Source organism: Caulobacter sp. LARHSG274 (assembly GCF_052871235.1).
In genome coordinates this window covers 1-53,072 of record NZ_JBIXJO010000007.1, presented here as the reverse complement: position 1 = coordinate 53,072, position 53,072 = coordinate 1, and the positions used below count along the sequence as shown (strand labels likewise).

59 protein-coding genes, 1 tRNA gene and 1 pseudogene (1 of these 61 running past the window's edge) are annotated in these 53,072 nt (G+C 69.3%); 28 read left to right on the top strand and 33 right to left on the bottom strand.

All coding sequences use genetic code 11. The annotated features are described in order from the left end of the window. Nucleotides 1–467 carry the 5' portion of an outer membrane protein gene (locus ACIPQB_RS13885; protein WP_446485830.1) on the bottom strand. 187 nt of this gene lie to the left of the window's left edge, so 467 of the gene's 654 nt are visible here — the first part of the coding sequence; it begins with the start codon at nt 465–467; the stop codon falls past the left edge of the window. A gap of 108 nt (nt 468–575) precedes the next feature. Beyond that, nucleotides 576–1,541 carry a GlxA family transcriptional regulator gene (locus tag ACIPQB_RS13880; protein ID WP_446485957.1) on the bottom strand — a complete coding sequence of 322 codons (966 nt, stop codon included), beginning with the start codon at nt 1,539–1,541 and terminating at the stop codon, nt 576–578. A 103-nt stretch (nt 1,542–1,644) separates the two neighbouring features. Between ACIPQB_RS13880 and ACIPQB_RS13875 the strand changes: the two genes are divergently transcribed. Further along, nucleotides 1,645–2,361: a DJ-1/PfpI family protein gene (locus ACIPQB_RS13875; protein ID WP_446485829.1), complete on the top strand. Its 717-nt coding sequence runs from the start codon at nt 1,645–1,647 to the stop codon at nt 2,359–2,361. Between the two features lie 76 nt (nt 2,362–2,437). After that, nucleotides 2,438–2,887, top strand: coding sequence for a DUF2147 domain-containing protein (locus tag ACIPQB_RS13870; RefSeq protein ID WP_446485828.1), 450 nt, complete (start codon nt 2,438–2,440; stop codon nt 2,885–2,887). Here ACIPQB_RS13870 and ACIPQB_RS13865 read toward each other — a convergent pair. From ACIPQB_RS13865 to ygiD, 3 genes are all read right to left on the bottom strand, one after another. Further along, complete coding sequence (locus ACIPQB_RS13865) at nt 2,884–3,609, bottom strand: glutathione S-transferase (protein WP_446485827.1); 726 nt, start codon at nt 3,607–3,609, stop codon at nt 2,884–2,886. The genes ACIPQB_RS13870 and ACIPQB_RS13865 overlap by 4 nt on opposite strands. Before the next feature lie 50 nt (nt 3,610–3,659). After that, complete coding sequence (locus tag ACIPQB_RS13860) at nt 3,660–4,700, bottom strand: alpha/beta fold hydrolase (RefSeq protein WP_446485826.1); 1,041 nt, start codon at nt 4,698–4,700, stop codon at nt 3,660–3,662. A gap of 174 nt (nt 4,701–4,874) precedes the next feature. Beyond that, the gene (gene ygiD / locus ACIPQB_RS13855) at nt 4,875–5,648 is read right to left on the bottom strand and encodes a 4,5-DOPA-extradiol-dioxygenase (RefSeq protein ID WP_446485825.1); all 774 of its coding nucleotides are present in this window, start codon (nt 5,646–5,648) and stop codon (nt 4,875–4,877) included. Nucleotides 5,649–5,822: 174 nt separating this feature from the next. On the opposite strand from ygiD, the gene ACIPQB_RS13850 reads away from it, so the two are divergent. Further along, nucleotides 5,823–7,013 (top strand): acyltransferase family protein, encoded by a 1,191-nt coding sequence (locus ACIPQB_RS13850; RefSeq protein ID WP_446485824.1) that lies wholly within the window; start codon nt 5,823–5,825, stop codon nt 7,011–7,013. Nucleotides 7,014–7,016: 3 nt separating this feature from the next. Here ACIPQB_RS13850 and ACIPQB_RS13845 read toward each other — a convergent pair whose 3' ends face one another. The 7 genes from ACIPQB_RS13845 to ACIPQB_RS13815 all read right to left on the bottom strand — a co-directional run bounded on the left by ACIPQB_RS13845 (nt 7,017) and on the right by ACIPQB_RS13815 (nt 15,031). Next, nucleotides 7,017–7,502 (bottom strand): hypothetical protein, encoded by a 486-nt coding sequence (locus ACIPQB_RS13845; protein ID WP_446485823.1) that lies wholly within the window; start codon nt 7,500–7,502, stop codon nt 7,017–7,019. Further along, nucleotides 7,499–8,092, bottom strand: a complete 594-nt coding sequence (locus ACIPQB_RS13840; protein WP_446485822.1) for a response regulator — start codon at nt 8,090–8,092, stop codon at nt 7,499–7,501. The genes ACIPQB_RS13845 and ACIPQB_RS13840 overlap by 4 nt, the downstream gene beginning before the upstream one ends. 134 nt (nt 8,093–8,226) lie before the next feature. After that, complete coding sequence (gene nadC, locus ACIPQB_RS13835) at nt 8,227–9,027, bottom strand: carboxylating nicotinate-nucleotide diphosphorylase (protein WP_446485956.1); 801 nt, start codon at nt 9,025–9,027, stop codon at nt 8,227–8,229. A 142-nt stretch (nt 9,028–9,169) separates the two neighbouring features. Further along, nucleotides 9,170–9,772, bottom strand: a complete 603-nt coding sequence (locus ACIPQB_RS13830) for a Uma2 family endonuclease (RefSeq protein WP_446485821.1) — start codon at nt 9,770–9,772, stop codon at nt 9,170–9,172. 29 nt (nt 9,773–9,801) lie between these two features. Further along, a complete protein-coding gene (locus ACIPQB_RS13825; protein WP_446485820.1) occupies nt 9,802–11,322 on the bottom strand; it encodes an L-aspartate oxidase in 1,521 nt (506 codons plus the stop codon). Between the two features lie 158 nt (nt 11,323–11,480). Beyond that, nucleotides 11,481–12,566, bottom strand: coding sequence for a quinolinate synthase NadA (gene nadA / locus ACIPQB_RS13820; RefSeq protein ID WP_446485819.1), 1,086 nt, complete (start codon nt 12,564–12,566; stop codon nt 11,481–11,483). Nucleotides 12,567–12,739: 173 nt separating this feature from the next. Then, complete coding sequence (locus ACIPQB_RS13815) at nt 12,740–15,031, bottom strand: PAS domain-containing protein (RefSeq protein WP_446485818.1); 2,292 nt, start codon at nt 15,029–15,031, stop codon at nt 12,740–12,742. 184 nt (nt 15,032–15,215) lie between these two features. On the opposite strand from ACIPQB_RS13815, the gene ACIPQB_RS13810 reads away from it, so the two are divergent. The 3 genes from ACIPQB_RS13810 to ACIPQB_RS13800 all read left to right on the top strand — a co-directional run bounded on the left by ACIPQB_RS13810 (nt 15,216) and on the right by ACIPQB_RS13800 (nt 17,579). Continuing rightward, nucleotides 15,216–15,695: a Dps family protein gene (locus tag ACIPQB_RS13810; RefSeq protein ID WP_446485817.1), complete on the top strand. Its 480-nt coding sequence runs from the start codon at nt 15,216–15,218 to the stop codon at nt 15,693–15,695. A gap of 136 nt (nt 15,696–15,831) precedes the next feature. Continuing rightward, entirely contained in the window at nt 15,832–16,959 is a 1,128-nt protein-coding gene (locus ACIPQB_RS13805; RefSeq protein WP_446485816.1) for a cell wall hydrolase, read from the top strand. Between the two features lie 98 nt (nt 16,960–17,057). Continuing rightward, nucleotides 17,058–17,579 carry a TlpA family protein disulfide reductase gene (locus ACIPQB_RS13800; RefSeq protein ID WP_446485815.1) on the top strand — a complete coding sequence of 174 codons (522 nt, stop codon included), beginning with the start codon at nt 17,058–17,060 and terminating at the stop codon, nt 17,577–17,579. A 9-nt stretch (nt 17,580–17,588) separates the two neighbouring features. Here ACIPQB_RS13800 and trxB read toward each other — a convergent pair whose 3' ends face one another. After that, nucleotides 17,589–18,596 carry a thioredoxin-disulfide reductase gene (gene trxB / locus ACIPQB_RS13795; RefSeq protein ID WP_446485814.1) on the bottom strand — a complete coding sequence of 336 codons (1,008 nt, stop codon included), beginning with the start codon at nt 18,594–18,596 and terminating at the stop codon, nt 17,589–17,591. A 200-nt stretch (nt 18,597–18,796) separates the two neighbouring features. Here trxB and pseI point away from each other — a divergent pair, with 200 nt between their 5' ends. Next, on the top strand, nt 18,797–19,849 hold the full coding sequence (gene pseI, locus ACIPQB_RS13790; RefSeq protein WP_446485813.1) for a pseudaminic acid synthase: 1,053 nt from the start codon (nt 18,797–18,799) through the stop codon (nt 19,847–19,849). A gap of 13 nt (nt 19,850–19,862) precedes the next feature. Here pseI and ACIPQB_RS13785 read toward each other — a convergent pair whose 3' ends face one another. Both ACIPQB_RS13785 and ACIPQB_RS13780 read right to left on the bottom strand, forming a co-directional pair. Continuing rightward, nucleotides 19,863–20,267 carry an Imm6 family immunity protein gene (locus ACIPQB_RS13785; protein ID WP_446485812.1) on the bottom strand — a complete coding sequence of 135 codons (405 nt, stop codon included), beginning with the start codon at nt 20,265–20,267 and terminating at the stop codon, nt 19,863–19,865. A gap of 19 nt (nt 20,268–20,286) precedes the next feature. Beyond that, the gene (locus tag ACIPQB_RS13780; RefSeq protein WP_446485811.1) at nt 20,287–21,627 is read right to left on the bottom strand and encodes a hypothetical protein; all 1,341 of its coding nucleotides are present in this window, start codon (nt 21,625–21,627) and stop codon (nt 20,287–20,289) included. A 92-nt stretch (nt 21,628–21,719) separates the two neighbouring features. On the opposite strand from ACIPQB_RS13780, the gene ACIPQB_RS13775 reads away from it, so the two are divergent. Continuing rightward, nucleotides 21,720–22,343, top strand: a complete 624-nt coding sequence (locus ACIPQB_RS13775; protein WP_446485810.1) for a hypothetical protein — start codon at nt 21,720–21,722, stop codon at nt 22,341–22,343. Between the two features lie 59 nt (nt 22,344–22,402). Here the strand turns inward: ACIPQB_RS13775 and pseG are convergent, their stop codons facing one another. The 9 genes from pseG to ACIPQB_RS13730 all read right to left on the bottom strand — a co-directional run bounded on the left by pseG (nt 22,403) and on the right by ACIPQB_RS13730 (nt 28,038). Then, nucleotides 22,403–23,452, bottom strand: a complete 1,050-nt coding sequence (gene pseG, locus ACIPQB_RS13770) for a UDP-2,4-diacetamido-2,4,6-trideoxy-beta-L-altropyranose hydrolase (RefSeq protein WP_446485809.1) — start codon at nt 23,450–23,452, stop codon at nt 22,403–22,405. Beyond that, nucleotides 23,449–24,147 (bottom strand): cytidylyltransferase domain-containing protein, encoded by a 699-nt coding sequence (locus tag ACIPQB_RS13765; protein WP_446485955.1) that lies wholly within the window; start codon nt 24,145–24,147, stop codon nt 23,449–23,451. The genes pseG and ACIPQB_RS13765 overlap by 4 nt, the downstream gene beginning before the upstream one ends. 107 nt (nt 24,148–24,254) lie before the next feature. Next, nucleotides 24,255–24,485, bottom strand: a complete 231-nt coding sequence (locus tag ACIPQB_RS13760; RefSeq protein ID WP_446485808.1) for a hypothetical protein — start codon at nt 24,483–24,485, stop codon at nt 24,255–24,257. Nucleotides 24,486–24,543: 58 nt separating this feature from the next. Next, nucleotides 24,544–25,560, bottom strand: coding sequence for a mitochondrial fission ELM1 family protein (locus ACIPQB_RS13755; RefSeq protein ID WP_446485807.1), 1,017 nt, complete (start codon nt 25,558–25,560; stop codon nt 24,544–24,546). Nucleotides 25,561–25,630: 70 nt separating this feature from the next. Further along, nucleotides 25,631–26,104: a transcription elongation factor GreA gene (gene greA / locus ACIPQB_RS13750; protein ID WP_446485806.1), complete on the bottom strand. Its 474-nt coding sequence runs from the start codon at nt 26,102–26,104 to the stop codon at nt 25,631–25,633. Nucleotides 26,105–26,227: 123 nt separating this feature from the next. Further along, nucleotides 26,228–26,893, bottom strand: coding sequence for a glutathione S-transferase family protein (locus ACIPQB_RS13745; RefSeq protein ID WP_446485805.1), 666 nt, complete (start codon nt 26,891–26,893; stop codon nt 26,228–26,230). A gap of 83 nt (nt 26,894–26,976) precedes the next feature. After that, entirely contained in the window at nt 26,977–27,303 is a 327-nt protein-coding gene (locus ACIPQB_RS13740; RefSeq protein WP_446485804.1) for a DUF1294 domain-containing protein, read from the bottom strand. A gap of 2 nt (nt 27,304–27,305) precedes the next feature. Then, nucleotides 27,306–27,740 carry a hypothetical protein gene (locus ACIPQB_RS13735; protein ID WP_446485803.1) on the bottom strand — a complete coding sequence of 145 codons (435 nt, stop codon included), beginning with the start codon at nt 27,738–27,740 and terminating at the stop codon, nt 27,306–27,308. Between the two features lie 103 nt (nt 27,741–27,843). Further along, entirely contained in the window at nt 27,844–28,038 is a 195-nt protein-coding gene (locus ACIPQB_RS13730; protein ID WP_446485802.1) for a hypothetical protein, read from the bottom strand. A 689-nt stretch (nt 28,039–28,727) separates the two neighbouring features. Between ACIPQB_RS13730 and ACIPQB_RS13725 the strand changes: the two genes are divergently transcribed. From ACIPQB_RS13725 to ACIPQB_RS13710, 4 genes are read left to right on the top strand one after another with little or no spacing between them, the layout of a single operon-like run. After that, the gene (locus tag ACIPQB_RS13725; protein WP_446485801.1) at nt 28,728–30,122 is read left to right on the top strand and encodes a hypothetical protein; all 1,395 of its coding nucleotides are present in this window, start codon (nt 28,728–28,730) and stop codon (nt 30,120–30,122) included. Beyond that, on the top strand, nt 30,098–32,476 hold the full coding sequence (locus ACIPQB_RS13720; RefSeq protein WP_446485800.1) for an Eco57I restriction-modification methylase domain-containing protein: 2,379 nt from the start codon (nt 30,098–30,100) through the stop codon (nt 32,474–32,476). Before ACIPQB_RS13725 ends, ACIPQB_RS13720 begins: the two co-directional genes overlap by 25 nt. A gap of 38 nt (nt 32,477–32,514) precedes the next feature. Then, complete coding sequence (locus ACIPQB_RS13715; protein WP_446485799.1) at nt 32,515–32,775, top strand: hypothetical protein; 261 nt, start codon at nt 32,515–32,517, stop codon at nt 32,773–32,775. Then, the gene (locus ACIPQB_RS13710; RefSeq protein WP_446485798.1) at nt 32,776–33,003 is read left to right on the top strand and encodes a hypothetical protein; all 228 of its coding nucleotides are present in this window, start codon (nt 32,776–32,778) and stop codon (nt 33,001–33,003) included. Between the two features lie 63 nt (nt 33,004–33,066). Here the strand turns inward: ACIPQB_RS13710 and ACIPQB_RS13705 are convergent, their stop codons facing one another. The 3 genes from ACIPQB_RS13705 to ACIPQB_RS13695 form a co-directional block, all read right to left on the bottom strand. After that, nucleotides 33,067–33,405 (bottom strand): XRE family transcriptional regulator, encoded by a 339-nt coding sequence (locus ACIPQB_RS13705; protein WP_446485797.1) that lies wholly within the window; start codon nt 33,403–33,405, stop codon nt 33,067–33,069. Continuing rightward, on the bottom strand, nt 33,402–33,764 hold the full coding sequence (locus ACIPQB_RS13700; RefSeq protein ID WP_446485796.1) for a type II toxin-antitoxin system RelE/ParE family toxin: 363 nt from the start codon (nt 33,762–33,764) through the stop codon (nt 33,402–33,404). The genes ACIPQB_RS13705 and ACIPQB_RS13700 overlap by 4 nt, the downstream gene beginning before the upstream one ends. A gap of 142 nt (nt 33,765–33,906) precedes the next feature. Further along, nucleotides 33,907–34,404, bottom strand: a complete 498-nt coding sequence (locus ACIPQB_RS13695; RefSeq protein WP_007666807.1) for an Lrp/AsnC family transcriptional regulator — start codon at nt 34,402–34,404, stop codon at nt 33,907–33,909. Between the two features lie 142 nt (nt 34,405–34,546). On the opposite strand from ACIPQB_RS13695, the gene ACIPQB_RS13690 reads away from it, so the two are divergent. Genes ACIPQB_RS13690 through ACIPQB_RS13680 form a run of 3 tightly spaced genes read left to right on the top strand, consistent with a single transcriptional unit; the run spans nt 34,547 to nt 38,583 of the window. Further along, on the top strand, nt 34,547–37,978 hold the full coding sequence (locus ACIPQB_RS13690; protein WP_446485795.1) for an indolepyruvate ferredoxin oxidoreductase family protein: 3,432 nt from the start codon (nt 34,547–34,549) through the stop codon (nt 37,976–37,978). Between the two features lie 39 nt (nt 37,979–38,017). Continuing rightward, the gene (locus tag ACIPQB_RS13685) at nt 38,018–38,293 is read left to right on the top strand and encodes a hypothetical protein (RefSeq protein WP_446485794.1); all 276 of its coding nucleotides are present in this window, start codon (nt 38,018–38,020) and stop codon (nt 38,291–38,293) included. Continuing rightward, nucleotides 38,290–38,583 carry a type II toxin-antitoxin system RelE/ParE family toxin gene (locus ACIPQB_RS13680; RefSeq protein WP_446485793.1) on the top strand — a complete coding sequence of 98 codons (294 nt, stop codon included), beginning with the start codon at nt 38,290–38,292 and terminating at the stop codon, nt 38,581–38,583. The genes ACIPQB_RS13685 and ACIPQB_RS13680 overlap by 4 nt, the downstream gene beginning before the upstream one ends. 94 nt (nt 38,584–38,677) lie before the next feature. Here ACIPQB_RS13680 and ACIPQB_RS13675 read toward each other — a convergent pair whose 3' ends face one another. Next, entirely contained in the window at nt 38,678–39,505 is an 828-nt protein-coding gene (locus ACIPQB_RS13675) for an energy transducer TonB (protein ID WP_446485792.1), read from the bottom strand. A 175-nt stretch (nt 39,506–39,680) separates the two neighbouring features. On the opposite strand from ACIPQB_RS13675, the gene ACIPQB_RS13670 reads away from it, so the two are divergent. The 3 genes from ACIPQB_RS13670 to ACIPQB_RS13660 all read left to right on the top strand — a co-directional run bounded on the left by ACIPQB_RS13670 (nt 39,681) and on the right by ACIPQB_RS13660 (nt 41,383). Beyond that, nucleotides 39,681–39,980 (top strand): hypothetical protein, encoded by a 300-nt coding sequence (locus tag ACIPQB_RS13670; RefSeq protein ID WP_446485791.1) that lies wholly within the window; start codon nt 39,681–39,683, stop codon nt 39,978–39,980. Between the two features lie 152 nt (nt 39,981–40,132). Beyond that, nucleotides 40,133–40,951, top strand: a complete 819-nt coding sequence (locus ACIPQB_RS13665) for an imm11 family protein (RefSeq protein ID WP_446485790.1) — start codon at nt 40,133–40,135, stop codon at nt 40,949–40,951. Between the two features lie 60 nt (nt 40,952–41,011). After that, on the top strand, nt 41,012–41,383 hold the full coding sequence (locus tag ACIPQB_RS13660; RefSeq protein WP_446485789.1) for a hypothetical protein: 372 nt from the start codon (nt 41,012–41,014) through the stop codon (nt 41,381–41,383). Nucleotides 41,384–41,392: 9 nt separating this feature from the next. On the opposite strand, the gene ACIPQB_RS13655 is transcribed toward ACIPQB_RS13660, so the two are convergent. Next, nucleotides 41,393–42,616, bottom strand: a complete 1,224-nt coding sequence (locus ACIPQB_RS13655) for a PQQ-dependent sugar dehydrogenase (protein WP_446485788.1) — start codon at nt 42,614–42,616, stop codon at nt 41,393–41,395. Between the two features lie 143 nt (nt 42,617–42,759). On the opposite strand from ACIPQB_RS13655, the gene ACIPQB_RS13650 reads away from it, so the two are divergent. Then, nucleotides 42,760–43,812 (top strand): glycosyltransferase, encoded by a 1,053-nt coding sequence (locus ACIPQB_RS13650; RefSeq protein WP_446485787.1) that lies wholly within the window; start codon nt 42,760–42,762, stop codon nt 43,810–43,812. Nucleotides 43,813–43,856: 44 nt separating this feature from the next. Further along, nucleotides 43,857–43,933: transfer RNA gene (locus ACIPQB_RS13645), tRNA-Met, on the top strand. A 37-nt stretch (nt 43,934–43,970) separates the two neighbouring features. Here the strand turns inward: ACIPQB_RS13645 and ACIPQB_RS13640 are convergent. Then, nucleotides 43,971–44,270: a helix-turn-helix domain-containing protein gene (locus ACIPQB_RS13640; RefSeq protein ID WP_446485786.1), complete on the bottom strand. Its 300-nt coding sequence runs from the start codon at nt 44,268–44,270 to the stop codon at nt 43,971–43,973. A gap of 22 nt (nt 44,271–44,292) precedes the next feature. After that, the gene (locus tag ACIPQB_RS13635) at nt 44,293–44,616 is read right to left on the bottom strand and encodes a type II toxin-antitoxin system RelE/ParE family toxin (RefSeq protein ID WP_446485785.1); all 324 of its coding nucleotides are present in this window, start codon (nt 44,614–44,616) and stop codon (nt 44,293–44,295) included. A 338-nt stretch (nt 44,617–44,954) separates the two neighbouring features. Here ACIPQB_RS13635 and ACIPQB_RS13630 point away from each other — a divergent pair, with 338 nt between their 5' ends. The 4 genes from ACIPQB_RS13630 to ACIPQB_RS13615 all read left to right on the top strand — a co-directional run bounded on the left by ACIPQB_RS13630 (nt 44,955) and on the right by ACIPQB_RS13615 (nt 47,926). Next, the gene (locus ACIPQB_RS13630; RefSeq protein ID WP_446485784.1) at nt 44,955–45,350 is read left to right on the top strand and encodes a YciI family protein; all 396 of its coding nucleotides are present in this window, start codon (nt 44,955–44,957) and stop codon (nt 45,348–45,350) included. Continuing rightward, on the top strand, nt 45,347–46,615 hold the full coding sequence (locus ACIPQB_RS13625; RefSeq protein WP_446485783.1) for an RNA polymerase sigma factor: 1,269 nt from the start codon (nt 45,347–45,349) through the stop codon (nt 46,613–46,615). Before ACIPQB_RS13630 ends, ACIPQB_RS13625 begins: the two co-directional genes overlap by 4 nt. A 273-nt stretch (nt 46,616–46,888) precedes the next feature. Further along, nucleotides 46,889–47,323: a VOC family protein gene (locus ACIPQB_RS13620; RefSeq protein ID WP_446485782.1), complete on the top strand. Its 435-nt coding sequence runs from the start codon at nt 46,889–46,891 to the stop codon at nt 47,321–47,323. Between the two features lie 66 nt (nt 47,324–47,389). Further along, on the top strand, nt 47,390–47,926 hold the full coding sequence (locus tag ACIPQB_RS13615) for an SRPBCC family protein (RefSeq protein ID WP_446485781.1): 537 nt from the start codon (nt 47,390–47,392) through the stop codon (nt 47,924–47,926). Nucleotides 47,927–47,930: 4 nt separating this feature from the next. On the opposite strand, the gene ACIPQB_RS13610 is transcribed toward ACIPQB_RS13615, so the two are convergent. Beyond that, complete coding sequence (locus ACIPQB_RS13610) at nt 47,931–48,911, bottom strand: glucokinase (protein ID WP_446485780.1); 981 nt, start codon at nt 48,909–48,911, stop codon at nt 47,931–47,933. A gap of 216 nt (nt 48,912–49,127) precedes the next feature. Here ACIPQB_RS13610 and ACIPQB_RS13605 point away from each other — a divergent pair, with 216 nt between their 5' ends. Beyond that, nucleotides 49,128–49,457, top strand: coding sequence for a PilZ domain-containing protein (locus tag ACIPQB_RS13605; RefSeq protein ID WP_446485779.1), 330 nt, complete (start codon nt 49,128–49,130; stop codon nt 49,455–49,457). A gap of 84 nt (nt 49,458–49,541) precedes the next feature. Here ACIPQB_RS13605 and ACIPQB_RS13600 read toward each other — a convergent pair whose 3' ends face one another. Beyond that, entirely contained in the window at nt 49,542–49,979 is a 438-nt protein-coding gene (locus tag ACIPQB_RS13600; RefSeq protein WP_446485954.1) for a helix-turn-helix domain-containing protein, read from the bottom strand. 284 nt (nt 49,980–50,263) lie between these two features. Between ACIPQB_RS13600 and ACIPQB_RS13595 the strand changes: the two genes are divergently transcribed. The 3 genes and pseudogenes from ACIPQB_RS13595 to ACIPQB_RS13585 form a co-directional block, all read left to right on the top strand. After that, nucleotides 50,264–50,590, top strand: coding sequence for an Mpo1-like protein (locus ACIPQB_RS13595; RefSeq protein WP_446485778.1), 327 nt, complete (start codon nt 50,264–50,266; stop codon nt 50,588–50,590). A gap of 90 nt (nt 50,591–50,680) precedes the next feature. Then, nucleotides 50,681–52,678 carry a methylmalonyl-CoA mutase family protein gene (locus ACIPQB_RS13590; protein WP_446485777.1) on the top strand — a complete coding sequence of 666 codons (1,998 nt, stop codon included), beginning with the start codon at nt 50,681–50,683 and terminating at the stop codon, nt 52,676–52,678. A 261-nt stretch (nt 52,679–52,939) separates the two neighbouring features. Further along, a pseudogene (locus ACIPQB_RS13585) lies at nt 52,940–53,072 on the top strand (IS630 family transposase); the annotation flags it as partial.

Here is a 53,072-nt window from a genome sequence, read left to right as displayed (position 1 = left end):
GCGTCGCCCTTGTCGTCGAGCAGGCCGTCGTCGATCTTCACCTGGGCCACGCCGAAGCCGGCGCCCAGATAGGGTTTCACCGGGCCCGAGACCGGGAAGTCGTAATAGCCGTTCAGGTCGAGGCTGAGGGTCTTGACCTTGCCGTCGCTGGCTGTGAACACGCCGACGTTGGAGGTCAGCGCGGAGTCGACCTTCTGGCTGCGATAGCCCAGGGCGATTTCGCCGCGCCAGTTGGCGCCGATCGTCGAACCCCAGGCCACAGCGCCCTGGGCGCCGGATTTGACGTCGGCGTCCACCGACCAGCCATTGGCGAAGCCGTAGTCATAGTCGGTCTTGCCGATCAGGCCGCCGGAGACCGAGACATATTGACCGCTGGCGGCCGAGGCGGCGACGGGCTTGACGTTCTGGGCGCCAGCGACGCCGGCGACCGCCAGGGCGGCGACCGCAGTGATGATGAACAAACGCATGAAAAACTTCCCCCATGAGGTACGCGTCCGGAGCGGACCGCCCGCCCATAGGGGGTGTCGTTCGTGCGGTAAATCCAGGGTTGCTTAAGCTTTGCTGTTTGTTGCGGGCTATGGCGCCGCTGCAACATGCGATTGCGCGGTTCGCGCCGCTCGCCGCAGGGCCTGCGGCGGCTGGCCGAAGGCGCGGACGAAGGCGCGGCGCATGCGTTCGGGATCGCCGAAGCCGGTCTCCAGGGCCACGTCCTCGACCTGCAGGGGCTGGCTGTCGAGCAGGGCCCGGGCGGCCTCGACCCGCAGGCGCTCGACCGCCTTGGCCGGGGTGGCGCCGGTCTCGGCGGCGAACAGCCGGGCGAAGTTGCGCGGGCTCATCGCCGCTTGCCGGGCCAGTTGCTCGACGCTCAGCGGTTGGGCCAGGTTCTCGCGGGCCCAGGCCAACAGGCCGTCGAAACGGCCGCCCTGCAGTTCCAGCAGCGCCGAGAACTGCGACTGGCCGCCGGGGCGGCGGTGATAGACCACCAGCTGCTGGGCCGTCCGGCGGGCGACATCTTCGCCGAGGTCGGCGCCGATCATCGCCAGGGCCATGTCAATGCCGGCGGTGATGCCGGCTGAGCTCCACAGGGATCCGTCCTGGACGAAGATCCTGTCGGGGTCGAGGCGCACGGCCGGATACCGCCGCTGGAAGTCCGCCGACCGCTGCCAGTGCGTGGTGGCCCGGCGACCCTCCAGCAGGCCGGCGGCGGCCAGGATGTAGGTGCCTGAACAGACGCTGGCGGTGCGCCGCGACCCGGCGGCGCTGGCGCGCACGAAGGCCAGGGTGTCGGCGCAGATGGCCGGGGAGCGGGTTCCCTCGCCGCCGGAGACGATCAGGGTGTCGAACGGCGGGGCCTGGGCGAAGGGCGTCGCGCTGATCGGCACCCCGGACGAGCTGGGCACGGCCCCGCCATCGCGGGCCAGGACGCTGAGACGATAGGCCTCCGGGACGAAGCGCCCGGCGATCTCGAAGGCGGCGATCGGCCCAGCGACGTCCAGCAGTTGGAAGTCCGGGAAGATCAGGAAGCCGACCGTGCGGGTCATCGCGCTCATGGGCGTCTCGCGGCTTGGCGTATTTCGAGGGAACTATGTCATTTCCGCCGGAGGCTAGGCGCGCCATGCTGCGGCGTCAATCGGAGGACGCCCCATGACCCAAGCCGCAGCCCCAGCCACATCCGCCCCGTTTCACATTGTCTTCGCCCTGTTCCCGGATGTCACCCAGCTGGATTTCACCGGCCCGCACCAGATCCTCAGCCGCCTGCCCGGCGCCCAGGTGACGGCGGCCAGTGCGGCCGGCGGGGAGATCGAGGCGGACGGTCTGGTGTTCGCCCGCCTGCCGCGCCTGGCCGACATCGACGGCTGCGACCTGCTATGCGTCCCCGGCGGTTTTGGAACTACCCAGGCCCTGGGCGACGAGGCCTATCTGGCCCAGCTCCGCCGGCTGGCGGCGGGGGCGCGCTATGTCACCTCGGTCTGCACGGGTTCGCTGCTGCTGGGCGCGGCCGGACTGCTGACGGGCAAGCGCGCCGCCTGCCACTGGGCCTGGCGCGACCAACTGGTCCTGTTCGGCGCGATCCCGGATCCGGCCCGGGTCGTGCGCGACGGCCAGGTGATCACCGGCGGCGGCGTGACGGCGGGGATCGACTTCGCCCTGGCCATTGTCGCCGAAATCGCGGGAGCCGAGGCCGCCCAGACCATCCAGCTGGCCGTCGAATATGCTCCGGCCCCGCCGTTCGACGCCGGCCGTCCCGAAACCGCGCCGCCGGCCGTGCTGGAAAGGGTCACCAAGATCTACGCCAGGGGCATGGATGAACGGCGGGCGGCGGCCCGCGCGGCGGGGGAAAGGCTGTTGCAGGGCGTTTAAGCCGCCCCGCATGTCTCGGTCGCACTTGATCCGAACGCAGACCTGCACGACAACGCAGGAGTGCTCGGAGGCGCTCATGCGTTCAGTCAAAGCCGTTCTCATTGTCCTGGGGGTCCTGGCGGGCCTGTCGACAGCCCTGCCGGCCTCGGCCGAGGACGAAGCCTTCACCTACGGCGTGTGGCGCAATCCCAAGAACAGCGTCCATGTCGAGATCAAGCCGTGCGGCGGCGGCCGGGCCTGCGGCTATGTGGTCTGGGCCAGCGCCGAGGCCCAGGCCGACGCCCGCAAGGGCGGCTCGGCCAATCTGGTCGGCATGCAGATCCTGCGCGACTTCAAGCTGGAGAAGAGCGGCAGCTGGCGCGGCAAGGTGTTCGTGCCGGACCTGAACATGACGCTTTCGGGCACGGCCGACTTCCCCGACGCCATGACCATGAAGGCCAAGGGCTGCCTGCTGCCCAACTTCCTGTGCAAGTCGCAAACCTGGAAGCGGGTCGACATCGCCGCCGCCAACACTCCGGCGTCCTAGGCAGGGTCCAGTTCCGGATAGCGCCGGAAGATTCCTTCGGTGTTGAATGCAAGGCGACGGTCCGAGGCTAGGTAGGCCCGGATGTTCGGCCGCTCCGCCACACGATCGCGGACCTGGATCACCCGTTCGAGCTTCGGCTCCAGCCGCTTCATCGCGTGCGGAAAGGCGTAGCGCAGGCCCTCGACCGTCTGGAACAGCGACAGATCGGCATAGGTCAGGGCCGTGCCGGTCAGCCAGCCGCCCTTCGGGGCGCGAGCCAGCACCGTCTCGAACCAGCCGAGGAACTTCTTCATCCGCTGAGTGCGGAACTCCTCGGCCCGCCGCGCGGCCTCGGCCTTCTGGTCCTCGTAATAGAGGCCGAGCCCGACGGGGTGGTGGACGTCATGGGCCTCGGCCACGAGGTCGGCGATGGTCAGCTGCAACTGATTGACCCAAAGCCGGCCGGCCTCGTCCCGCGGGGCCAGGCCATGGCGCAGGCCCAGGTGCAGCAGGATGTTGGCGGTCTGGCCGATCACCAGGTCGCCGTCGACAAGGTAGGGCGGGGCGAAGGGCGGGTGGTCCAGGGCCGGATCGCCCATGTCGGCCATCAAGGCCCGCTCGCCGCCATCGGCGCCGCCGTTGCGCGCCACATCGACATAGGCCGCGCCGACCTCCTCCAGCGCCAGCCGCACGAACTCGCCGCGGCCCTGGATGGTGGGCCAGTAATGCAACTGGTAGGTCATGCGAGGGGAACTGGCGGCGGACGGAAAGGATGCGGCGGTCCGTCCAAACGTCACGGATTTTCGCGTTTTTCCGCTGCGTCGCCGACGCTCCGGACGCGCTCCACGACTTCACGAACCGCAGCGATCACGACCTCTGGCTTGTCGTCCTGGATGACGTGGCCGGAGCCCTCCACCGCCACGTATCGCGCCTGTGGGGAAGCGCCGAGGAGGCGCTGGGTATCGGCCCAGGCCGCGGCTTTCAAGCGCTCGCCGCGTTCGCCAGGCGGAACGCGGCCTCCGCTCGACAGCATGATCAGGGGTTTGTCGCCCAGACGAAAAGGTTTGGCGATCGCCTGCGCCATGGTCACGCCCCCCGAGCCATCCGGACGCGCCGGCTGAAAGTTCGTGATTTCGGAGAGCGCCGCCTCCTGCTGCTTCGGCAGCGCATACTGGCGCCGCAACTCGGCGTCGAGCGCTGGGTCACCCGTCGGCGGATACCGGCAACCCGCCTTGCTGGAAGTGGCGAGCTCACCCGTCCGCGCCCGCTCTACACAGCGCTTGCGCGCCGCGAGCCCTTTCGGAAATTCGGCGACGGTCTCCGCCCGTTCCTCTTCGGTGAGGACATCCCAAACCATTCGGAATTCGTCGCGCGTCGTCGCATCCACCAACACCACTCCCGCGACCGCAGCGGGGTGATCGGTAGCGTACATCTGTACGTAAAGGCCGCCTGCCGAGTGGCCGACAAGGACGACCGGCCGGGTGATCCCCGCGCCCCGAAGCAGCCTGTGCAGGTCGTCCTCGATGTTCTCGCCGTGCGCGGGCCGGGCGAGCGGATCGCTCCAGCCGTAACCGGCCCGGTCATAGGCGCAGACACGGGTGAATTGGCTGATCTGGTCCTGCACTTTGCGCCAGGCCACGGCGCCCACCGGGGCGCCGGATTCGAGCAGCACGACGGGCGATCCCTGGCCCAGGCACAGGAGGTTGAGACGCCGCCGGCCCTCCACACGGACCAGGCGCCCGGGTTTGGCATAGAACGCGGCGCCGAGCGACGATGCGGGAGCGGCGGTCGCGACCTGAGGTGAAGCCAGGAGAGTGGCGATCGCGGCGGCCATGATCGATCGCCTGGCTTCTGGTCTGTGCAGCATGAAAACCCCCTGTGAATTACATATGTAATTCAATGAAGATTACATGCGTAAGAAGTGTCGTCAATGCAAGGCGTGTCGACCCCTCAGATCTCCCCGCGCGGTTAGCCGACGCCGCGCTCTCAAAGAGCGCTCGCGGCTCTCCTACCCGATCCGCACGCTGGTCATCGACACCGCCGCGAACAGGTCGTCGGTGAAGAACGACGCCGTCTCTCCGGGCTGCTGGGCGCCCAGCACATAGAGCAAGGGCAGGTAGTGCTCGGCGCTGTTGATGGCGATCTGGGCGTCGGGGCCGAGGCTCGGCCAATCGATCAGCGGGTCGTGGTCGCCGGCCGCGATCAGGGCCTTGGCGGTGTCGTTGAAGCGCGGCGCCCAGTCGGGAACCTGGCCGGTGCGGAAGTCGGCGGCCCGAAGATTGTGGACGATATCGCCGCTGCCGACGACCAGCACGCCCTCGTCGCGCAGGACGGCCAGGCGGCGACCGGCCTCGTAGTGCCAGCGGTCGGGGCGGCCGCGGTCCAGGCTCAGCTGCACCACCGGCACGTCGGCGTCCGGATACATCGGCGCCAGCACCCCCCAGGCGCCGTGGTCGAGGCCGCGGGCGGGGTGCTGCACGACCATGTCGGGGGCCAGAAGCTCGGCGACTCGCCGGGCCAGGGCCGGATCGCCGGGCGCTTCGTAGCGCACGTCGAACAAAGCCTGGGGAAAGCCGCCGAAGTCGTGGATGGTCTCTGGATGCTCCGAAGCGCTGACCGCGCTGGCGCCCCGGGTCTCCCAGTGGGCGCTGATCATCAGCACCGCCCTGGGCCGGGGCAACTCGGCGCCCAGCCGGGCCCAGGTGCGGCTCCAGGCGTTGTCCTCGATGGCGTTCAGCGGCGAGCCGTGGCCAAGGAACAGGGCGGGCAGGCGAGCGGTCATGGGCGGGTCCAATCGGAAACTCTTGCAGTTGCAGATGGGGTGCGGCCAAGCGGCGTTCAAGCGCGGCGAGGGGCGGCGGTCCGGCAACAGGCGGCGCGCTGCGATAGGACGTCGCACGGTTGCGCGCGTCGCGTGCTTCCCCGGCGGCCCCGGCTTTGTTAAGCCACCCAGGTTGTGAACATTCCCGTCCTTCCCCCCGTTGCGCCGGCAGGCGCGCCCGCCGGCGAACCGACGCTTTCGACCGCCGCGCCGGAAGCCGCGCCCGCCGTCGCCCGGCCAGCGCGCGCCGCCACCCGCGGCGGCGCGCTGGACCTGTTGCGATTCGTCGCCTCGCTGCTGATCGTCATCTATCATTTCGGGGCCGAGGGTCCGCTGCGGATCGAGCGTTTCGGCCAGGTGTTCTCGCGCGGCTTCCTGGCCACCGACTTCTTCCTGATGCTGTCGGGCTATGTGCTGGGCCGCGCCTATGGCGCCTCGACCCTGACCGGCAGGATCAGCCACGGCCGCTTCTGGCTGCGGCGGGTCGGCCGGGTCTGGCCCGGGCACCTGATCGTGCTGCTGCTGATGGCGGCCCTGGTGCTGGTGCTCAACAGCCTGGGCACCGACGCGCACAAGCCGTCGCGCTTCGCCTGGGACCAGCTGCCGGTCCAGGCCCTGCTGGTCCACGCCTGGGGCGTCAACAGCGACGGCTGGAACCTGCCCAGCTGGTCGCTGTCGGCCTTGATCGTCTGCTATGCCCTGTTCCCATGGCTGTGGCGCGCCGCCAATCGCGTGCGCCATCCTCTGGTCCTGCCGCTGATCGGGGCGGCGGCGTTCGCGGTCTGCGAACTGTTGGCGCGGCGGCTGTTTCACCACGCCCTCTCCGATCTGCCGTTCCGGTTCGGGGTGGTGCGGGCCCTGCCGCTGTTCACCCTGGGCGTCTGCCTGGCGCGGGCGGTGGAGATGGACTGGCCGTCGGAACGGGCGGCGCGGGCCCTGCTGGTCGGCGGCTGTGTGCTGCTCGCGGCGATGCAGCCGCTCGACCGCTACGCCCTGCCGGACGTGCTGATCTTCGACGTGCCCAGCCTGATCGCCATCGCCGCCATCGTGCTCGGGGCCGGGCGCCTGCCGGTCAAGCATCCCAAGGCCTGGATCGAGGAGGGCGCCAAGCTGTCCTTCGCCCTGTTCATCACCCATATCCTGGTCGGGGTGATCTATTGGAGCGCCGTGCACGCCCTGATCGCCGCCGTGCCGATCGGCATCGGCTGGCAATGGCTGATGTGGCTGGCCTCGTTCCCGATCGCCCTGGGCGCGGCCTGGCTGTTCCACACCTATGTCGACCAGCCGCTGCAGGACCGGTTGGCCCCCTGGCTGCGGGGGCGGTAGAGGTCAGTCGTTGGCGGGGACGCCGCCGCGCTGCTTGTCCAGCAGGCTGGCCAGGCCCTGCAGGATCGGCCCCTGCACGGCGGGATCGGCGGGCGTGCGGTGCAGCAGCTTGATCGAAGCGACATGGACCTGGAACGCGGCCAGGGTCGAGGGCGACAGGACGCCGGCCCGGTCCGGTAATTCGTCGAGCAGCTCGCAGAGCGATCGCGCCGCGACCTCGACGGCCGCGTTGCGCTCGGCGCCGCTGAGGCTGATGATGTCGGCGGCGCGGTCGTAGAGGCCCTTGGTCAGAGCCGCGGCGTCGGTCCCGGCGGCCAGCAGGGCGTCGAGCGCGACGATGTGGCCGTCGATCCCCTGCAGCGACGGCTCGCGCAGCACCTCCAAGGCGGCGTCGGCCCGCTTGAGCGCCTCGCCGACATAGAGGCCGCCCTTTTCCGCCATCAGCTGGGCCAGCCGCGGCCGCATGCGGCTCTTGTGGACCTCGCTCATACCAGCGACCTCTGCGGCTTGATCAGCATGTCCAGCTCGTCCTGGCTCATGTTGCGGCCGCCGTCGTCGCTGAGCTCCGCCGGGCCGTCGTCGCGGCGTCGGCCATCGGGGAATTCGACGGGCGGACCGGCGTTGCGCCAGCGGCGGTCGGGCCCGGCATAGGCCTCGCAGGTGATGAACAGCCGGTCGCTCCGGGCGACCCACAGGATGCGTTCCAGCACCACGGCCGGCGAGATCGGCTTGGTGATGATGAAATTGGCCCCGCAGTCGCGGGCCTTCTCGACATGGGTGCGGCGGGTGTGGGCGGTGACGACGATCACCGGCGTCATGCGGATGGCCTCGCCGCCTTCGCGCCGCAGCCAGCGGACCAGGTCGTAGCCGTCCATCTCCGGCAGATGGGCGTTGGTCAGGATCAGGTCGGCCGGCTTGTACTCCAGCTCCTCCTGCGCCTCCTTGGCGCTGGTCCGGCGCGAGAGGTCGCGCAGGCCAAAGCTCGTCAGCACGCCGGCCAGGATGTCGGCCGACTGGGCGTTGTCGTCGACGATCAGCGCCCGGGCCTTTTCGAGATTGATCTGCTGGCTTGGCTGCAATCCGACGCGCTCCATGGGCGCGGCGAGGCGCTGGAAGGAAGCCCCTGCTGTGCGCCGAGCGCGGTTAAGGAAGCGCTGCCTTGGGCCGGAGGGGGGCGGATTTGTCGCGGGGCGGCGTGCGCGCCGCCCGCCCATCACACCGCGTCCAGGCCGATGTCCAGGACCATGGCCGAATGGGTCAGGGCGCCGACGCTGATCACCTCGACGCCGGTCTCGGCGATGGCGCGGACGGTGGTCAGGTTGACGCCGCCGGAGGCCTCCAGCACGGCGCGGCCCTTGGCTAGGCGCACGGCGGCCTTGAGGTCGTCGAGGCTGAAATTGTCGAGCATCACCACGTCCGGGCCGTACCGCAGGGCGTCCTCCAGCTGGTCCAGGCCGTCGACCTCGACCTCGACCTTGACCAGGTGGCCGGCGAAGGCCCGGGCCCGGCGGACGGCCTCTCCGACGCCCCCGCACGCGGCGACGTGGTTGTCCTTGATCAGGATGGCGTCGTCGAGGCCGAAGCGGTGGTTGGTCCCGCCGCCGCAGCGCACGGCGTACTTCTCCAGGGCCCGCAGGCCGGGCGTGGTCTTGCGGGTGTCGACGATGGTCGCGCCCGTGCCGGCGACCAGCCGGACATAGGCCCGGGTCAGGGTGGCGATGCCCGATAGTCGGCCCAGCAGGTTCAGCCCCGTGCGCTCGGCGGCCAGCACGGCGCGGGCGTCGCCCTCGGCCCGGGCCAGGACCGCGCCCGGGGCGGCGTCGGCGCCGTCGGGGGTGACGACCTCGAAGCTGGCGGTCGGGTCCAGGGCCGCCAGGGCCAGGCGGGCGCAGGACAGGCCGGCGACGCGGCCGTCCTGGCGCGCGGCGAACATCACCGACAGCCTCGCGTCGGCGTCGATGCAGGCCTGGGCCGTGAGGTCGCCGGCCCGGCCGAGGTCCTCGGCCAGGGCCATGTCGATGATCGGGCGGACCAGGAGGTCGGGGAGAGGGGAGGGGCTCAAAACAACTCCGACAGCGGGATGCTGATCTGCAAGGCGGACAGCGGCGAGACGCGGGCGGCACCTGCGAGGGCGATTGACGAAGCCTGCGCCGGCCTCAAAACACGCTGGCCAAGGAAATGTCGGCGCCCGGCGCGAACAGCGGTGAAACCTTGTCGCTCGCGCCGAGGGTCAAGCTTTCGGTCCAGGCGCCGCCCACCGGCCTACGGAAGACGTGCAGTTTGGCGTTCTTGACATCAATGACCCAGTATTCGGCGATACCCGCCACCGCATAGGCCCGGCTCTTCGAGCCCAGGTCGCGGCTTAAGGTGGAAAGCGACGATTCGATAACGAGGAACACCTGATCGGGTCGCATAAAGAAACCCTCAACGCCGCGGGCAATCACGGCCCCGTCGGGATCGAAGGCCGAGATGTCGGAAATCCGCACCGTGCCGCCGTTCAGCACCTCGAACCTTTGCTCCAGCGAGAGCCGCGTTATCGCCAGGTTCAAAGCAAGAGACAGCCGCCCGGCGGCGCGGGCGTGAAGTAATGATTCCGACGCCATGTGGACGAGTCTTCCTTCGACGAGCTCCACCTTGCCGGAATCGACCCGGTCGAAGACGCCGGCCCGCACCATTGTTTCCAGGTCATCGACCGTCAGGCGAAAATCCGAGATCGGCTGCTCCGAAAAGCCGTCGTCGGGCCTGGATGTCGCGGTCATGGTCGCACCTCCGTTCCCGAATTGTACCCCTACTCCGCCGCGTAGCGCAAACCGGGCTCGCGGCCGTCGAGGGTGACGAAAGTGCGTTCCGGCAGGGCCGTGGCGGGGAAGTCGGCGCGGAAATGGCCGCCTCGGCTCTCTTGGCGGCTCAGGGCGGCGGCGGCGATCAGGCGGGCGGCGACCAGCGTCGGGGCCAGGCCGTGGACGACCTCCAGGGCGTCGATGACCGCAGCCAGCCGCGCCAGGCCGTCGGCGTCGCGGATCACCCCGGCGTCGCGGCTCATCGCCTGGCGCAGGATCTGGAGCGCGTCATCTGGAAGATCAGGGCTCGGCGCGGTCGCCAGCGGCGGCTCGACGCCCAGCACGAGCCCTCGGGCCGCGCGGCCGGCGCGGGCTCCGAACACTGCCGCCTCCAGCAGGCTGTTGGAGGCCAGGCGGTTGGCGCCGTGCACGCCCGTGCTGGCGCACTCGCCGGCGGCCAGTAGGCCCTCAAGGCTGGTGCGGCCGTCGAGGTCCGTCGCCACCCCGCCCATGTGGTAGTGCACGGCGGGGGTCACCGGGATCGGCTGGACCCGCGGGTCGATCCCGGCGCTCATGCAGGCGGCGAACACGGCCGGGAACTCCTGCGGGAAATGGGCCCCGACCGCGACCGTGGCGTCGAGGACGGCGCCGCGACCGGCCGCCCGCTCGGCATGGATGGCGCGGGCCACGACGTCGCGCGGGGCCAGCTCCCTGGCCGGGTGGTAGTCGGCCATGAAGGCGCGGCCGTCCGTGTTGCGCAGGATCGCGCCTTCGCCGCGCAGGGCCTCGGTGGCGAGCGGGGCGGGGTCGCGGCCGATGTCGATGGCGGTGGGATGGAACTGCACGAACTCGGGGTCGGCGATCACCGCCCCGGCCAGGGCGGCTAGGCCGAGGCCCTCGCCGCGCACCTCCGCCGGGGTGGTGGTGACGGCGTAGAGTCCGCCGACGCCGCCGGTCGCCAGGATCACGGCGGGCGCGAGGATCTCGACCAGGGCGCCGTCGATTTCTGCAATCAGCCCAACGACGCGGCCCGCCGCGTCCTGCAAAAGCCGACGGGCGCGGGCGTTCTCGCGGACCTCGACGGATGGGGCGGCGCGCACGGCGGCGATGACCGCGGCCATGATCGCCGCGCCGGCGCCGTCGCCGCCGACCCGGGCGACCCGGGCCTTGGCGTGGGCGGCTTCGAGGCTGAGCACGAAGTCGCCGTTGCGGTGGCGGTCGAAAGGCGCGCCCAAGGCGGCGAGGGCGCGGACGGCGGCGGGACCCTCGGTGGTCAAGAGCTCGACCGCTTCCGGATCGCACAGCCCCGCGCCGGCGGCGATGGTGTCGGCGGCGTGCAGGGCGGGGGCGTCCTCCTCCGACAGGGCCGCGGCCATGCCGCCCTGGGCCCAGGCGCTGGAGCAGCCGGTCGCCAGCGGCGTCGGCGACAGCACCAGCGCCTTGCGCGGCGCGCAGGCGAGGGCGGCGGTCAGGCCCGCCAGGCCCGCCCCGAGGATCACGGGGCCGTCGAAGGTGAGACGGTCGGTCATGCTTCAACTCCACTCCCTTCCCCCTTGATGGGGGAAGGGCCGGGGATGGGGGTGAACGCGAAGCGTTCAGCCATCGAAGAAACTCGCACAATGCGGGACGGTGGAGACGCCGAGGTCACCCCCATCCCAACCCTTCCCCCATCAAGGGGGAAGGGCTTCTAAATCAGCTCCACGTCCACATGGTGCTTGGCCTTGACCAGGTCGTAGCGCGCCGGAACGGTCGGCGGCGGCAGGTCGATCATCCGTTGCACGGCCAGGCGAGCGCGGGCGGCGACGGCCGGATCGATCGTCACCTCGTAGCGATCGTGGACCAGGGCGTCGTGAATGTTCTGCAGGCTGATCCGCTTCATGTGCGGACACAGGTTGCAGGGGCCGATGAACTGGGTTCCGGGCGACTCCGCCTGGACGTTGGACGCCATCGAGCACTCGGTGATCAGCACCACCTGCTTCGGCTTCCTCAGCGCGACATAGTCGTTCATCGCCGCGGTCGAGCCGGCGAAGTCGGCGGCCTCCAGGATCTCGGTCGGGCATTCGGGATGGGCCAGGATCTCGGCGCCGGGATAGGCCGCACGCATCTCGGCGATGTCGCCGGCCGTGAAGCGCTCATGGACCTCGCAGCGGCCGGCCCAGGCGATGATCCTGACGTCGGTCTGGCGGGCGACGTTGCGGGCCAGGTATTCGTCGGGGATCAGGATGACCTTGTCGACGCCCCACTCGCGGGCAGCCCATTCCACCACCTGCACGGCGTTGGCGCTGGTGCAGCAGATGTCGGTCTCGGCCTTCACCTCGGCGGTGGTGTTGACATAGGTGACCACCGGCACGCCCGGGTGGCGGGCCTTGATCAGCCGCACGTCGGCGCCGGTGATCGAGGAGGCCAGGCTGCAGCCGGCCCGCAGATCGGGGATCAGCACGCGCTTCTCGGGCGCCAGCACCTTGCTGGTTTCGGCCATGAAGTGGACGCCGGCCTGGACGATCACCGCCGCGTCGCTCTTGGCCGCCTCTCGGGCCAGGCCCAGGCTGTCGCCGACATAGTCGCCGACCCCGTGGAAGATCTCGGGCGTCATGTAGTTGTGGGCCAGGATGACCGCGTTCTTCTCGCGCTTCAGCCGGTTGATCTCGGCGATCAGCGGCGCCTGCAGGCGCCATTCCAGCGGCGTGACATGGTGCTTCACCTTGTCCCACAACGGCGCGGTCGCCGCCTCGACGTCGGGGGTGAAGGCCAGGGAAGCGAAACCGTCGGCCATGCGATCCTCTCTTATGCTCAAACTGAGCATTTCCAGAGCCTCAAAAAACGCCGGGAGCGGAACATTTCCCAAACAGATCCGCTTCGGCGTCGAACCCTTTTGCTAAAGTTGAGCAAAAGGGACAGACGACATATAGACCCTCACGAGCCGATTGCAAAGCGCAGTCGAAAAAATCAGTCCACGACCTGCGGCGCCGGCCGCCGGTCCCAGGCCTCGGCCATGGCCCGGGCCAGGGCGTCGAGGGCGTAGGGCTTGCGCAGCAGGGGCCAGGGCGTCTCGTGGGCCCGCACCAGCTCCTGGCCAGTGTAGCCGGAGCTGAGCAGGATCGGCAGTTCCGGCCGCTCCTGCGCCAGGATGACCGCCAGGTCGACCCCGCTCTTGCCGCCGGGCATCATCACGTCGGTGATCACCAGGCCGAGGGTCGGATCGGCGCGGGCGATGGCCAGGGCCGCGTCGGCGGTGGTCGCCCGGCTGACCATGTGGCCCAGCTCGCCGATCATCGCCTCGACCAGGTCGCCGACCTCGGGATCGTCCTCGACCAGCAGCACGTGCGCGGTGGCGCGGACGTCCGGCGGCGGCGCGGCGAAAACCTCGATCTGCGAGAAGGCCTCGCGCACCGGCAGCAGCATGGCCACGGTCGTGCCCTGGCCGACCGCGGATTCGATGGTCACCTCGCCGCCGCTCTGGCGGACGAAGCCGTAGACCTGGGACAGGCCCAGCCCGGTGCCCTTGCCCACCGGCTTGGTGGTGTAGAAGGGCTCGAAGGCGCGCTCCAGCGTCTCGGCGTCCATGCCCTCGCCGGTGTCGCGCACGGCCACGCGCAGGTAGCGGCCGGCCGGCAGGTCGCCCTGCGGCTGGTCGAGGTCGACGGCCTGCGACATCACCGTGATCCGCCCCCCCGGCGGGGTGGCGTCGCGGGCGTTGACCACCAGGTTCAGCAGGGCCGCCTCGAACTGGCCGGAGTCGGTCAGGGTGGTGCGGTCCCCGGCCGTCAGCTCCAGGCTGAGGTCCAGGCCCTCGCCGACCGCCCGCCGCAGCAGGCTTTCGCTTTCGCCGATCATGGCGTCGATCCGGCAGATCTCCGGGTGCAGCGGCTGCTTGCGGGCGAAGGCCAGCAGGTGCTGGGTCAGCTTCTCGCCGCGGCGGGCGGCGGCCTGGGCCGCGACCAGCATCCGCTCGCGCCGGGCCTGATCGTCGGGGTTGCGCTGCAGCACGTCCAGGGCGCCGATGATCACCGTCAGCAGGTTGTTGAAGTCGTGGGCGACGCCGCCGGTCAGCTGGCCGATGGCCTCCAGCTTCTGCGACTGGGTCAGGGCGGCCTGGGCGGCGTCGCGCTCCGACAGGGCTTCCTGCACGCGGTCGGCCAGCAGTTCGTTGAGGCCGGTCAGCTTGGCCTCGGCCTCCTTGGCGTCGGTGACGTCGAAGGCGATGCCGATGAAGCCGTTGAACGCCGCGCCGGGGCCGTAGCGCGGCTGGGAGAACGACTTCAACCAGCGGATCTCGCCGTCGGCCCGGCGATAGCGCGCCTCCAGGCTGAACGGCTTGCGCGAGCTCTCGCCGGCGATCTGGGCCTTGAGGATGCCCGGCAGGTCGTCGGGGTGCAGGCGCGAGCGCCAGTCCAGCACCAGGGCCTCGTCATAGGAGACGCCGGCGAAGGCCACATAGGCGGCGTTGACGAAAACCCGGATCCCGTCGGGGCCGGTGATCCACATCAGGGCCGGGGCGCTGTCGGCCAGGGCCCGGAATCGGGCCTCGCTCTCGCGCAGGCTTTCCTCGGCCCGGCGACGCGTGGTGACGTCGAAATTGACCCCGAGGATGCGGGTGGCGCGACCGGTCTCGTCGCGCAGCACCTCGCCGCGGCCGTGAATCCAGCGCTCGCCGTCGGGGGCGTTGGCCAGGCGGTATTCGACCTCGTACAGCGGTCCGGCCTTGACAGCCTGGCGGATGTGGTCACGGACCAGCGGTTGGTCGTCCGGATGGACGGACGCGATCAGGGTGTCCAGATCGATCGGCCCCTCGGCGTCGATCCCCAGGTTGGCGCGCGCGGTGGGCGACAGCTGCAGCTGGTTCTTGCCGATGTCCCACTCCCAGGGGCCCACGCCGGCCGCGGCCTGGGTCACCTGCAGGCGGATCTCGGCCTCGGTCTGGCGCCGGCGGGCCTCGGCCAGGTGGATCAGGCTGCGCCGCAGGCCCTCGGCCACGGCCACGGTGATGGCGGCGGACACCAGGAACAGGATCAGGGTGGCGACCTCGCCCTCGTTCAGCGGTTCGCCCTGGCCGCCGCCCCACAGCCACCAGGCGAACGCCGCGGCGGCCGCGACCGGGGCCACGCCCCAGCGCCAGCCCGCATGGAGCGTGACCAGGATCATCGCGGGGAAGAACGCCTGGGTGACGCCGATGCCGCCGCTCAGGCCCAGGACTGACGCCCGCAGCCCCACGGCCACGGCGATGGCGGCCAGAGTCACCAGGGCCGACCGCCAAGCCGGCGGCGGAACCGGCGGAATGAGCCACGCGCTAAGCACGTCGGACGCAATGCCCCCGCGGCCCCTTGCGAGTGGTTCAGACGTCTTCATGGTGCTCCACGCGCACGTACTCTCTTGCCAGAAACATGGACACGCCTACCTAGGTGACGCAACACGGGAGATGATGATGGTCGCGACCCTCAATACCGGCTTCAGCGCCAAGCAGCGAGCCGACATTGTCGCCGGTCTGAACAAGGTTCTGGCCGACAGCTACGCCCTCTACCTGAAGACGCACGGCTATCACTGGAACGTCCGCGGCCCCAACTTCCAGGCCCTGCATGTGTTGCTCGAAGGCCAGTACACCGAGGAGTGGACGGCGCTGGACGCCATCGCCGAGCGCATCCGCGCCCTGGGCGAGCTGGCGCCCCAGGGCTATGGCGCCTTCGGCAACCTGTCGAGCATCAAGGACGGCGACGCCGAGAAAGATTGGGAGGGCATGTTCCAGGAACTGCTGGCCGACAATGAGACCGTGATCGCCACCCTGCGCGCCGCCTTCCCGGCCGCCGACGAGGCCGGCGACGAGGCCACCGCCGACCTCTACACCCAGCGCCTGGCCGCCCATGAGAAGCATGCGTGGATGATCCGCTCCACGCTCGGCGGAAAGTGACAGCCCGAAAGCTCACGTGCGGGGCCTAGTCGACTCCAGAACCGGAAAGGCCGCTGTGGCGCTGGTCGTCTTCGGCGGCCTTGGCGCGTGCGCCATCTACTACTTCCCACGTCCTGTCGGACGTCCGGGTCCAGTCATGACTATCGCCGGAACCCTGTCGGACGCCAGCCTGGCCGCCACGTTCGCCGACATGGATCCCGCGATGCTGGCCCTGGCCCGCCGGCACGATCCCCGGCCGCACCGCGACGACTGGGGCCGCGTCGAGGGGTGGGAGCAGCTCGACATCCGTACCATCCCGCGCCTGGGCGACCGTCAGCCCGACTTCGAAGAAGCCCGGCTGATCAACGCCTATAAGCCCACGGCCCTGGTGACCCTGGAGGTCATGAAGCCGTTCATGATCAGCGGCCCGGCGGCGGAGCGCGAAAAGGCGCTGCACTGCCTGACCCAGGCGGTCTATTTCGAGGCGGGTTTCGAGCCGATCAGCGGCCAGCAGGCCGTGGCCCAGACCGTGCTCAACCGCGTGCGCCATCCCGGCTATCCCAAGTCGATCTGCGGCGTGGTCTATGAGGGTTCGGCGCGCGGCACGGGTTGCCAGTTCAGCTTCACCTGCGACGGCTCCCTGGAGCGGGCGATCAGCCCCGCCGTGTGGGACAACGCCAGGATCATCGCCAAACGCGCACTGGCCGGCTTCGTGATGAAGGACGTCGGCTCGGCCACTCACTATCACGCTGACTATGTGTTTCCGTACTGGGCGCCGACCCTGGTCAAGCTGAAGACGGTGGGAACCCACATCTTCTACCGCTGGACGGGGCCGTCGGGGACGGCGGCGGCGTTCCGCGGCCGTTATTCGGCCCGCGAGACCGTTTCGGCCGACATCCTGATGGGCGCCGACCCGCGCACCCTGGAGGCCGCTCCGCCTGACATCCTGGCCAAAACCCAGGCCGAGACCCAGGCGCTGGAACAGGCCAAGGACACGATGCCGACCCCGACCGGCGAGCCGGCCAGGATCGTCGGCCCCGACGGGGTGGTCGAGATCCTGGCGCCGATCGCCGGCGATTCGGCCACGGCGATGCGTGGCGGCCGTCGCGCCCCGACGCCCGAGGACATCGCCAGGATCAACAAGGCCCTGGAGCCCGCCGCGCCGGACACGCCGACCGTCGCCGCGCCGCCGGCCGAGGCGCCGTCCCCTCCACCGCCGGCCAAGAAGAAGATCGACTATTTCGGCTCCTCCAGGAAGGAGAAGCCCGGCCTGCCGGTCAATTGACGCGTCAGCTTCAAGCTGAACCATTGACGGAGCCGCCGACCGGCAGGCAACGTGCGGCGGTCTATGGCGGGGAATGGCGAATGTTGGCGCGGCGGGCGGTGGCTCTCGGACTTGGCGGCGGGCTTGGCGCGATCCTGACAGGTTATGGCTCGGGCGCGGCGGCCAAGAGCGCCAAGATCGGCCAACTGGCCCCGGACTTCCAGGTGACCACCTTCGACAAGCAGCGCCTTGGCCTGGCCGAGCTGCGCGGCCAGGTGATCGTCCTGAACTATTGGGCGACGTGGTGCGCGCCCTGCCGAGCCGAGCTGCTGGTGCTGGACACCTATATGCGGCGCCACAAGTCCAGCGACCTGAAGATCTTCGCGGTCACCACCGAAAATTCCGTGCCTGACAGCAAGCTCAAGCCTCTGGCCGCCCTGCTGTCCTTTCCCCTGATCACCCGGCTGAAAGGATCGGGCTATGGCGAGATCGGCGGGGCCGTGCCGACCAGCTATGTGATCGACCGGTCCGGCGTGATCCGCCATGCGCAGGCCGGCGCCTTCACCGAGGCCAGCTTCGATGCGCTGATCTCGCCGCTGCTGGCCCAGGCGGCGTCGGACCCCCCGCCCGCCACGACCTGAACGGCCCGCCTACCAGACGCCGATCTTTTCGGCCTCTTGATGGCTGATCGGGTGGTGGGCCTTCTTGTGGTCTTCCTCGGCCAGGAAGCGCACGGCCTCCAGGGCGGCCATGCAGCCCATGCCGGCGGCGGTGACCGCCTGGCGATAGACGTCGTCGGTGACGTCGCCGGCCGCATAGACGCCCTCGACCGCCGTCGCGGTCGTGCCCGGCTTGACCTTCAGATAGCCGCCGGGACCGGTCTCCAGCTGGCCGGCGAACAGTTCCGACGACGGGGCGTGGCCGATGGCGATGAACACGCCGTCACAGGCGATCTCCTGGGTCTGGCCGGTCTTGACGTTCTTCAGCCGCACGCCGGTGACGCCCATGGGGTTGCTTTCGCCGAGCACCTCGTCGATGGCGCTGTCCCAGATCACCGCGATCTTGGGGTGGGCCAGCAGGCGCTCCTGCAGGATCATCTCGGCCCGCAGTTCGTCCTTGCGGTGGACCAGGGTGACCTTGCTGGCGAAGCTGGTCAGGAACAGGGCCTCCTCGACGGCGGTGTTGCCGCCGCCGACCACGACCACTTCCTTGCCGCGATAGAAGAAGCCGTCGCAGGTGGCGCAAGCGCTGACCCCGAAGCCCTGGTACTTGCTCTCGCTCTCCAGGCCCAGCCACTTGGCCTGGGCGCCGGTAGCGATGATCAGGGTCTCGGCGAACCAGTCCTGGCCGCTGTCGGTCTTGATGTGGAACGGCCGCTGCGACAGGTCGGCCGACAGCACGATGTCGCTGACGAATTCGGTGCCGACATGTTCGGCCTGGGCCTTCATCTGGTCCATCAGCCAGGGGCCCTGGATGACGTCGGCGAAGCCGGGATAGTTCTCGACATCGGTGGTGATGGTTAGCTGGCCGCCGGGCTGGATGCCGGCGATCAGCACCGGCTTGAGCAGCGCGCGGGCGGCGTAGATAGCGGCGGTGTAGCCGGCGGGGCCTGAGCCGATGATCAGGCAGCGGGTGTGGCGGGGTTCGAGCGTGGACATTGTCGTTATCTATGCGCGATTCCGCTTCGGCGCCATATTCGGCCGCACGGCCGCGCCGCTTGATCGCATAACCGTTGAGCCTGGCGAGGCGGCGGGATGTCCTTGCATTCCCATGCTGTGAGCTTGGGCCAATAGCGATTGACGCCTCGTCCACGATTTCAGGGTTAATGTCGGCGCAAGACCTGTTGCGAGCGCGCCCCATGACCGCCCCCTTCATCGAGATCGCCGGCCGCCGGATCGGCGCCGACCATCCGCCCTATGTCATCTGCGAGCTGTCGGGCAATCACAACGGCAGCCTCGACCGGGCCCTGTCGATGATCGACGCGGCGGCCGACACCGGCTGCGACGCCATCAAGCTGCAGACCTACACCGCCGACACCATCACGCTCGATGTCGACCGTCCGGAGTTCAAGATCCACGGCGGCCTGTGGGACGGCCGCAGCCTGCACGAGCTCTACCAGGAGGCCCAGACTCCTTACGAATGGCACGCGGCGCTGTTCGCCCGGGCCAGGGCGCGGGGGGTGACGATCTTCTCCAGCCCGTTCGACGAGACCGCCGTCGACCTGCTGGCCGGCCTGGACGCCCCGGCCTACAAGATCGCTTCGTTCGAGGCCGTCGACCTGCCGCTGATCCGCTACGCCGCCAGGCAGGGCAAGCCGCTGATCATCTCGACCGGCATGGCCAATCTGGCCGAGATCGAGACCGCCCGCGACGCCGCCCTGCAAGCGGGGGCCGCGGGGGTGCTGCTGCTGCACTGCGTGTCCAGCTATCCGGCCCGCTTCGAGGACGCCAACCTGCGCACGGTGGTCGACCTGGCCCAGCGCTTCGGCTGCCCGGCCGGCCTGTCGGACCACACGCCGGGCACGGCCGCGGCGGTGGCGGCGGTGGCCCTGGGGGCCTGCGCGGTCGAGAAGCACTTCACCCTGGCCCGGGCCGATGGCGGTCCCGATGCGGCCTTCAGCCTGGAGCCGGCCGAGTTCAAGGCCCTGTGCGACGACAGCCGCAACGCCTGGCGGGCGCTGGGCGGGGTCAATTACGACCTGCTGGGTTCCGAGCGCGGCAACATCCTGTTCCGCCGCTCGCTCTATGTCGTCGCCGACGTCGCGGCCGGCGAGGTCTTGACGCCGGCTCATGTCCGTTCGGTGCGGCCGGGCAACGGCCTGCCGCCGGCCGACTACGAGAAGGTGCTGGGTCGACCGGCGGCGCGGGCGCTGAGCCGAGGCGAGCCGCTGGATTGGGATATGGTCGGGTAGGGTGGTCGCGCCGTCAGGCCAGTTCGCCGATCTGCTCGTCCAGGAGGTCGAGGGTGTCTTCGTCCACCTCGCTGACGTCGCTGGGCATGGGTTCGCCGGTCTCGCGATAGACCAGCCAGGCGACGTACATCGCCGCGGTGGTCAGTGCGCTCCAGGCCATTTCGCTGGGCATGCCTGCCGCTTGCGATAGCCGCCGCAGGGTCCCGTGCTCGTCTTCGCTGTAGATCAGGTCGGAGAAGGCGCGGCCGGTCAGGGGCTCGCCGTCGCTCCAGGCGCGCATCGCAGCCAGGGCGGCTTGGGCCTCGCGGGCGTCGGGTTCGACCCGCTCGATCCGCGCGGCGAAGGGCTCGGCGACGGCGGCCAGGCGTCGCGCCTGTTCGCGCGGTGGCAGAACGGTCAGGTCGGCGCGCAATCCCATGTCTCGCGGTCTCCAGTTCTCAGCGATCCACGATCGCGCCGCCCCGCAGGGTCAGGGCGCTGTCCGAACCCTCGGCGGTGACCCGGATCGTCAGGTCGGGGTAGCGCTGGCTGAGCTGCTTTAGCACGCCCGAAGCGGCGTCGGAATCCCTGAGGCCGGCCTTGCAGGCCGAGCAGACGGCTTGTGAGACGTGGATCGAGACCGTGCGGCCCGCAAGGTCGGTTCCGGTCGGCAGGGCGTCGATCGCGCGGGCCAGCGCGTTGGACACCCGCTCCTCGGCATGGCGGACGAACAGCGGGTTGTTGAACGGCGCGGCGATCGGCCCGGCCTCCGGCTGCGGCAGTCCGGCCTCCTTCATCACCTTGGGCGAGGCGCCCTCGAACACCCGGGCCTCTAGGCCGGGGATGTCGGTCCGGGCGGCGGCCACGGTATGGGTCTCCGACACGCCCAGCCGCGCGCGCAGGGCGTCGAGATCGGCGCGGGTGGCCTGCGGAAGGGCCCGGACGCCGGCTTCGACGCCTTCCCGGGCCAAGACTTCGACGCCCTCGCGGGCCACAACTTCCGTCGCGCCGCGGACGCCCGCCTGGGCCGCGCCGCGCAGCGGTCCGCCGCCGATCGGCACGAGATAGGTAGCGGCCTGGCCGGTGGTCATGCCCAGGGTCTCGGGACCCTCGCCACGGCGGATGGCGTCCGCGTGCCGCTGGATTTGGCCGTCCACGAAGCCGGCCGCCGCGTCGTAGGTCGCCGTCGCCGCGCCGCCGAGGTCGCCCAGCACGCGCGACGGATCGGCGGCGACCGCCTGACCATAGTCGAGCACAGCCCCGCCGCCCCGTTCCAGTCCGCCGAGGACGGTCTGGCCCAACTCCGCGCGGGCGGTCGGGGACAGCTGCAGCTCGGCGGCGTAGATCCCCAGCGTCCCGGCCGTTCCCAGCAAGCCCACGCCTTCGTTCAGCACGCCGCCGGCCACGCCCACCGTGAACCGGGCTCTGGTTTCGGCGTCGGTGATCCCGGCGCGCAAGGTGTTGGAGACCAGATTGTCGCCGGGGATCGCGTCCCGGGCCGCCTCGGCGCCCGCCTGGACTTGCCGGCCGGTCCACATCACGCCGTCGCGCAAGCCCTGCTGAGCGACGTGGGTGGCGTCGTTGACGCCCTGGCGCGCGGCGGCGGCGACCGATCGCACCGTACCCTCGGGGTCGTCGACCGCCCGACGACCGAGGTCCAGCCCCGCCTGGCCGAGGTCGCTAGCGCGCTGCAGGGCGTCGGCCCCGAAATCGCGAGCGCCCTGAAGGCCTTGGCCGACGGCGTTGCGCACATCGGACAGCGAGGGAAGGGATGGGACGCTGACACCGAACACGCTCATGGCGAACCTCGAGAATTGCTCGACCCTAAGATCGCTCGAACACGTCGCCGCGTCGCGTTAGGAAAAACCCTAGCGCGGTGCGGAGACCCTCCATGACGGCCATTATCAGGGACGAACTCGTCGAGGCCGCCGCCCGGGCGGTGGTCCGGGGCAGCCTGCTCTTTCACCTGGACCTCGCCCAGGCCCTGGCGCTGGACGCCCTGCCGCCGGGCTTGGAGGTCGGCGGATGGGCGGTCGACCTCGGGGCGGCCGGTTACGAGGTGACGTTCCTCGACGCCGACCTCGCCCGGGAACTCTATGCCGTGACCTTCGCCGCCGACGGCTCGCCCCTCGGCGAGCGGCGCCGAGGCCGCACGAGCCCACGGCTCACGGCGCTGGCGGCGGCGCGGCGCGCGACGCTGGCGTGGGTCTTTCCGGCCGACGACGGATGTATCGTCGCGCCGCCGCCGGCGACCGCCCCGTCCGGCCAGCCGCTTGAGGCCTATGTCCTGCGCCGCGGCGAGGCGTCCTGGGGCGAGCCGCCGGAGGACCATCGGCGGATCACGTTGAGTCCCGACGGCCGCCGCGTGCTGAGTGCGGAGCTGGTGGTGTCGCGGGCGGTCCCCAGCGAGGCGTACGTCTATCTCAGCCTCAAGCGCGGTGTGGCGCTGGAACTGACCACGCCCGACAACGGGGCCCGCTGGCGGGTCGACGGCGAGAGTATCAGCCGGCTATAGATCCTTGTTCTATCGCATTTTCTTCACGCGAACCGGCGTCCACTTCGCTTGAAAATGCTCTAGCCGTGCGCGACCAGCGCCAGGAAGTGAGCCGCGACCCGGGCGGCGCCGCGGCCGTCGCAGACCGCCGCCGAGGCCGTCGCCAGCCGGTCGCGCAGCAGCGGCTCGCCGATCAGCCGCAGGAACTCGGCCGCGAAGGCCGCCTCGAAGTCGGGGTCGGCGACGTCGAGGGCCTGGACGGCGTCGGCGCCGGCCAGGGCCAGGGCGGCTTCGCGCTGGTTGTCGACCAGCACCAGCAGCAGGGTCGGCAGGGCCAGGACGCAGCGCTCCCAGCTGCTGGAGCCGCCGCCGCCGACCGCCAGGTCGGCCTGGAGCGCAAGTTGCGGCATGTCCTGGGCGTCGACGTGCAGGGCCAGCCGCGGTTCGGTCGCCGCCCGGGCGCGCAGGTCCGGCAGGCTGGGGGCGCCGGCGCCGAGCACCACGTCCAGCCGGACGTCGCGGTCAAGCAGGGGCAGCATCAGGTCCACCACCCGACCGGTGATGGCGCCGACATCGGTCAGGCCCAGCGACACCAGGATCCGCCGCACCGGACCGGCCAGGGCTCGGCGGGCCAGGGCGTCCTTGCGCAGGGCCGCGAAGGCTGGGCGGACCGGGGCGTTGTTCGGGCCGAGCAGCAGCTCGGCGGTCGGCGCGATCAGGCCGTCGTAATCTTCGGTCTTGCGGGCCGGGCCGGAGTCCAGCACCAGGTCCGCGGCCAGCGGCCGGTCGGCCAGATCGTCGAGGACCAGGGCGGGCTTCCGGGCCGGGCCGGCGATCCGCCGATGCTCGGGGGCGGCAAGCCCGTAATGGTCGATGACCACGGCGTCGAATCGTGTCGCGAGGTCCGCCGCGGCCGCGACCAGCTCGGCCGTGGTGAGCGGGCCGGTCTCATGCCGGCCCATCTCCGGTCCGAACGCCTTCAGCACCGCCTGGACGGCGGGCGGCGCCAGGAAGGCGCAGGCCGCGCCCTCGGCCTCCAGCGCCTGGGCCAGGGTCAGGCTGCGCATCACATGGCCGCCGCCGACCTCGGGCCCGGCGTTGACCACGAACAGGATGCGGGGCGCGCTCATAGCCGCCGCACGCCGCCGAAGCTGGCCAGGTCGGGGCGGCCGGCCAGCAGGGCGCGGACATCGGCCGAGGTGAAGGCGCGGTTGTCCGGATAGAGCGCGTCATAGACCGCCGCGGCGAAGGCGTAGTCGGCCGGGGTCTCGACCGCCCATCGCACCTCGCCCTGGTCGGGCTGGGCCAGCAAAGCCAGGGACGACCAGCGGTCAGGCGGACGGCCGTCGCCGGCGTCGGCCATCGACAGCCGCGGCGCCTCGCCCTCGGCGGCCAGCCGCCGCAGGCCGGCGGCGGTGATCACCTCCGCGCCCTGGCCCAGGGGATAGGCCGCGCCGGGCGCGCGATTGCTGGTGTGGTCGGCCTTTTCGCCCAGGTGCAGGGCGATCGTCGCGTCGAGAACTTCCGGGTCGGTCAGCGGGCTGTCGCCGTCCAGCCGCAGGACATGGTCGGCGGGATGGACGTCCAGGGCTCCGATCAGCCGCGCCAGCTCGTCGTTCGGCGGGCCGCGATGGACGGGAACCGCCTCGCGGCGCACGACGGCCTCGAGGGCGTCGTCCTCGGGCGCGGCGGTGGTGACGACGACGATCCGGTCGATCCGCCGGGCCCGGGCGACCCGCTCGATCTGCCGCACGATCATCGGCGCCCCGGCCAGCGGCATCAGCGGCGCGCCGGGCAGGCGGTCGGAGCCCGTGCGGGCCTGGATGACGGCGAGGATCAGCGGGGGTCGAACTTGCTCACGGCCCAGGCGGCCACCAGGGTAAGGGCGCCGGCGGCGAGCAGGACCAGAATAGTCAGGGCGAACGGATCCATTCAGTCCTCCACACGCGTCAAAACATAATGGAGCAGGCTTTGGAAAACAAGAAAAGCGCCCAAGGCGCCGGTCACCCGCGCCCAGTCTATATGTCCTGAAATCAAGGGTTGGACGATCGCGGAAATCACGGCCGCGACGGCCAGGGCGTTGAGCGTGGTCGCGACAGCTTTTCGCCGCTCATTTCTGGCGGCCTTGCTGAGGCCTGGCTTGGGACGCTGCGGGTCAGTCACGCTGGAACATAGCGCGAACAATCGATGCGTGCAAGGATCGGCTTGGCTCTCTCCAGGGTTACGAGGCCTTTTTTCCCCGCCCCGCCATCCGCGCCACCACCTCGGCCGCCGCCCGCCCGGTCTCGTCGACGGGGTCGTAGGTCCAGCCGTGGAACGCCCCGCCATAGGGCCGGGCTGCGCCCTGGCGTTCCAGTTCCTGGTGGAAGAGGCGGAACTTCAGGCTCTGGCCGTCCATCTTCAGGATGAACACCGGCTTGCCGGTGGAGGCCGCCTCGACGGCCATGTTGGTCGAGTCTTCGGTAACGAGGATGTAGTCGGCGGCGGCCAGGAAGGCGAAATAGGGATTGGGTCCCTCGCCGTCCCAGAGGACGCCCGGCAGGTGGCGCAGGCGGGCGGTCAGCAGGGCCCGGGCCGGTTCGGGGGTGCGCCGCGAGAAGGTCAGCAGCAGGCTGCCGCCCTCCTGCTCCAGCGGCAGCTGGATCTGCTGGGCGATCTGGGCGGCGCGCTCGACCGACAGGTCGAAGGCCTTCGACTTGCCGCCCAGCAGCACCGCCACCCGCGGATGCGGCAGGGCATCGATCCGGTCCTTGAACCTTTGATATTCGGTTTCGAGCCGCGTCGCCGTGACCCGGTGCGGCGAACCGGTGATCGGCAGGACGTTGTCGCCCGACAGCCGGTCGTGCTTGGGCGGGATCACCAGGTCGAACATGTGGGCCGGCACGCGGGGGTCCTGGACCTGGACGACATAGGTCCCGCCGCCCGACCAGCGCTTGGCGCGGATCGACAGCGGCAGGGTGGCGCGGCCGGCGGCGATCCACAGGTCGGGCCAGGGGGCGTGGATCTCGCTTTCCGGCGTCAGCCAGCGGCGCGGCAGCCAGTTGGCCCACCACGGCAGCCGGCCGGTCCGGCCGCTCCAGCCGACCCGCTTGACGACGATTCGGGCGGGGACGAGCCGCGCCACCGCCTCGGCCAGGCCGACGGCCTGGGCCTCGATGCCGGCCCGGCCGTCCGAAACCGCCCAGATGGTGATCGGCGGCGGCTGTCTGTCTTCATCCACGACGCGGATCCCGGCCATAGCGACGCCATCGGCCGGTCGCGGGAAGCGCCGGCCCCAGGAACGGAATGACCACGGATTGCGGCCTAAGCTAGACCCACTCGACCTTGAGGATCTCGTAGGCCTTGACGCCGCCGGGCGTGTTGACCTCGACCACCTCGCCGACTTCCTTGCCGATCATGGCGCGCGACAGCGGCGAGCTCAGCGAGATGCGGCCCGACTTCACGTCGGCCTCGTGCTCGCCGACGATCTGGTAGCGGGCCTCTTCCTCGGTGTCCTCGTCGACCACGCTGACGGTGGCGCCGAACTTGACCTGCTTGCCCGACAGTTTCGACACGTCGATGACCTGGGCCCGGGCGATCTTGTCCTCGATCTCGGCGATGCGGCCTTCGATCCAGCCCTGGCGTTCCTTGGCCGCGTGGTACTCCGCGTTTTCCGACAAGTCGCCATGCTGGCGCGCCTCGGAGATCGCGGCGATCACCGCCGGCCGTTCGATCGTCTTCAAACGCTTCAGTTCTTCGTCGAGGGTCTGGTAACCCCCGGCGGTCATCGGCACTTTTTCCATTGCGGATTTTAGCTCAGTTCGCCCTAGGGGAGGAAATAGACGCCCGGGCGCTGGCGCGCACGACCGGGGGCTAAGAGGATAAGAGGCGCGTTTCCGTTACGCAAGAGGCCGCGGTCAAGCTGGTCAGGCCGCGTAATCATAGGGCCCGCCGCGCTCCAGCGCCCGACGATAAGCCGGACGGGCGTGGATTTGTTCCAGGAAGGCCTTCACCTTCGGCCGCGACCCGGCCCCGGCCCGCGCCGCGCCCGCCTCGAGGGGGAAGCTCATGACGATGTCGGCGGCGGTGAAGGCCTCGCCCGCGAACCAGGGGGCCTTGGACAGTTCGGCCTGCCAGTAGTCGATGTGGCTCTTCAGCTGCGGATCGACGAAGCCCGCCTGGGCCTTGGCGGCGATGGCCTTGACCAGGCCCTTCAGCAGGCCCGGCGCCCGGGCCGGCAGGGCGGTGAACACCAGCTTCAGCAGCAGCGGCGTCATCGCCGAGCCCTCGGCATAGTGCAGCCAGTAGGTGTAGCGCAGCCGCTCGGGCGTGCCGGCCGGCGGGATCAGCCGGCCCTGGCCATAGGTCTCGACCAGGTAGTCGACGATGGCCCCGGTCTCGGCGATGGTCTTGTCGCCGTCGGTGATCACCGGAGACTTGCCCAGCGGGTGGACGGCCAGCAGCTCCGGCGGGGCCAGCATGGTGGCCGGATTGCGCTCGTAGCGCTTGACCTCATAGGGGACGCCCAGCTCCTCCAGCAGCCAAAGCACCCGCTGGCTGCGCGAATTGTTCAGGTGATGGACGACGATCATGACGGGCGCTCCGAAGGCTGGCGGCGAGTTGGCGCGGGCCGGGGCCTCCCCGTCAAGCTTCCCCATGCGGCGCCCACCTGCCGCTACGCCCCGCTGAGGCGCGCCAGCACGGCGCCGACCGCGTCGGCCAATGTCGCCCGGACGCTGGGGATGAACAGCAGCCATCCTACGATCAGCTCGGACAGCACGATCAGGAACAGCTGGGTGCGGAACGGCTGCTTGCGGGTCTTGTGGCGCAGGATCTGCTGCGCGAGCAGGGCGCCCAGCCCGCCGCCCAGGGTCGCGATCAGCAGCAAGGTGCGTTCGGAGATCCGGCCCAGTCCCCGGCGGGCTGCATCCTTGTCCAGCCAGAACAGCAGGTAGGCCGCGACATTGACCAGCACGAGAAGGGCGGCGATCTCGACGACCACGCCTACACCGCCGCCAGCGGCGCCAGGTCTGGCGCCACCCAGCCGCGCCGGGCCTCGACGCTGAACAATCGCTCGCGCGACCAGAAGCGCAGCGGCCATTGCTTGTCGCCCATCGGCGTGGCCAGCAGCCGCTCGGCCGCCTCGCCGTCGGATATCCCGGCCGGCAGGGCGGCGACGAAGGCGCGGATGGCGGCCAGATAGGCCTGGGTGATGGTCTCGTGATAGCCGTTGTGGTCGTCATTGACCCCGCCGACGGCGACATTGTAGCCGCGGATGATCCCCGGCATGTCGCGCTCCAGCCCGGCGTCGCGGGTGCGGACCAGGCGCAGGGTGGCGACCAGGTGGGCGGCGTGGGTCCACTGCGCCTTGGGCAGGCTGTGGTCCAGCAGGCGGGCGGCGAGGTCGGCGACGGCTTGGTCGGTGTAGGGGGCGGTCATCCGGCCTGCTTAACCTTTGGCGGGGCGGGGCTCAATTCCGGTCCTTCCGCCCGCGGTCGGGAGCGTCGGCGACGGCGGTCCGCGCAGTCATGACCCGGCCGCCTCACGAATCTTCGCCCAGGCGCGCGGCTTGCCGGGCCTTCGTCTCGGCTGTCAGCCCCAGCCGCCGGCGGATCTCGCGGCGGACCTGTTCGACGCGCGCAGGGGTGCGGTCGCTGTCATCCTCGGTTTCGCCGGCGGTCTCGCGGGCGGTCCGCGCGGCGGCGCGGATGAGGGCGCGGGTCCTGGATCTGGGCATGTCTCTTCTCCTGGCATGGCTTGGCCGCCTCACGCGGCGGGCCGCTGAAGGTTAAGGGAGGGCTGCGGAGCGCCGGGCCAGGCCCGGAAGCTTTGTAGAATTACCGTTTCGACCAGGACCGACGCTCCGCGCGATCGTTATTCGGGAGCGCCCGGCGGTCGGTCCTGTTCGGACCTCGCCGGTCTTGGCCCCCGACGGGCGGGCCGGGCCTACGAAGCCCGGTCCCGGAACGCACGGGTCTCCCCGTGCCTGTCGCTCTCATCGGCCCTTCGTCAACGCCGTATCCGTAAACGGGCCCGGCCGGCACCAGATGACGAGGTCGCGGCCCTTTTCAGGCCCGCCGCCGACGAGCGCTTCCCGCTCGACCGCCCCCCAAGGCCGCGAAGGTCGCAGGCCTCACGCCCTCCCCATCGCCTTGAAGTGGGGTGATTATGCCGGCGGCCTGAAAGGGGGAGGATATCTGAATTTTTGACGTTGAATTTGCTGGGGAAACACGCCGGGAGCGGTGAGGGGAATTTTTTCTCACGCCTCCTGAAAGGGAGCGCGTCCCTCGCGTCTAGCGCGGCTCCCGCGAAGCGGCCTATGGTTGAGGCGCGAGCGAGGGGATGTGGTCGGGCTCATGAACGTCGAGGACTTCATCACGCGCTGGACGGCGCGCGAGGGCGGCGCTGAGCGCGGAGTAACCGATCATGTTTGATGACAGCCGGTCTTTCGTGACGCGCGCGTTCCTACAATCGTCACTCGACATCGAGTATCGAGCCTACGACGACGCGGCTGATCTGCAATTGCGCACCCGTCTCGTCGCTTGGGCGGCCCGCATGAAGTTGAAGGAGACGTCCGCCGAAGGCGCGTTCACTCAGACCTTCTTTGCGGAAACCTGGGGTTACGGCGAGGCTGGCCGTGTTGCCCGAGACGCGGTCACCATCTTCCCCAAGTTTCGCGTAACCGGCGAAGGCGCAGGCGGCGGGTCGGGCGAAGCCGATGTCGCCTTGGGCTGGTTTGGGGACAATCCCAACGCGACCCCTCAAGTTCTTTGCGAGTACAAGGATATTCGATCCGCGCTCGACGCGAAACAAAACCGAAAGGGCAGCACCCGCTCGCCGGTCGAGCAGTGTCTGAACTATGTGCGCGGCGCACGACGAGGCCTGTTCGGCAACGAGCAGGTCCAGCCCTGGTGGGGCTTGGTGACCGACATGAACGAATTTCGCCTGTACTGGTGGGATCGTGCACCAAATCAGTACATTCGCTTCGTCATTGAGCGCGCTGATCTTCTAACGCCATACGATCTTCTTTCCAGTAGCGAAGACGCCCGATTTGACCGTTTCCTGTTTTGGAAACTGTTTCAACGCGATCAGCTGATTTCGGTTGGCGGCCGGCCGCCGCTTCTGCGTCTGATTGAGCGCCAGTGGGTGCGTGAGCGCCAGCTCGAAGGCGAATTCTACGATCGTTATCGAGCGGTGCGCGAGCGCCTATTCAATGTTCTGACGGTCAACAATCCGGGGTTTCCCGGCACGCCCACCGAGCTGTTGCGTCTCTCCCAAAAGCTCCTGGATCGCTTCATCTTCGCTTTTTACTGCGAAGACATGGGCGCGCGGATGCTGTTTCCCCCGCAGGTGATTCGAGACCACCTCAAGGCGCGCTCGTGCGAGGACATCTACGACCCCGACGGCGAGGAGCTCTGGGGGTTCTGCAAGCGCTTGTTTGGCCTGATGGACAAGGGCGGGCCGCTCGGCGCCATGAACGTGCCGGTGATCAACGGCGGCCTTTTCGCCGCCGATCCGCAGATCGAGGCCCTGGCCCTTCCAAACCACGTTTTCGCCGCTCCGGGACAGGGCGCCAACGAAGCCGCCCTGGAGCGTGACCCCGACACGCTGCTCTATCTTTCCGCCCGCTATAACTACGCCGCACGAGGCGACGCACGCCACAGCCTTAGCCTCTACACGTTGGGGCGCATCTTCGAGCAGTCGATCACCGAACTGGAATACCGGGTCGGCGAGCTGGAAGGCCGCGATACGGTCGCCAAGCTTTCCAAGCGCGAACGCGACGGCGTGTTGAATGGGTGGTCAACCTGCTGGTGGAGTTGACCCTCGATCCTTGGTTCGCCGAGGCTCGAAAGGCGAGCGGCTGGACGACGGAAGCCGCCAAGTCTATGGCCGAAGCGGAAGCCTACGAACACCGCCTTAAGGCTTTGCGCATCGTCGATCCCGCCTGCGGGTCCGGCGCCTTCCTGATCGCGTCTTTCCGCCGCGTGCTCGACGAGCGGATCATGGTCGAGCGCGAAAAGGCCCGTCTAGCAAAGCGCGACACCGCCCTGACCGTGGATGAAGCCCGCCTGACGAAGGAGGTGCTTTCGGCCAACATCTACGGTGTTGATATCAATCCGGCGTCGGTCGAGATCGCCAAGCTGGCGCTTTGGCTGCATTCGGCCAGGGCGGACTCGCCGCTGTCATCTCTGGACGGGGCGATCCTGTGCGGCAACAGTCTTGTCGGCCCTGACTTCTGGAACGGACGCAACCCGGGCGTGGGCCATCGAGATCGGGTCAACGCCTTTGACTGGCCCTCGGCCTTCCCTGAGGTCTTCAAGGCGGGCGGATTCGACATCGTCTTGGGCAATCCGCCCTATGTCAGCCTCCAGACCGTGCGCGCCGTCGATCCCGACGTGGCCGACTATCTGCAGGCCCACCGCGGCGACGACACCTATGTCAGCGCCCAGACCGGCAATTTCGATCTCTATCTGCCCTTCTTCGAGAAAGGGCTGCGCATGCTCGCGCCCGGCGGACGCATGGGTTACATCGCGCCCAGTCTCTGGACGATCAACCAACATGGCGAGGGCTTGCGCCGCCTGGTGCAGCGCGGTCGCCACTTGGAGCGCTGGGTGGACTTTAAGGCGCACCAGATCTTCGAGGACGCGACCACCTACACCGCCTTGCAGATTTTCCGCCGCGAGCCGGTGGAGGCGCCTCTGATCGCCGTCGCGCCGCATGGCGACGCGGCTGATATTGATTGGAACGACGCCGGCCTCGCCGTGCCCTACGACGCCCTGCCCGAGGGGCGCGAGTGGCTGATGGCCACCGGCGCGGAGAGGGCGTTGATCGACCGGTTGGCGGCGGATTGCATTCGCCTGGAAAGCAAGCAACTAACCCGGTCGATATTTCAGGGCCTCATTACGAGCGCCGACCCCATCTATCACCTGCGCAAGATCGCGCGCGGCCGATACGTTTGCTCGCCCAAGGGCGTCGCGCCCTACGAGGTGGAGATCGAGGACGCGATTATGAAGCCCTTGGTTTCGGGCCCAGAGGCCAAGCGCTATCAGGCGCCTGAGACCGAAACCTATCTGCTCTTTCCCTATCGGATAGGCGCACGCGGTGTGGAGATCATCCCGTCGCAGGATATGCGCCGTGAATTTCCCCTAGGTTGGCGCTACCTGGAAACCTGGGCCACGGTGCTACGAGACCGTGAAGCCAAGACCCGAAACGGGGAACGCCTCGCGCCCTTTGACGATGAGCATTGGTATCGATTTGGGCGGAACCAGAATCTCGACAAACAGGAGCTACCAAAACTGATCGTTGCTCAGACCGTGCCGGAAATGCGCGTCTGCGCGGACCTAGCCGGGGAGATGTACCTCAATAATGTGCGGGTCAACGGCATCCTTCCGGCCCCGGAGATCGAGGCCGGCTTTCTATTGGGCGTCCTGAACGGCGCGGTCGCCAATTTCGTGTTCAAACGGATTGGCAAGCCCAAGCGGGGCGGCTATTTCGAGGCCAACAAGCAGTTCATCGCCCCTCTGCCGGTGCCGCGCGCCTCGGCCGATGACCAGCGCGACGTGGCCAAGGCCGCCCTGGCCCTGCAAGAGGGTTGGACCGAGCGGCGCGACCTGATCGCCGAGGCGGGCGAGCGCCTGGGGATTCTGTCGCGCGCCCGCCGCGATGAGCGCTGGCTGTGGCCCGACCTGCCCGATCAGAAAGCCTTGGAGAAGCAGACGCCGGTCAAGCTCAAGACCCACGCCGAGCGCCGGGAATGGTCCAAGGCGGCTTTTGGCGAGGCCCTGGCGATCAAGCTGGAAAGCCTCCAAGCGGCCCTCGACGGCGCTGACCATCTGGAAGCGGTCTTCGCCAAGGGAGAACTGCGGCTCTATGCCGACGGCGCCGTCGTTCTGGGGCGGATCTATCTGGATAATGCTCCCGGCCAACTGGCCGAAAGCTACTGGCGGTATCTGTTGCTAAGCCGTCAGGGGACCGAAGCGGACAAACTGGCTCGTGAGCTTCGACGCCCGCCCGATGAGCCCGATTCGCCCGGCGCCCGTCAGTTCATGGAGCGCGTGAGTGCGCTGGAAGCCCGGGTCGCGAGCCTCGCCGAGGACGAGGCGGCTCTGAACGAGCGGCTGTTTGACCTCTATGGCCTGGATGATCGGGAGCGTATGCTGGTCGCCGACGGATGAGCATCGCAAGGCCGGAGGGAATCGTGGATGATGGCGCCATGTCCCAGTTGAACCTGTTTCAGGGCGAGCGTTCCCCCTCGGAGCGCCGGCCGCCCGATCTTGATTTTATCCGCAAGCACCTCGGCAAGGCGCTGAGAACCGCTCAGGCCGCGCAACGCATGCCCTGGCCGCCCAGCGTGGCGCAGGGCTGGGAAGATCGTTTTCCAAAGCTCGCCGCCGATCTTCCGACCGAAGAAGCTGCTACGCTGATCGCAGCCTTCCGCTGCGAACTGGATCGCCTGCGGGCCGCCGCGACCTGAATGCCGAGCGGGGCGGCCGGTCAGGTGCGCTGGCTGCGTCCCCCGGCCGTGCTGGCCGTGCTCGACCAGGCCGAGACCCCGCTCGACGTCGCCGCCATCGCCCGCCGCTTCAAGAAGGGCGGCAAGCGCATCGAACAGGCGGTGATCAAGGCCCTGCCGGGCCTGGTGCGCTACGGCCACGTCACCGCCCTGGCGGACGGCCGCTATGCCGGGCGTCGAGCGGTTTGAACGCGGGGAAGCGGAGTCGCGTCGGCCGCCATCCACCCGATCGGCCATGTCTTTCATCCAGGCTCAGTCGCCAGCCGCTCCCTTGCCGCCGATGCCCGCGAAGTTGCTGATCTTCACCGCGCCATCCGGAAAGCGCGCGACGATGTCGAGTTCGCCGCCCATGGCTTCGATGAAGCGGCGCAGGTTGCTGACATACATGTCGGCGCGCCTCTCCATCTTGGCGATCGCGGTCTGGCCGACATGCAGGGTCGCGCCCAGGTTCTCCTGGGTCAGCTGACGCGCCTGGCGCAGCTCGACCAAAGTCATGTCCTCGCGCAGGGCCGCCGCCTTCGCCTCTGCCTTGGCGCGCTGCTCGGGGGTCATCGCCGCCCGCAGGGTTTGAAACGGCGTCCGTCCGGTCATGGCGAAAATCCTTCCGTCTTCAGTTCATCCAGATGCACGTCGTAGAGCCGGTCGGCGATGGGGACGAAGATGTCATAGAACCGGTCGTCGCCGGTCTTGTCCCCGCCGATCAGCAGGATCGCCATGCGACGCGGGTCGAAGGCGTAGAAGATCCGCAGCGGCCGGCCGCCGCTCTGCACCCGCAGTTCCCGCATGTGGCCGTGCCGCGAACCCTTGACCCCCGACGAATGCGGATGTCCCAGGCGCACGTCGCGTTCCTCAAGCAACGACACGTAGGCGGCCACATCTTCCTGTTCGGCTTCGCCGAGCGTGGCCCACCAGACGCCGAACTCGTCGGTATATTCGACGATACATGCCATGAATCGAATATGCCATAGATGGCATATGGGTCAAGGCCCTGCCGGGCCTGGTCCGCTACGACCACGTCACCGCCCTGCCGGACGGCCGCTATGCGGGGCGTCAGGGCGGGCCCCTTCCCCCTCGCGGGGGAGGAGACGCGCCTCAGCCCAGCGGGCTCACATACGGGCTGACCAGCCCCAGGGGCACCGCCGTGGAGTTCTTGACGCCGCGGATGACGATCCGGCTCTCGATGTTGCTGACCAGGCCCAGCGACAGCAGCTTGTCGCGCAGGAACTCGTCGAAGGCGCGCATGTCGCGGGTGACGATGCGCAGCTCGTAGTCGGCGGCGCCGGTGACGGTGGCGCACTGCACCACCTCGGCCCACTTGGCGACGGCCTGCTCGAAGGTGTCGAGGTTTTCCTTGGTCGGCAGCGACAGCTTGGCGGTGCAATAGACCTCGAAGCCCAGGCCCAGCTTCTCGCGGTCGAGAATGGTCACCCGGCGCTGGATGACGCCGGCGTCCTCCAGGCGCTTGATCCGCCGCCAGCAGGGGCTGGACGACAGTCCCACCCGCTCGGCGATCTCGGCGACGGACAGTCCGGCGTCGTGTTGGATGAGATCGAGGATCTTGGCATCCACGGCGTCGAGTTGTTCGGACAAGATTTCCTCCCCCCAGAGGGTGTTTGGCGCGTTGATCTTGCGCAAAGCGGCCGTGAACCGGGCACGCCTTGGGCAAACAATTTCCCCGTTTCTATAAGATATTGCTGAGCGGGCAGGAAGACCCGGGAGGAATTTTTTTGCTATGCGGCACTCGGAAGTCACGCTCGACGACAAATATCTGCTCGAAGAGGGCCGCGCTTTCATCACCGGCGTGCAGGCGCTGATCCGTGTCCTGCTCGATCGCAAGCGCCTTGATTCCCGCGCCGGCCTGAACACCGCCGGCTTCCTGTCGGGCTATCGCGGCTCGCCGCTGGGCGGGCTGGACCAGCAGGCGGCGCGGATGGGCAAGCTTCTGGCGGCCCACGACGTGGTGTTCAAGGAGGGCCTCAACGAGGACCTGGCCGCCACCGCCGTCTGGGGCAGCCAGCAGGCCAACCTGTTCCCCGGCGCCACCCACGACGGCGTGTTCGGCATGTGGTACGGCAAGGCCCCCGGGGTGGATCGTACCGGCGATGTCTTCAAGCACGCCAATTTCGCCGGCAGTTTCCCGACCGGCGGGGTGCTGGCGGTGGCCGGCGACGACCACGCCTGCAAAAGCTCGACCCTGCCGTCGCAGTCGGAATTCGCCTTCCAGGACTTCGAGATGCCGGTGCTGTCGCCGGCCGACGTGCAGGAGGTGCTCGACTACGGCCTGATGGGCCTGTCGATGTCGCGGTTCTCGGGCCTGTGGACCGGCATGATCGCCCTGGCCGACACCATGGACTCGGGCGTGACCATCGACGTCTCGCTCGACCGCCACCGGATCGTCGTCCCCGACAACTTCCCGATGCCGCCCGGCGGCCTGGGCATCCGGCTGAAGGACCAGCCGATGGAGAAGGAGCGGCGGCTGCGGCTGCACAAGCTGCCGGCCGCCCTGGCCTTCGCCCGCGCCAACGGGATCGACCGCGTGGTGCTGGGGGCCTCGCACGTGCGGGTCGGCAAGGCCCGGCTGGGCGTGGTCTGCCAGGGCCAGGCCTACAAGGACGTGCTGGAGGCCTTCACGGCCATGGGGATCAGCCTGGAGGAGGCGGCCGACCTGGGGGTGTCGATCTACAAGGTCGGCATGCCCTGGCCGCTGGAGCCGCTGGGCATCCGGGCCTTCGCCGCGGGGCTGGAGACCCTGATGGTCATCGAGCACAAGCGCGGCCTGATCGAGCCCCAGGCCCGGGCGGCGCTCTACGACCTTCCCGCCCACGCCCGGCCGCGGATCATCGGCAAGCAGGACGAGCACGGCCATCCGCTGCTGTCGGAGCTGGGCTCGCTGTCGGTGGCCGAGATCGCCCTGGCCCTCTATGACCGCCTGCCGGACGGGCCGCACCGGGATCGGGCCCAGGCCTATCTGAACCGGGTTTCGGCCGCCGGCGTCGCCGCCGTCAGCCTGGCCGCCGACCAGGTGCGCAAGCCGTTCTTCTGCTCGGGCTGCCCGCACAACACCTCGACCAAGCTGCCCGAGGGCAGCCGGGCCCTGGCCGGCATCGGCTGCCACTACATGGCCAGCTTCAACGACCCCTCGACCGACCTCAACACCCACATGGGCGGCGAGGGCCTGACCTGGGTGGGGGCCGCGCCGTTCACGACCGAAAAGCACGTGTTCCAGAACCTCGGCGACGGCACCTACAACCACTCCGGCTCGCTGGCGATCCGGGCGGCGGTCGCGGCCGGGGCCAACATCACCTACAAGCTGCTGTTCAACGACGCCGTGGCCATGACCGGCGGCCAGAGGGCCGAAAGCGGCTTCACCCCGGCCCAGATCACCCGCCAGCTGGCCGCCGAGGGCGTGGCGCGCACGGTGATCGTCGTCGACGAGCTGGAGCGCTACGCGCACGTCAAGGACCTGGCCCCCGGCGTCGAGGTCTTCCCGCGGTCCGAGCTGATGGCCGTGCAGAAGACGCTGCGCGACACCCCCGGCACGACGGTGCTGCTCTACGACCAGACCTGCGCCACCGAAAAGCGCCGCCGCCGCAAGCGCGGGACCATGGCCAAGGCCACCAAGCGGGTGTTCATCAACCCCCTGGTCTGCGAGGGCTGCGGCGACTGCTCGATCAAGTCCAACTGCGTGTCGGTCGAGCCGCTGAACACCGAATTCGGTCGCAAGCGCAAGATCAACCAGTCGTCCTGCAATCAGGACTACAGCTGCGTCGACGGCTTCTGCCCGTCGTTCATCACCCTGGAGGGTGCGCAGAACACCCAGGCCCGCAAGGCGCCGGCCCTGACCGCCGAGTCGACGCCGCTGCCGGCCTTCGACGACTTTCACGGCGTGCGGCGGATCCTCTTCACCGGGGTCGGCGGCACCGGGGTGACGACCGTGGCCTCGATCCTGGCCATGGCCGCCCATGTCGACGGCCGAGCCGGCAGCGTGGTCGACATGACGGGCCTGGCCCAGAAGGGCGGGGCGGTGTTCAGCCACGTCAAGATCGGCGAGACCGAGGAGACGGTGGTCGGCGGCCGCGTGCCCGCCGCCAGCGCCGACGTGCTGATCGCCTGCGACCTGCTGGTGGCCGCCTCGCCCGAGGGCCTGTCGCTCTACGCCAAGGACCGCACCGCCGCCTTCGGCAACAGCGACTTCGCCCCCACCGCCGACTTCGTCACCAGCCGCGACATCCGCTTCGACAGCGGGGCCATGGCCCGGCGGATCAAGGGCGCGACCCGGAGCTTCGACGCCTGCCCGGCCCAGCACCTGGCCGAAAGCCAGTTCGGCGACGCCATCTTCGCCAACATGATCATGGTCGGCTTCGCCTGGCAGCGCGGGGTGATCCCGCTGTCCAGCCGGGCGATCTACCGGGCCATCAGGCTGAACGGCGTCGACGCGGAGTCCAACCTGGCCGCCTTCGAGCTGGGCCGCCGCGTCGCCCACGACCCGGCCTCGGCCGGGCCGCGCGAGGCCGACGTGCCGACGCCGGAGACGACGCCGCTCGACGACCTGATCGCCGGCCGCGCCGCCGACCTGGTCGCTTACCAGGACGAGGCCTACGCCAAGCGCTACCTGGCGAGGATCGAACAGGTCGCGGCGGCCGAGGCGGCGAACGGCGGCGGCGAGGCCCTGACCCGGGCCGCGGCGGTCAATCTCTACAAGCTGATGGCCTACAAGGACGAGTACGAGGTCGCCCGTCTGTACACGGACGGTCGCTTCAGGGCCGAGCTGGCCGGAACCTTCCAGGGCGGCAAGGCCAAGGTCTGGCTGGCCCCGCCGATCCTCGCCCCCAAGGACAAGGACGGCCGGCCGCGCAAGATGGCGTTCGGCGGCTGGATGCTCGACCTGGCCTTCCCGCTGATGGCCAAGATGAAGGGCCTGCGCGGCGGTCCGCTGGACCTGTTCGGCCGGACCGAGGAGCGCCGCATGGAGCGCGGCCTGATCGCCGACTACCAGCAGACCCTCGACCGGCTGGTCGCCGAACTGACCCCCGAGCGCCTGCCCCTGGCGGTCCGCATCGCGGCGATCCCGCAAGCCATCCGCGGCTACGGCCACATCAAGGACGCCGCGGTCGTCAAGGCCAAGGCCGAGGCGGCGGCGCTGTGGGCGCAGTGGGCGGGGTGAGGTCTGGCGCGCCTTCGCCATTGTGATAGGCTCAAGGCCATGAACAAGCCGGTGCGTCCGCCTGACACCTTCTTCATCCCGCCGTCCCTCGCGGCGCGGTTCCAGCCGCTGGTCGACAAGGGCGTATTCGAATCGGTGGGCGAGGCGATCTTCGTGGCCGCCAGCGCCTTCGCCGATCGGATGGAGTTCGGCGTCACCGATGATGTCGAGGCGATCCGCCTCTCGATTGAAGCAGCGATCGAAGAGGGCGACTATCTGGACGCCGAGGTCGTCTTCGCCGAACTGCGCCAGCGCTACGGCGACGGTGGCGATTGAGGCGAATCCGGTTTTCGCGTCGCGCGAGGCTCGATCTCATCGGCATTGGCGACTGGATCGCTCAGGACCGTCCTCGGGCGGCGCGCAGGTTCGTCGAAGCCTTGATCGAACGCACGACGACCCTGGCGGACCATCCCGAACTGGGACCGTTGCGGCCGATCTATGGCGCGAGCGTTCGCGGCCTGTCCTTCCCGCCCTATGTCATCCTGTATCGTGTCTCCGAGTCGGATGTCTTCATCGAGCGCGTGGTCCACGGCGCTCGCTTGCCGAAGAACCTTCGCCAGGTTTGAACGCTTGTGGGACACACACTCATTTCCCCCAAAGCAAATCTTGGCTGAAAGGCTGTGAGGGAAATTTCCGTGGGCGCAGCGGGCGGGGTAGGACTTAGTTCGCTCCCGGCGCCGTGGGGATCTGGGCCTCGACCGCGGCGCGCAGGGCGGGCCAATGGAAGTCGATCAGGATGCGGCCTTTCGCCATCGGCGTCTTGTCGTCGGCCGCAACGGGCGCGACGAACAGCGCGCCCAGGCGGCGCATGGCGTCCTCCTGGGCGGGGGTGGGGGCGCCCATCGCCAGGCACCCGCTGAGGCGGCGCTCGGCGTCCAGGCCGCAATTGAGCGTCGTCGTGCCGCTGTCGCCCACGGCCCCGCGCACCAGATCCGTCGTTTCGGCCAGGGTGGGGGCGGTTTCCCAGGCGAAGGCGTGCACCTCGCAGCGCTGGTCGGGCGATCGCGCGGTGGGGCAGGCGAAGGTCCGGGAATTTGCCGACTTGGCCGTGGTGACCAGGAAGGCGGGGCCGCCGGCGATATAGTCCTTTGGCAGGTCGAGACCCGCGTTCCCGGGCATGGTCAAGACGATCGGCACGATGATCGCGGCGCCGGCCACCGATCGGCCGGTCTTGTCGGCCGGCGCCAGTTTAAAGAGTCTACTCAGCTTGAGGGCCGCGTCGCCGAAATGCAGGTCGCGCGGGGACTCGCCCAGCACACGGCAATCCGCCAGCAGCCCCTTGTCCGTCACCAGGCACTGGATCGCCGCCCAGCCGCTGACCCCGTTGCGCGCGGCGTTCGCGGGATAAGCGTTGGCGATGTCATCGCCGTTGGGGATGCGCGTCCAGACCGCTTCCTTGGGACTCAAGGCGCGCGGGGTCTGAGCCTGGACCGGCGTCGTCAGAACCAGGGCGGCGGCGATGGCCAAGATCAGCGAGCGTCCCGTCATGCGAATTCCCCGTGCGCCATCCAGTCATTGCGAAGCTTGATGCCTGACGCAACCGAAAGTCGCGCCGATCCGCTTGAGGGACACACACTCATTTCCTCAAAGCACTGTCGGCCGCGAGGTGGCGTCGGAAATGAGTGTGTGTCCCTCAAGGCGACCTTCGTGATAACCTGGCGACATGAACAAGCCGGTCCAGCCCGCCCCGGTCGTCGTGACCCTGACGCCGGAGGACGCCTTCGACCTGCAGGCGCGGGTCGAGCGCGGCGAGTTCGCGTCGCTCGACGAGGCGGTCGCCGCCGAACTGGCCGAGCTGAACTATCGTCGCGCCGCCGAGATCATGGGCGGCGGCGAACAGCTGGAAAGCTTTCTCGACGAGCTGGCAGCCAAGGACGATCCCTCCACCGACGTCGACGCCGAAACCTTCTTCGCGCAGCTTCGCGCCGGCCTCGAGCAGCGCCTGGATCCGTCGCGCGGGTGAAGCGGCGGCTGGCGAGCACGGCGGAGACGCGGCGTGACCGGCTGTCGATCCGCGCTTGAGGGACACGGCATCATTTCCTCAAAGCACTGTCAGCCGCGGAGTGGCGTCGGAAATGAGTGTGTGTCCCTCAAGGCCAGAACGGGAGTTGGCGCATGAGTAACGTCTATGAGTGGCCGCTGCCGTACCTGATCAAGCCAACCTCGCCGACGCAGGTCGACGTATTTCTCGATCCCCTGCCGGACCAGCGGATTCTTCGAGACGATCTCAAGGGCGTCGGTGCGGTGGAGATGAGGCTTGGCGGTCCCACGTGGGATGTGCGCGCCGGCGTTGTCGACTCGGTCAAGGACGTCGTGCCTTCGCTTATCACCGGAGTCGTTTCCGTTTCGGTGGATGACCTTCCCGACTACTTTCTCCAGGAAGGATTGGTCTTCGTGTCCGATCGTTTCCGCGAAGTCTGCGAACCCTTCATAAAGAACGCGGAGTTCCTGCCGGCTGCGTTCCGCACGAGCACCGCCGGGGCCGATTCTCTCGGTGGTGGGGTCGAGGTAAATAACTACTATTGGCTGAATACATGGAACCGGATCGACCTTGTCGATCTGGATCGTTCCACATTCGCGCCGAACAATCTCAGGCCTGGGCCGCGTCCAGATCGGCCAGCCCGGATCTCCAGTTGGAAGCAGCTCGTACTGAAGCCGGTCGTCGGGGTCGACGACCATCTGTTCGGCATCATGCAGATCGCCGGCGAAGAACGATACTGCTCGATTGAACTGAGGGACGCCGTCGTCTCCGGGGGCTTGCGGGTGCAGTTCGAGCCGATTCCTCTTGAGGTGGGGCCGGATATTCTCAAGCGGCGCCGTGAATATGCAAAACACATTAATAGCAATGATTTGATTCTTGGGCCGCCGCTTGAAACAGGGACCCTCATGGCGCTGGCGATCGGCGAGGAAGTGGCGCGGCGGCTGGAGGCGTAAGGCTTTCTGCCACCAACTGCGTCCTCGCGCGTTGCCGTCTTGGCTATTCAGGAGGGCGCGATGCTCGACGATTTCATCGACCGGTTGATCTCGCGGCTGATGGCGGGGGCGGGGCTGATCATGGCCGCCGCCATCGCCGCCGTGGCCGCGGCCATGGCGGTGTTCGCCTTTCTCAGCCAGTGGGTCGGAGCGGCCTGGGCCTACGCCATCGTCGCCATGGTCGCGGCGGTGGTGGTCGCGGTCTGGGCCCTGCTGCAGCAGCAGGAAAAGGCCCGCAAGCGCCCGCCGCCCCTGGAGCAGCGGGTGGTCGACCTGATGCAGGCCCATCCCACCGCCGCCTTCATGGCCGGCATGGCCGCCGCCACCCTGCTGAAGGGCAAGCCCTCGCTGGCCGCCTCGCTGTGGTCGGCGCGCAAGGGCAAGCCGAAATAGGGCTTGGGCCTACGTCTTCGGCGAGATCCGCAGCACCCGGCCGTCGTCCTCGTCGGTGACCACATAGACCGCGCCGTCCGGCCCGACCCGCACGTCGCGGATGCGGAACCCCAGTTCCGACAGCAGCCGCTCCTCGCCGACCACCTTGTCGTCCTTGACCGTCAGGCGGACCAGATAGCCCCGCAGGCCGCCGACCAGCAGGCTGCCCTTCCAGGCCGGGAACAGGCCGGCGTTGTAGAAGGTCAGGCCCGAGGGGGCGATCACCGGGTCCCAGTAATAGACCGGCTGCTCCATGCCGGCGTGCTGGGTGATGCCCTCGCCGATCGGCTTGCCCGAATAGTCCTCGCCATAGGTGATGGTCGGCCAGCCATAGTCCTTGCCGGCCTTGGGGATGTTGATCTCGTCGCCGCCCTTGGCCCCGTGCTCGACGGTCCACAGCTGGCCGGTCCAGGGATTGATCGTCGCCCCCTGCAGGTTGCGGTGGCCCATCGACCAGATCTCGGGCTTGGCCTGGGGATTGCCGACATAGGGATTGTCGGCGGGGATCGACCCGTCCGGCCGGACGTGGATCACCTTGCCCAGGGCCGCGTCCAGGTGCTGGGCCTGGGCCCGGCCCTCGGGGATGGCGCGCTCGCCGGTGGTGATGAACAGCGACCCGTCGCGGGCGAAGGCCAGGCGGCCGCCGAAGTGCAGGGCCGAATCGATGGTCGGCATTTGCCGCCAGATCACCTGCACGTTCTCCAGCCGCGGCTGGGCCCCTAGCACCAGCTTGCCGCGCGCCGCCGTCGTGCCGTTGCCGCCCTCGCGCGGTTCGGCATAGGTCCAGTAGACCAGGCCGTTCTTGGCGTAGTCGGGGTCGAGGGCGACGTCGAGCAGGCCGCCCTGACCCTCGGCGAACACCGCCGGCAGGCCGGCGACGGCGGGCGACAGCTTGCCGTCGGCCCCCAGCACCCGCAGCCGACCGGCCCGCTCGGTGACCAGCTTGGCCCCGTCCGGCAGGAAGGCCAGGCTCCAGGGATGGTCCAGGCCCGTGGCCACGGTCTCGACCTGGTAGGCGACGCCGGCCTTCAGCTCGGGAGCGCGGGTCTGGCCGGGGAAGGCCGGCTTCTGGTCGGGGGCGTTGGGCGGACCGGTCTCGACCGGCGGATTGGCCCCGGCGGCTTGTCGGGCCTCGCCCTCCGGACCGCAGGCCGACAGGGCGAGCACGGCGAGGGCGAGGTGGGCGATGCGCATGGGCGGGTCCTGGCCGGGAAGTTCAGGGTTGCAGACGCCTAGGTTGGCATCGCCAGCCCGGATGGCAAGCCGCGATCGGTCCCGGCGTTGACTTGCGTCCCGGCCGCGACGAAGGTCCGGCCTCGCCACGCCCGGAGCCCGCCTTGACCGCCATCCTGCACGCCATGCTGGGCAAGGGTCTGGGCGGCCTGGAGCAGGTGTTCCTCGACTACCAGCCGATCCTCGAGGCCTATGCCCGCGCCCATGGCGGCGTCGCCACCGGCTTGGTGCGGGCCGGCGGCGCCGTGGCCCGGCGCGAGCGCGACCGGGTTCCGCCCCTGGCGACGATGCCGGCCCACACCGACTGGGACCCGCTGACGCTCGGCGCGGCCCGGCGGCTGGTGCGGGCCGCGAAGCCGGACCTGATCCTCAGCCACGGCCAGCGCCCGGCCCGGCTGCTGGCCAAGGTCGCGCCGCCCGGGACGGTGCTGGCGGTCTGCGTCCACAAGCCGGCCTTCGACATCGACCCCGTGCGCACCCACTATATCTGCGTCGGCCGCCACCTGGCCGACCTGGCGATCGAACGCGGGGCGCCGGCCGGCCATGTCCACTTCGTGCCCAACGCCGTGCGGCCGCCGAGCGTGCTGGCCGCGCCGTTCGCCGACCCCGACAGGCCGCCGCGCATCGTCGCCGCCGGCCGCCTGCATCCCAAGAAGGGCTTCGACGTGCTGGTCGCCGCCCTGGCGCTGCTCCGCGACCAGGGCCTGGCCTTTGAGGCGCAGATCGCCGGCGAGGGCGACGAGCGGGGCCGGCTGGAGGGGCTGATCGCCCAGCACGGCCTGGAGGGCCGCGTGCGGTTGGTCGGCTGGGTCGGCGACGTGCCGGGCTTCCTGGCGACCGGCGACGTCCTGGCCTTTCCGTCGTTCCAGGAGGGTTTCCCGCTGGTGCTGCTGGAGGCCATGGCCGCCGGCCTGCCGGTGGTCTCCAGCGCCATCGCCGGCCCGGTCGAGATGCTGGCCGACGGCGTCGACGGCCGGCTGGTGCCGCCCGGCGACCCGGCCGCCCTGGCCCAGGCCCTGGCCGGACTGATCGCCGCCCCGCAAACCGCCGTCGCCCTGGGCCTCGCCGCCCGCGCCAAGGCGCTGGCCGATTACGGTCCGGAAAGCCTGGCGCGGCGCCTGGACGCGGTGCTCGATCGGATGCTCGGACGGGGTTGAAGCCGGCCCCGCTTTGCGCTTATAAGCCCGCCTCCGCCTCGCGCGGCTGGGTAGCTCAGATGGTTAGAGCGGTGGATTCATAACCCACAGGTCGGCGGTTCGATCCCGCCCCCAGCCACCACGGATTTCCTTGCAAAGCATCGGCCAAGCCGCGCCGCTCAATTCAAACCCAGCGCGCGTTCGACGGCCGCCGGCTCTCGATCGATGATCATGAGCAGCGTGCGGGCCGCCGCCTCCGGGCGCCGGCGTCGTTGTTCCCAATCGGTGACGGCGGCGGTGGAGAAGCCGAAACGGGCGGCGAAGGCCGCTTGCGTCAGACCCAGGCGCCGCCGGATCGCCTTGACGTCGACGTCCTGCGGGACATGGACGCGATAGCTGCCCGGGGCCGCCTGGCCTTCGCCGATCGCCTTGGCCTCGCGCAGGCCGGCGGCGATCTTGTCGAATGCGGACTTGGTCATCTGATCCTCCGTGATCCTCCGGTTAGAGGTCTTCCGTGAGCGCCTTCAGGGCGTTGCGTTCGGCTCGGGTAAGATTGGCGCGATCGCCCTTCGCGAACACGGTCAGCAGGAACACCCGATCGCCGACCCGGTAGAAGGTTATCAGGCGATAGCCGCCGGATTTGCCCTTACCCTTGCCGGCGAGACGGACCTTCCGGCATCCGCCAGTTCCCACCATCAGTGCGCCAGCCAAGGGATTGGCCGACAGCAAATCGACAGCCGCGGCCATCTCCGCGGCCGACATGCCGGCGTCCTTGGCCGCCGAGAGATAGGCGCTGGTCTCGACGACCGTTTCCATGGCCAGCATATACGGCAGAGCCGTATCTCCTCAAGTGGAAAATACGGCGTTGCCGGGGCTTGTCCCGTTCTTGCCGGTCACCCGAATGTCGTCAGACGAAGGCGACGGCGAAGCACGCCTTCAAGCGATAGTGCTATCGCATGATAAACTTACGATTGAATTCAGACTCCGTTCTGCGGACAAGCCTCGCGACAGTCAAGGTTCTCGCGCGCAAAGCCTGTTCGGGTGCGGCGTTCCACCGCCGTGGGGAACTGGCCGGGCCTGGGCGAGACCCGGCTTTTTCTCACCCCCCGATGTCGGAACCCGCGCCTCCTCGTTCGTCCTTCGACCAACGAGGCCGATGTTCCATGCTCTACGCCATTCTCTGCTACAACCTGGAAGACGTGGTCGGATCGTGGACCATGGCGGAGGAGGGCGTGGTGATGGCCAGGCTTTCGGGGGTGGAGCAGGAGCTGGCGGCGGCCGGGCGGATGGGGCCGTCGGCGCGGCTGCTGCCGACCACCGCGGCGGTCACCCTGCGCAAGGGCCGCCAGACGGTGGTGATCGACGGGCCGTTCGCCGAGACCAAGGAGCAGCTGCTGGGCTTCCACCTGGTCGAGTGCGAGGGGCTGGAGCAGGCGATCGAGACGGCGCGCGACCTGGCCCGGGCCAATCCCGGGACCGGCGCCTATGAGGTCCGCCCCCTGGCCCTCTACCAGCCCGGCGGCCTGGCGGCGGAACGGACCGAAGGAGCGGGCGCATGAGCGAGACGGCGAACATCGACGCGGCCTGGATCGACGCGGCCCTGACCGCGGCCCGGCCCCAGGCGATGGCGGCGCTGCTGCGCTATTTCCGCGACCTGGACACCGCCGAGGAGGCCTTCCAGGACGCCTGCCTGCGGGCCCTGAAGGCCTGGCCCAAGAACGGCCCGCCGCGTGACCCGACCGCCTGGCTGATCCTGGTCGGCCGCAATGCGGCGCTGGACGGGGTGCGCAAGCGCAGCAAGTCCGCGCCCCTGCCGGCCGAGGACCTGATCTCCGACCTCGACGACGCCGAGGCGGCCCTGGCCGACCGGCTGGACGGCGACCACTATCGCGACGACGTGCTGCGGCTGCTGTTCATCTGCTGCCATCCCGACCTGCCGGCCACCCAGCAGATCGCCGTGGCCCTGCGCATCGTCTCGGGCCTGTCGGTCCGGCAGATCGCCCGCGCCTTCCTGGTCGGCGAGTCGGCGATGGAGCAGCGCATCACCCGCGCCAAGGCCAGGATCGCCGCCGCCGACGTGCCGTTCGAGACCCCCGGCGTCGTGGAGCGGGCCGAGCGGCTGTCGGCCGTGGCGGCCATGGTCTATCTGGTGTTCAACGAGGGCTATTCGGCCAGCGCCGAGGCGGTGCAGGCCCGCGGCTCGCTGTGCGACGAGGCCATCCGCCTGGCGCGGCTGCTGCTGCGGCTGTTCCAGGGCGAGCCGGAGATCATGGGGCTGACGGCCCTGCTGCTGCTGCAGCACGCCCGCGCCCCGGCCCGCTTCGACGCCGATGGGGCGGTGGTGCTGCTGGAGGACCAGGACCGGGCGCTGTGGAACCGCCGGATGATCGCCGAGGGCCTGGCCCTGATCGACAAGGCCCTGCGCCACCGCCGGCCCGGCCCCTACCTGGCCCAGGCCGCGATCGCCGCCGAGCACGCCCGGGCCGAGCGGCCGCAGGACACCAACTGGACGCGCATCGACCTGCTGTACGGCGACCTGGAGCAGTTGGCCCCCTCGCCGGTGGTGACCCTGAACCGGGCCGTGGCGGTGTCGAAGGTCGCCGGCCCCGAGGCGGCCCTGGCGATGATCGAACCCCTGGCCTCGCGGCTGGCGGGCTATTTCCACTTCTTCGGCCTGAGGGGCGGGCTGCTGCTGCAACTGGGCCGGCGCGAGGAGGCCCGCGCCGCCTTCGACCAGGCCATCGCCCTGGCCAACACCCCGGCCGAGGCGGCCCACATCCGCCTGCACCTGGACCGGCTGATGCAGGACGGGGCGAGGGCCTGAGGCGTGATGATTGAGGGTCGAACCCTTGTTATTCCGTCTCCCCGGCGAAGGCCGGGGCCCAGATCGTAAGGCTGCGTGTTTCGGATAAGCGTACGGCGCCACGGCTGAATCTGGACCCCGGCCTTCGCCGGGGAGACGGGGTAATTAGGGGAAGTCCGGGCGGTTCCGCCGCTCCCGCCTCGACGCCGCAAGAAAAATCCCGACGGTTGTCGGATCGGCCGGGGCTGGCCCGTCCTTCGAACGCCGACACGCTCACGGCCCAAGGAGAAACCCATGACCGACGCTCAAACCCTCGAAGCCCAGGCCCCCGCCGCCAGCCCGCCGCCTGTCGGCGGCGTCGTGCCCTACCTGACCCCCAGCAACGCCAGCGCCGCGGCCGACTTCTACGTCAAGGCGTTCGGGGCCAAGGACCTGTTCCGCTTTCCGGTCGACGAGCAAGGCCGGACCATGCACATCCACCTGCTGATCAACGGCAATTCGGTGATGCTGGGCGACGCCTATCCCGAGCACGGCTATCCGGTCCAGACCCCGGCCGGCTTCGTCCTGCACCAGCAGGTCGAGGACGTCGACGCCGCGTTCGAACGGGCGGTGGCGGCCGGGGCCGAGGTGGTCCTGCCGGTGCAGCTGATGTTCTGGGGCGACCGCTACGGCCAGCTGAAGGACCCGTTCGGCGTCCTGTGGTCGCTGGCGACGACGCCGAAGGCCTGACGATCCGGCGAGGACGGGGCCTATCGCGGTCCCGTCCATCCCTGACCAGAACCAAGGACATCCAGGATGCGCAAGACCATCGGCATCGCCGCCCTCGTCGTCGTGGCCGCCATCGTCGCCCTGCTGGGCTATGCGGCGACCCGGCCCGACACTTTCCGCGTCGCCCGCTCGGCGGTGATCAAGGCGCCGCCCGAGAAGATCTACGCCCAGATCGAGGACTTCCATCGCTGGGCCGCTTGGTCGCCCTACGAGAAGCTGGATCCCGCCATGACCCGCGCCTATTCCACCCCCGCCGCGGGGCCTGGCGCCACCTACGGCTGGACCAGCACCGGCAAGGCCGGGGTCGGCGACATGAAGATCACCCAGGCCGCCGCCCCGTCGCGCCTGGCCCTGGACCTGGACTTCAGCAAGCCGTTCACCTCGCATAACAAGGTGGTCTTCACCTTGGAGCCGCAGGGCGACGCCACCCGGGTGACCTGGGTCATGGAAGGGCCCGCGCCCTATATCTCCAAGCTGATGGGGGTGTTCTTCAACATGGACAAGATGATCGGCGGCGACTTCGAGACCGGCCTGGCCAACCTGCGGACCGTGAGCGAGGGGTGAGCCCTCAACAGTCGAGGAACTTCACCTCGGTGGCCGCGTAGCGCATGTCGCTGGCGGAGAACAGGCTGGACAGGCCCAGCAGGGCGGGGCGGCCGGGCATGGCGAACACCGGCAGGTCGGCGAGGTAGGCTTCCATCCGGCCCTTGGCGCGGTAGCGACGGGTGAAGGCCTCGCGGTCCAGCAAGTCGCCGATCGCCTCCAGCAGCGGGCTGTTGAGGAACACCCCGCCGCGGGCGGCGAACAGCAGGGCCATGTCGCCGGCGAAGCCGCCGAGCAGGGCGCTGAAGATCGAGATCGCTTCGCAGGCCACGACGTCGCCGGCCCGGGCCTGTGTGATGACAACGTTGTCATTGAGCGGTGTCGAAATCCGCGCCAGCGCCTGGTGGATGTCGCCCAGGCCTTGCTTCGACAACAGGCGCTCGGCGGCGGTGTCGCCATGGCGCGCGCGAACGGCCGCGAAGACCGGCGCCTCGCGGGCCTCCAGCGGCCCGAAGTCGATGTGGCCGCCCTCGCTGGGCACGGCCAGCCAGCCGCCGCCGCGCAAGGGGGCCAGGCCGGCGACGCCCAGGCCGATGTCGGGACCGAGCACGGCGATGGCGGCGTTGCGGGCGGCGCGGCCGGGATGGACCACCTCCAGCGAGGCCTCGCCGACCTTGAGCGCGCCCATGGCGCAGGCGGTGAAGTCGTTGACCAGATAGACCCTGGGCGTGCGCAGCACGCTGCGCAGCCAGGCCTGGGAGATTGTCATGCCGGTGCTGGTCAGGGTGATGGTTCCGTCGATCTCGGGCCCCGCCGCGCAGACCGCCGCCCCGACCAGTTCGCCGGGGTCGAGCTGCGCCAGCACCGAGCCCAGGCAGGCCTCCAGCTCGCGCGGACTGGCGCAGGGCATGACCCGGTGTTCGCCGGGCGCGTCGCCCGGCCGCGCCAGGGCGACGATCAGGTCCCGGCCGGTCACGTCGGCCAGCAGCGCCACGCCATGAGTCATGAGCACATCCCCCTTCGTTCCTCGTCGGCCGGTCTTCGCCGGCCTCATCCCCATCCGATCGCCAGGGCGTCGATCCCTAACCCGCCGCGCCGGCACCCGTTCCGGCGCGGGCGGCGTTTCGCCGCGACGGAGCGTGACAAATAAACCATCCAGCTGCACCATCGATTAACGCCGGTGCGCGTTGTTAGAAACATGTCGAAGTTTGGTTCTGGCGGGATGGCCGACCGGCGCGCCGGTCCCCGCACGATGATGCAACATGCCGGCAAGGTGCTGTGCGGCGCCTTCGCCTGGGACTGCGTGATCCGCGACATGTCGGAGTCGGGCCTGCGCATTCAGCTGCTGTCGGGCGCCTGTCCGCCCGGCGCGGTCCAGCTGGTCGACCTGGTCAGCGGCTTCGCCCACGACGCCAGGGTGATCTGGCAGAAGGACCGCGAGTTCGGGCTCAGGATCGTCCGCAGCCATGACCTGCGGGGCCTGGCCCCAGCCTCGCTGCAGACCGCCAAGCGCATGTGGATCGCCAGCCAGGGCCGGCTCTCGGCCAGCTGACGAGAGCCCCTCAAAACGCCATCGGGCCCCGGCGCGTGTGCGCCGGGGCCCGAGCGGAAGAGGTCGTTCAGTGGCGCCCCGTGGCTAGGAAGCGGCGTCGTTTCGGTGGGCTTCTTCGGCCATGGCGCGGACCAGGTCGAGAACCTGGCGGCGAACCCGGCCGCGGTTGATCTTCGGAAACACCTCGGCCAGTTCCAGACCTTCAGGCGTGGTCAGGAATTCCTGGACGACGCGCTCGGCGTGCTGGCCGACCTCGTCGTTTTCCGAGCCGTCCATCGGATCGGCCAGACCATCGAAGAAGAACGACACCGGCACCTGCAGGGTGCGGGCGATCTCATACAGTTTGGACGCGCTGACGCGGTTGGCGCCGCGCTCGTATTTCTGCACTTGCTGGAACGTCAGGCCCAGAGAATCGGCCAGCTGTTCTTGGCTAACGCCCAACAGCTTGCGACGCATCCGGACACGGCCGCCGACGTGCAGATCGACGGGATTGGGACGTCGGCCTTCGGTTTCTTCGCTCAAGTTTCGCCTCCAACGGTTGTTTAGCCACAATGTCACGTCCAGCACGTTGATGAAATGGGGCGCGGCGTTGTGCCGCTGAGGCTGAGCTTGTTTACAATTGGGCTGTCGTCGAGCTTGGGGCATGTCTCCCAAATTGGGCGACTTTTAGGCAAAGGATTGATCCTGTGACGGATCACTGTGACGCTTGGACCGGATGCGGCGAGCGTGACCAGAGGCGCCGCCCAGGACGCGATCGGGCCGCGTCGCCCTTGCCACGGCGGGTCAGCGGGCGGAACATCGCACCCATGATCGAGCCCAACGCTGAGGACGGCGGCGGCCGCTATCGCAGCTTCGCCGCCTTCTATCCGTTCTATCTGACCGAACACCGCAACCGCGCCAGCCGGCGGCTGCATGTGGTCGGGACCTGCCTGGTGATCGTCGCCCTGGTCGCCGGCGTGCTGGTCGACGGCCGGTTCTTCATCGCCGCGCCGCTGGTCGGCTACGGCTTCGCCTGGGTGGGCCATTTCGTGTTCGAGAAGAACCGCCCGGCCACCTTCAGATATCCGCTCTACAGCCTGGCCGGCGATTTTCGGCTGTGGTTCGAGGTGGTGACCGGCCGCCGGCCGTTCTGACGGCGCGCCGTCTTCGCTTTTGCGATATTGCGCCGCAGCAAAAGCCGGCTCATGATCGTTGGTAACAAGAACGATAACGGGAAGCGCAGGATGACAGCCAAGCCGTTCCAGCACGCGCCCGACGCGCCCTGGATCTTCCGCACCTATGCGGGGCATTCCACGGCGCAGAAATCCAACGCCCTCTATCGCTCAAACCTGGCCCGCGGCCAGACCGGCCTGTCGGTGGCCTTCGACCTGCCGACCCAGACCGGCTACGACCCCGACCACATCCTGGCCCGCGGCGAGGTCGGCAAGGTCGGGGTGCCGGTCAGCTGCCTGGGCGACATGCGCCAGCTGTTCGACCAGATCCCGCTGGAGCAGTCCAACACCTCGATGACCATCAACGCCCCGGCCGCCTGGCTGCTGGCGCTGTACGTGGCCCTGGCCGACGAGCAGGGGGCCGACCGCGCCCTGCTGCAGGGCACCACCCAGAACGACTTGATCAAGGAGTATCTGAGCCGCGGCACCTACATCTTCCCGCCCGGGCCGAGCCTGAGGCTGATCGGCGACATGATCGCCTGGTGCTATATCGAGGTTCCGAAATGGAACCCGATGAACGTCTGCAGCTATCACCTGCAGGAGGCGGGAGCGACGCCGGAGCAGGAACTGGCCTTCGCCCTAGCCACGGCGATCAGCGTGCTCGACACCGTCAGGGCCGGCGGCCAGGTGCCGGAGGAAGACTTCGAGATCGTCGCCTCGCGGATCAGCTTCTTTGTCAACGCCGGCGTGCGGTTCGTCACCGAGCTGTGCAAGATGCGCAGCTTCACGCGGCTGTGGGACCAGATCCTCCTGGAGCGCTACGGCGTCCAGGATCCGAAGGCCCGGCGGTTCCGCTACGGCGTCCAGGTCAACAGCCTGGGCCTGACCGAGCAGCAGCCCGAGAATAATGTCTATCGCATCCTGATCGAGGCCCTGGCGGTGACGCTGAGCAAGGACGCCCGCTGCCGGGCCCTGCAGCTGCCGGCCTGGAACGAGGCCCTGGGCCTGCCGCGGCCGTTCGATCAGCAGTGGTCGCTGCGGCTGCAGCAGGTGCTGGCCTACGAGACCGACCTCCTGGAATACGAGGACCTGTTCGACGGCAGCCACGTGGTCGAGGCCAAGGTCGCCGAGCTGTCGAAGGGGGCGCTGGAACAGCTGGCCCTGATCGACGCGATGGGCGGGGCCGCCAGCGCCATCGACTATATGAAGGGCGAGCTGGTCGGGGCCAACGCCCGGCGGGTGCGCTCGGTCGAGACCGGCGACCTGACGGTGGTCGGGGTCAATCGCTGGACCGACAGCGAGGACTCGCCTCTGGCGGCGGGCGGCAAGGCGATCGAGACCGTCGACCCCCTGCTGGAGGCCGGCGTCGTCGAGCGGCTGAAGGCCTGGCGCGCCGCCCGCGACCCGGTCGCCGCCGAGGCCGCCCTGGCGGCGCTGAAGGCCGCCGCGGCCGATGGCCGGAACATCATGGAACCCTCGATCACCGCCGCCAAGGCCGGGATCACCACCGGCGAATGGGCCGGGGCCCTGCGCGAGGTGTTCGGCGAATATCGCGGCCCGACCGGGGTCGCCGTCGTGGTCTCGAGCGGCGAGGCCGAGGACGTCGAGGCGGTCAAGGCCGAGGTCGAGCGGGTCTCGCAGCTGCTGGGCCGCACCCTGACCTATCTGGTCGGCAAACCGGGCCTGGACGGCCATTCCAACGGCGCCGAACAGATCGCCACCCGGGCCCGGGCCTGCGGCATGCAGGTGATCTATGACGGCATCCGCTCGACCCCCGACGAGATCGTCCGCCGCGCCAAGGAAGGCCGCGCCCACGTGGTCGGGCTGTCGATCCTGTCGGGCTCGCACCTGGACCTGGTGCAGGAGGTGATCCGGGTGATGCGCGCCGAGGGCCTGGGCGACATCCCGGTGGTGGTCGGCGGCATCATCCCCGACGGCGACGCCCTGATCCTCAAGCAGATGGGCGTGGCGCGGATCTACACGCCCAAGGACTTCAAGATCACCGAGATCATGGGGGATGTGGTGAGGTTGGTGGAGGCGGCGGTGGTGGCGGAAGCGGATATCCGCTAATCGCCGCGTTCCGGCGGCCATTGGCGCGAGGTGTGGATCAAGGTCAGAATCCAGACCGTGTCGTCCTCGACTTCGTAGACCAGTCAATAGCTCTCATGCGGGAAGATCTCCCGGGTCCCCGGGACTTTTCCGACGCGGCCCATCTGGGGGAAACGCCCTAGAGCATTCGCCCGTTGAGTTGAATCGATTGTGATCGGAGGGAGGATTCCCTTCGTCGTGGGCTCATGAGTCCCTTGAGGCCTTCTGATTTGGGAGGTTTGGATGGGCGCGGCGCATTCGAAGGGTCTTCGCGAGCGGGTCGTGGCGGAAGTCGTGGCGGGCGCATCTCGCCGCCAGGCGGCGGCGCGGTTCAAGGTCAGCATATCGTCGGCGATCCGCTGGGTGGCGCTGGCGG

What these genes read in the sequence shown, in the direction of transcription:
- ACIPQB_RS13605 (WP_446485779.1), top strand. Translation starts at nt 49,128, where the DNA reads ATGGCCGACCGGCGCGCCGGTCCCCGCACGATGATGCAACATGCCGGC.
- ACIPQB_RS13705 (WP_446485797.1), bottom strand. Translation starts at nt 33,405, where the DNA reads ATGACCGGACGGACGCCGTTTCAAACCCTGCGGGCGGCGATGACCCCC.
- ACIPQB_RS13735 (WP_446485803.1), bottom strand. Translation starts at nt 27,740, where the DNA reads ATGACCGCCCCCTACACCGACCAAGCCGTCGCCGACCTCGCCGCCCGC.
- ACIPQB_RS13660 (WP_446485789.1), top strand. Translation starts at nt 41,012, where the DNA reads ATGCTCGACGATTTCATCGACCGGTTGATCTCGCGGCTGATGGCGGGG.
- ACIPQB_RS13625 (WP_446485783.1), top strand. Translation starts at nt 45,347, where the DNA reads ATGAGCGAGACGGCGAACATCGACGCGGCCTGGATCGACGCGGCCCTG.
- ACIPQB_RS13825 (WP_446485820.1), bottom strand. Translation starts at nt 11,322, where the DNA reads ATGACCGACCGTCTCACCTTCGACGGCCCCGTGATCCTCGGGGCGGGC.
- ACIPQB_RS13700 (WP_446485796.1), bottom strand. Translation starts at nt 33,764, where the DNA reads ATGGCATGTATCGTCGAATATACCGACGAGTTCGGCGTCTGGTGGGCC.
- ACIPQB_RS13635 (WP_446485785.1), bottom strand. Translation starts at nt 44,616, where the DNA reads ATGCTGGCCATGGAAACGGTCGTCGAGACCAGCGCCTATCTCTCGGCG.
- ACIPQB_RS13830 (WP_446485821.1), bottom strand. Translation starts at nt 9,772, where the DNA reads ATGACCGCGACATCCAGGCCCGACGACGGCTTTTCGGAGCAGCCGATC.
- ACIPQB_RS13725 (WP_446485801.1), top strand. Translation starts at nt 28,728, where the DNA reads ATGTTTGATGACAGCCGGTCTTTCGTGACGCGCGCGTTCCTACAATCG.
- nadA (WP_446485819.1), bottom strand. Translation starts at nt 12,566, where the DNA reads ATGGCCGACGGTTTCGCTTCCCTGGCCTTCACCCCCGACGTCGAGGCG.
- ACIPQB_RS13710 (WP_446485798.1), top strand. Translation starts at nt 32,776, where the DNA reads ATGCCGAGCGGGGCGGCCGGTCAGGTGCGCTGGCTGCGTCCCCCGGCC.
- ACIPQB_RS13880 (WP_446485957.1), bottom strand. Translation starts at nt 1,541, where the DNA reads ATGACCCGCACGGTCGGCTTCCTGATCTTCCCGGACTTCCAACTGCTG.
- ACIPQB_RS13810 (WP_446485817.1), top strand. Translation starts at nt 15,216, where the DNA reads ATGGTCGCGACCCTCAATACCGGCTTCAGCGCCAAGCAGCGAGCCGAC.
- greA (WP_446485806.1), bottom strand. Translation starts at nt 26,104, where the DNA reads ATGGAAAAAGTGCCGATGACCGCCGGGGGTTACCAGACCCTCGACGAA.
- ACIPQB_RS13845 (WP_446485823.1), bottom strand. Translation starts at nt 7,502, where the DNA reads ATGAGCGAGGTCCACAAGAGCCGCATGCGGCCGCGGCTGGCCCAGCTG.
- ACIPQB_RS13860 (WP_446485826.1), bottom strand. Translation starts at nt 4,700, where the DNA reads ATGGCCGCCGCGATCGCCACTCTCCTGGCTTCACCTCAGGTCGCGACC.
- pseG (WP_446485809.1), bottom strand. Translation starts at nt 23,452, where the DNA reads ATGAGCGCGCCCCGCATCCTGTTCGTGGTCAACGCCGGGCCCGAGGTC.
- ACIPQB_RS13875 (WP_446485829.1), top strand. Translation starts at nt 1,645, where the DNA reads ATGACCCAAGCCGCAGCCCCAGCCACATCCGCCCCGTTTCACATTGTC.
- ACIPQB_RS13690 (WP_446485795.1), top strand. Translation starts at nt 34,547, where the DNA reads ATGCGGCACTCGGAAGTCACGCTCGACGACAAATATCTGCTCGAAGAG.
- nadC (WP_446485956.1), bottom strand. Translation starts at nt 9,027, where the DNA reads ATGGCCCTGGCCGAGGACCTCGGCCGGGCCGGCGACCTCACGGCCCAG.
- ACIPQB_RS13775 (WP_446485810.1), top strand. Translation starts at nt 21,720, where the DNA reads ATGACGGCCATTATCAGGGACGAACTCGTCGAGGCCGCCGCCCGGGCG.
- ACIPQB_RS13595 (WP_446485778.1), top strand. Translation starts at nt 50,264, where the DNA reads ATGATCGAGCCCAACGCTGAGGACGGCGGCGGCCGCTATCGCAGCTTC.
- ACIPQB_RS13615 (WP_446485781.1), top strand. Translation starts at nt 47,390, where the DNA reads ATGCGCAAGACCATCGGCATCGCCGCCCTCGTCGTCGTGGCCGCCATC.
- ACIPQB_RS13620 (WP_446485782.1), top strand. Translation starts at nt 46,889, where the DNA reads ATGACCGACGCTCAAACCCTCGAAGCCCAGGCCCCCGCCGCCAGCCCG.
- ACIPQB_RS13745 (WP_446485805.1), bottom strand. Translation starts at nt 26,893, where the DNA reads ATGATCGTCGTCCATCACCTGAACAATTCGCGCAGCCAGCGGGTGCTT.
- ACIPQB_RS13670 (WP_446485791.1), top strand. Translation starts at nt 39,681, where the DNA reads ATGAACAAGCCGGTCCAGCCCGCCCCGGTCGTCGTGACCCTGACGCCG.
- ygiD (WP_446485825.1), bottom strand. Translation starts at nt 5,648, where the DNA reads ATGACCGCTCGCCTGCCCGCCCTGTTCCTTGGCCACGGCTCGCCGCTG.
- ACIPQB_RS13865 (WP_446485827.1), bottom strand. Translation starts at nt 3,609, where the DNA reads ATGACCTACCAGTTGCATTACTGGCCCACCATCCAGGGCCGCGGCGAG.
- ACIPQB_RS13665 (WP_446485790.1), top strand. Translation starts at nt 40,133, where the DNA reads ATGAGTAACGTCTATGAGTGGCCGCTGCCGTACCTGATCAAGCCAACC.
- trxB (WP_446485814.1), bottom strand. Translation starts at nt 18,596, where the DNA reads ATGTCCACGCTCGAACCCCGCCACACCCGCTGCCTGATCATCGGCTCA.
- ACIPQB_RS13610 (WP_446485780.1), bottom strand. Translation starts at nt 48,911, where the DNA reads ATGACTCATGGCGTGGCGCTGCTGGCCGACGTGACCGGCCGGGACCTG.
- ACIPQB_RS13730 (WP_446485802.1), bottom strand. Translation starts at nt 28,038, where the DNA reads ATGCCCAGATCCAGGACCCGCGCCCTCATCCGCGCCGCCGCGCGGACC.
- ACIPQB_RS13870 (WP_446485828.1), top strand. Translation starts at nt 2,438, where the DNA reads ATGCGTTCAGTCAAAGCCGTTCTCATTGTCCTGGGGGTCCTGGCGGGC.
- ACIPQB_RS13655 (WP_446485788.1), bottom strand. Translation starts at nt 42,616, where the DNA reads ATGCGCATCGCCCACCTCGCCCTCGCCGTGCTCGCCCTGTCGGCCTGC.
- ACIPQB_RS13715 (WP_446485799.1), top strand. Translation starts at nt 32,515, where the DNA reads ATGTCCCAGTTGAACCTGTTTCAGGGCGAGCGTTCCCCCTCGGAGCGC.
- ACIPQB_RS13685 (WP_446485794.1), top strand. Translation starts at nt 38,018, where the DNA reads ATGAACAAGCCGGTGCGTCCGCCTGACACCTTCTTCATCCCGCCGTCC.
- ACIPQB_RS13675 (WP_446485792.1), bottom strand. Translation starts at nt 39,505, where the DNA reads ATGACGGGACGCTCGCTGATCTTGGCCATCGCCGCCGCCCTGGTTCTG.
- ACIPQB_RS13785 (WP_446485812.1), bottom strand. Translation starts at nt 20,267, where the DNA reads ATGGGATTGCGCGCCGACCTGACCGTTCTGCCACCGCGCGAACAGGCG.
- ACIPQB_RS13630 (WP_446485784.1), top strand. Translation starts at nt 44,955, where the DNA reads ATGCTCTACGCCATTCTCTGCTACAACCTGGAAGACGTGGTCGGATCG.
- ACIPQB_RS13805 (WP_446485816.1), top strand. Translation starts at nt 15,832, where the DNA reads ATGACTATCGCCGGAACCCTGTCGGACGCCAGCCTGGCCGCCACGTTC.
- ACIPQB_RS13590 (WP_446485777.1), top strand. Translation starts at nt 50,681, where the DNA reads ATGACAGCCAAGCCGTTCCAGCACGCGCCCGACGCGCCCTGGATCTTC.
- ACIPQB_RS13640 (WP_446485786.1), bottom strand. Translation starts at nt 44,270, where the DNA reads ATGACCAAGTCCGCATTCGACAAGATCGCCGCCGGCCTGCGCGAGGCC.
- ACIPQB_RS13755 (WP_446485807.1), bottom strand. Translation starts at nt 25,560, where the DNA reads ATGGCCGGGATCCGCGTCGTGGATGAAGACAGACAGCCGCCGCCGATC.
- pseI (WP_446485813.1), top strand. Translation starts at nt 18,797, where the DNA reads ATGACCGCCCCCTTCATCGAGATCGCCGGCCGCCGGATCGGCGCCGAC.
- ACIPQB_RS13780 (WP_446485811.1), bottom strand. Translation starts at nt 21,627, where the DNA reads ATGAGCGTGTTCGGTGTCAGCGTCCCATCCCTTCCCTCGCTGTCCGAT.